At 36.4% G+C, this 57,671-nt stretch carries 48 protein-coding genes and 1 riboswitch (1 of these 49 running past the window's edge); of the genes, 21 read left to right on the top strand and 27 right to left on the bottom strand.

The window, feature by feature from the left end:
- The first annotated feature begins 431 nt into the window (after nucleotides 1-431).
- The gene (locus QQZ16_RS20680) at nucleotides 432-3,215 is read left to right on the top strand and encodes an ATP-binding protein (RefSeq protein WP_235252435.1); all 2,784 of its coding nucleotides are present in this window, start codon (nucleotides 432-434) and stop codon (nucleotides 3,213-3,215) included.
- 13 nt (nucleotides 3,216-3,228) lie between these two features.
- Nucleotides 3,229-4,086, top strand: coding sequence for a CheR family methyltransferase (locus QQZ16_RS20685; RefSeq protein WP_235252436.1), 858 nt, complete (start codon nucleotides 3,229-3,231; stop codon nucleotides 4,084-4,086).
- Between the two features lie 100 nt (nucleotides 4,087-4,186).
- On the opposite strand, the gene QQZ16_RS20690 is transcribed toward QQZ16_RS20685, so the two are convergent.
- The 3 genes from QQZ16_RS20690 to QQZ16_RS20700 form a co-directional block, all read right to left on the bottom strand.
- Nucleotides 4,187-5,329, bottom strand: a complete 1,143-nt coding sequence (locus QQZ16_RS20690; protein WP_031539161.1) for a SpoIIE family protein phosphatase — start codon at nucleotides 5,327-5,329, stop codon at nucleotides 4,187-4,189.
- 288 nt (nucleotides 5,330-5,617) lie between these two features.
- The gene (locus QQZ16_RS20695) at nucleotides 5,618-6,301 is read right to left on the bottom strand and encodes a DUF4956 domain-containing protein (protein WP_048717734.1); all 684 of its coding nucleotides are present in this window, start codon (nucleotides 6,299-6,301) and stop codon (nucleotides 5,618-5,620) included.
- Nucleotides 6,302-6,331: 30 nt separating this feature from the next.
- Complete coding sequence (locus QQZ16_RS20700) at nucleotides 6,332-6,913, bottom strand: polyphosphate polymerase domain-containing protein (RefSeq protein WP_342395206.1); 582 nt, start codon at nucleotides 6,911-6,913, stop codon at nucleotides 6,332-6,334.
- 256 nt (nucleotides 6,914-7,169) lie between these two features.
- Between QQZ16_RS20700 and QQZ16_RS20705 the strand changes: the two genes are divergently transcribed.
- Nucleotides 7,170-9,167, top strand: a complete 1,998-nt coding sequence (locus QQZ16_RS20705; RefSeq protein WP_284561733.1) for a carbohydrate-binding domain-containing protein — start codon at nucleotides 7,170-7,172, stop codon at nucleotides 9,165-9,167.
- A 190-nt stretch (nucleotides 9,168-9,357) separates the two neighbouring features.
- Here QQZ16_RS20705 and QQZ16_RS20710 read toward each other — a convergent pair whose 3' ends face one another.
- The 4 genes from QQZ16_RS20710 to QQZ16_RS20725 form a co-directional block, all read right to left on the bottom strand.
- Nucleotides 9,358-10,197, bottom strand: a complete 840-nt coding sequence (locus tag QQZ16_RS20710) for a hypothetical protein (RefSeq protein WP_235252442.1) — start codon at nucleotides 10,195-10,197, stop codon at nucleotides 9,358-9,360.
- A gap of 186 nt (nucleotides 10,198-10,383) precedes the next feature.
- A complete protein-coding gene (gene guaC, locus QQZ16_RS20715) occupies nucleotides 10,384-11,367 on the bottom strand; it encodes a GMP reductase (RefSeq protein ID WP_048717738.1) in 984 nt (327 codons plus the stop codon).
- 274 nt (nucleotides 11,368-11,641) lie between these two features.
- Nucleotides 11,642-12,304, bottom strand: a complete 663-nt coding sequence (locus QQZ16_RS20720) for an SIMPL domain-containing protein (protein ID WP_048717739.1) — start codon at nucleotides 12,302-12,304, stop codon at nucleotides 11,642-11,644.
- 21 nt (nucleotides 12,305-12,325) lie between these two features.
- Complete coding sequence (locus tag QQZ16_RS20725) at nucleotides 12,326-12,766, bottom strand: MarR family winged helix-turn-helix transcriptional regulator (RefSeq protein ID WP_235252457.1); 441 nt, start codon at nucleotides 12,764-12,766, stop codon at nucleotides 12,326-12,328.
- Nucleotides 12,767-12,877: 111 nt separating this feature from the next.
- Here QQZ16_RS20725 and QQZ16_RS20730 point away from each other — a divergent pair, with 111 nt between their 5' ends.
- Nucleotides 12,878-13,459 carry an NAD(P)H-dependent oxidoreductase gene (locus QQZ16_RS20730; RefSeq protein WP_031539171.1) on the top strand — a complete coding sequence of 194 codons (582 nt, stop codon included), beginning with the start codon at nucleotides 12,878-12,880 and terminating at the stop codon, nucleotides 13,457-13,459.
- A gap of 70 nt (nucleotides 13,460-13,529) precedes the next feature.
- Here the strand turns inward: QQZ16_RS20730 and QQZ16_RS20735 are convergent, their stop codons facing one another.
- From QQZ16_RS20735 to QQZ16_RS20745, 3 genes are read right to left on the bottom strand one after another with little or no spacing between them, the layout of a single operon-like run.
- The gene (locus tag QQZ16_RS20735; protein ID WP_235252444.1) at nucleotides 13,530-14,624 is read right to left on the bottom strand and encodes a Gfo/Idh/MocA family protein; all 1,095 of its coding nucleotides are present in this window, start codon (nucleotides 14,622-14,624) and stop codon (nucleotides 13,530-13,532) included.
- 59 nt (nucleotides 14,625-14,683) lie between these two features.
- Nucleotides 14,684-15,421: a ThuA domain-containing protein gene (locus tag QQZ16_RS20740; RefSeq protein WP_235252446.1), complete on the bottom strand. Its 738-nt coding sequence runs from the start codon at nucleotides 15,419-15,421 to the stop codon at nucleotides 14,684-14,686.
- A 30-nt stretch (nucleotides 15,422-15,451) separates the two neighbouring features.
- On the bottom strand, nucleotides 15,452-16,612 hold the full coding sequence (locus tag QQZ16_RS20745) for a Gfo/Idh/MocA family protein (RefSeq protein ID WP_235252448.1): 1,161 nt from the start codon (nucleotides 16,610-16,612) through the stop codon (nucleotides 15,452-15,454).
- 132 nt (nucleotides 16,613-16,744) lie between these two features.
- On the opposite strand from QQZ16_RS20745, the gene QQZ16_RS20750 reads away from it, so the two are divergent.
- Entirely contained in the window at nucleotides 16,745-17,548 is an 804-nt protein-coding gene (locus QQZ16_RS20750; RefSeq protein WP_284561734.1) for a helix-turn-helix domain-containing protein, read from the top strand.
- A gap of 209 nt (nucleotides 17,549-17,757) precedes the next feature.
- Here QQZ16_RS20750 and QQZ16_RS20755 read toward each other — a convergent pair whose 3' ends face one another.
- The 4 genes from QQZ16_RS20755 to QQZ16_RS20770 all read right to left on the bottom strand — a co-directional run bounded on the left by QQZ16_RS20755 (nucleotide 17,758) and on the right by QQZ16_RS20770 (nucleotide 22,778).
- Nucleotides 17,758-19,779 carry a catalase gene (locus QQZ16_RS20755; protein WP_031539181.1) on the bottom strand — a complete coding sequence of 674 codons (2,022 nt, stop codon included), beginning with the start codon at nucleotides 19,777-19,779 and terminating at the stop codon, nucleotides 17,758-17,760.
- Nucleotides 19,780-19,893: 114 nt separating this feature from the next.
- Complete coding sequence (locus tag QQZ16_RS20760; protein ID WP_284561735.1) at nucleotides 19,894-21,333, bottom strand: FAD/NAD(P)-binding protein; 1,440 nt, start codon at nucleotides 21,331-21,333, stop codon at nucleotides 19,894-19,896.
- A 237-nt stretch (nucleotides 21,334-21,570) separates the two neighbouring features.
- Entirely contained in the window at nucleotides 21,571-22,023 is a 453-nt protein-coding gene (locus QQZ16_RS20765) for a hypothetical protein (RefSeq protein ID WP_048717747.1), read from the bottom strand.
- Nucleotides 22,020-22,778, bottom strand: coding sequence for a hypothetical protein (locus tag QQZ16_RS20770; RefSeq protein ID WP_048717748.1), 759 nt, complete (start codon nucleotides 22,776-22,778; stop codon nucleotides 22,020-22,022). The genes QQZ16_RS20765 and QQZ16_RS20770 overlap by 4 nt, the downstream gene beginning before the upstream one ends.
- A 467-nt stretch (nucleotides 22,779-23,245) precedes the next feature.
- Between QQZ16_RS20770 and QQZ16_RS20775 the strand changes: the two genes are divergently transcribed.
- Nucleotides 23,246-23,692 carry a hypothetical protein gene (locus QQZ16_RS20775; protein ID WP_109768051.1) on the top strand — a complete coding sequence of 149 codons (447 nt, stop codon included), beginning with the start codon at nucleotides 23,246-23,248 and terminating at the stop codon, nucleotides 23,690-23,692.
- Complete coding sequence (locus tag QQZ16_RS20780) at nucleotides 23,680-23,967, top strand: YxcD family protein (protein WP_284561736.1); 288 nt, start codon at nucleotides 23,680-23,682, stop codon at nucleotides 23,965-23,967. The genes QQZ16_RS20775 and QQZ16_RS20780 overlap by 13 nt, the downstream gene beginning before the upstream one ends.
- Nucleotides 23,968-24,072: 105 nt before the next feature.
- Here the strand turns inward: QQZ16_RS20780 and QQZ16_RS20785 are convergent, their stop codons facing one another.
- The 5 genes from QQZ16_RS20785 to QQZ16_RS20805 form a co-directional block, all read right to left on the bottom strand.
- Nucleotides 24,073-25,110, bottom strand: coding sequence for a PTS transporter subunit IIC (locus tag QQZ16_RS20785; protein WP_284561737.1), 1,038 nt, complete (start codon nucleotides 25,108-25,110; stop codon nucleotides 24,073-24,075).
- A 295-nt stretch (nucleotides 25,111-25,405) separates the two neighbouring features.
- On the bottom strand, nucleotides 25,406-26,866 hold the full coding sequence (locus QQZ16_RS20790) for a sugar porter family MFS transporter (RefSeq protein WP_048719254.1): 1,461 nt from the start codon (nucleotides 26,864-26,866) through the stop codon (nucleotides 25,406-25,408).
- 875 nt (nucleotides 26,867-27,741) lie between these two features.
- Nucleotides 27,742-28,614 (bottom strand): glycine betaine ABC transporter substrate-binding protein, encoded by an 873-nt coding sequence (locus QQZ16_RS20795; protein WP_251628984.1) that lies wholly within the window; start codon nucleotides 28,612-28,614, stop codon nucleotides 27,742-27,744.
- Between the two features lie 54 nt (nucleotides 28,615-28,668).
- A complete protein-coding gene (locus QQZ16_RS20800) occupies nucleotides 28,669-29,499 on the bottom strand; it encodes an ABC transporter permease (RefSeq protein WP_251628985.1) in 831 nt (276 codons plus the stop codon).
- Nucleotides 29,496-30,692, bottom strand: coding sequence for a quaternary amine ABC transporter ATP-binding protein (locus tag QQZ16_RS20805; protein WP_284561738.1), 1,197 nt, complete (start codon nucleotides 30,690-30,692; stop codon nucleotides 29,496-29,498). Before QQZ16_RS20805 ends, QQZ16_RS20800 begins: the two co-directional genes overlap by 4 nt.
- Nucleotides 30,693-31,303: 611 nt before the next feature.
- On the opposite strand from QQZ16_RS20805, the gene QQZ16_RS20810 reads away from it, so the two are divergent.
- A complete protein-coding gene (locus tag QQZ16_RS20810; protein WP_284561739.1) occupies nucleotides 31,304-32,386 on the top strand; it encodes an NAD(P)/FAD-dependent oxidoreductase in 1,083 nt (360 codons plus the stop codon).
- 254 nt (nucleotides 32,387-32,640) lie between these two features.
- On the opposite strand, the gene QQZ16_RS20815 is transcribed toward QQZ16_RS20810, so the two are convergent.
- Entirely contained in the window at nucleotides 32,641-33,444 is an 804-nt protein-coding gene (locus QQZ16_RS20815; RefSeq protein ID WP_284561740.1) for a hypothetical protein, read from the bottom strand.
- 268 nt (nucleotides 33,445-33,712) lie between these two features.
- Here QQZ16_RS20815 and QQZ16_RS20820 point away from each other — a divergent pair, with 268 nt between their 5' ends.
- Complete coding sequence (locus QQZ16_RS20820) at nucleotides 33,713-34,039, top strand: MGMT family protein (RefSeq protein ID WP_284561741.1); 327 nt, start codon at nucleotides 33,713-33,715, stop codon at nucleotides 34,037-34,039.
- A 363-nt stretch (nucleotides 34,040-34,402) separates the two neighbouring features.
- Here QQZ16_RS20820 and QQZ16_RS20825 read toward each other — a convergent pair whose 3' ends face one another.
- Entirely contained in the window at nucleotides 34,403-35,353 is a 951-nt protein-coding gene (locus QQZ16_RS20825) for an L-lactate dehydrogenase (protein WP_031540178.1), read from the bottom strand.
- Nucleotides 35,354-35,729: 376 nt separating this feature from the next.
- Nucleotides 35,730-35,829: riboswitch (TPP riboswitch) on the top strand.
- A 140-nt stretch (nucleotides 35,830-35,969) separates the two neighbouring features.
- Here QQZ16_RS20825 and tenA point away from each other — a divergent pair.
- From tenA to pgmB, 11 genes are all read left to right on the top strand, one after another.
- Nucleotides 35,970-36,656 carry a thiaminase II gene (gene tenA / locus QQZ16_RS20830; protein WP_031540179.1) on the top strand — a complete coding sequence of 229 codons (687 nt, stop codon included), beginning with the start codon at nucleotides 35,970-35,972 and terminating at the stop codon, nucleotides 36,654-36,656.
- Nucleotides 36,653-37,249 (top strand): ECF transporter S component, encoded by a 597-nt coding sequence (locus QQZ16_RS20835; RefSeq protein ID WP_031540180.1) that lies wholly within the window; start codon nucleotides 36,653-36,655, stop codon nucleotides 37,247-37,249. The genes tenA and QQZ16_RS20835 overlap by 4 nt, the downstream gene beginning before the upstream one ends.
- Nucleotides 37,227-38,843: an ABC transporter ATP-binding protein gene (locus tag QQZ16_RS20840; RefSeq protein ID WP_035416772.1), complete on the top strand. Its 1,617-nt coding sequence runs from the start codon at nucleotides 37,227-37,229 to the stop codon at nucleotides 38,841-38,843. Before QQZ16_RS20835 ends, QQZ16_RS20840 begins: the two co-directional genes overlap by 23 nt.
- Entirely contained in the window at nucleotides 38,809-39,543 is a 735-nt protein-coding gene (locus tag QQZ16_RS20845; protein WP_031540182.1) for an energy-coupling factor transporter transmembrane component T family protein, read from the top strand. Before QQZ16_RS20840 ends, QQZ16_RS20845 begins: the two co-directional genes overlap by 35 nt.
- A gap of 274 nt (nucleotides 39,544-39,817) precedes the next feature.
- Nucleotides 39,818-41,251: a PTS system trehalose-specific EIIBC component gene (treP, locus tag QQZ16_RS20850; RefSeq protein WP_048718075.1), complete on the top strand. Its 1,434-nt coding sequence runs from the start codon at nucleotides 39,818-39,820 to the stop codon at nucleotides 41,249-41,251.
- A gap of 702 nt (nucleotides 41,252-41,953) precedes the next feature.
- On the top strand, nucleotides 41,954-43,210 hold the full coding sequence (locus tag QQZ16_RS20855) for an extracellular solute-binding protein (RefSeq protein ID WP_284561742.1): 1,257 nt from the start codon (nucleotides 41,954-41,956) through the stop codon (nucleotides 43,208-43,210).
- Between the two features lie 231 nt (nucleotides 43,211-43,441).
- Nucleotides 43,442-44,743: a sugar ABC transporter permease gene (locus tag QQZ16_RS20860; RefSeq protein ID WP_251628999.1), complete on the top strand. Its 1,302-nt coding sequence runs from the start codon at nucleotides 43,442-43,444 to the stop codon at nucleotides 44,741-44,743.
- 1 nt (nucleotide 44,744) lies between these two features.
- Nucleotides 44,745-45,581, top strand: coding sequence for a sugar ABC transporter permease (locus QQZ16_RS20865; protein ID WP_284561743.1), 837 nt, complete (start codon nucleotides 44,745-44,747; stop codon nucleotides 45,579-45,581).
- A gap of 119 nt (nucleotides 45,582-45,700) precedes the next feature.
- Complete coding sequence (locus tag QQZ16_RS20870) at nucleotides 45,701-46,573, top strand: DUF1189 family protein (RefSeq protein WP_284561744.1); 873 nt, start codon at nucleotides 45,701-45,703, stop codon at nucleotides 46,571-46,573.
- A gap of 12 nt (nucleotides 46,574-46,585) precedes the next feature.
- Nucleotides 46,586-48,862 carry a glycoside hydrolase family 65 protein gene (locus QQZ16_RS20875; protein ID WP_284561745.1) on the top strand — a complete coding sequence of 759 codons (2,277 nt, stop codon included), beginning with the start codon at nucleotides 46,586-46,588 and terminating at the stop codon, nucleotides 48,860-48,862.
- Nucleotides 48,863-48,975: 113 nt separating this feature from the next.
- The gene (gene pgmB, locus QQZ16_RS20880; protein WP_048717284.1) at nucleotides 48,976-49,635 is read left to right on the top strand and encodes a beta-phosphoglucomutase; all 660 of its coding nucleotides are present in this window, start codon (nucleotides 48,976-48,978) and stop codon (nucleotides 49,633-49,635) included.
- A 469-nt stretch (nucleotides 49,636-50,104) separates the two neighbouring features.
- Here the strand turns inward: pgmB and QQZ16_RS20885 are convergent, their stop codons facing one another.
- A complete protein-coding gene (locus tag QQZ16_RS20885) occupies nucleotides 50,105-51,874 on the bottom strand; it encodes a glycoside hydrolase family 13 protein (protein ID WP_284561746.1) in 1,770 nt (589 codons plus the stop codon).
- 413 nt (nucleotides 51,875-52,287) lie between these two features.
- On the opposite strand from QQZ16_RS20885, the gene QQZ16_RS20890 reads away from it, so the two are divergent.
- Complete coding sequence (locus QQZ16_RS20890) at nucleotides 52,288-53,244, top strand: LacI family DNA-binding transcriptional regulator (protein WP_251629004.1); 957 nt, start codon at nucleotides 52,288-52,290, stop codon at nucleotides 53,242-53,244.
- A 60-nt stretch (nucleotides 53,245-53,304) separates the two neighbouring features.
- Here the strand turns inward: QQZ16_RS20890 and hxlB are convergent, their stop codons facing one another.
- The 5 genes from hxlB to QQZ16_RS20915 all read right to left on the bottom strand — a co-directional run.
- Nucleotides 53,305-53,853: a 6-phospho-3-hexuloisomerase gene (hxlB, locus tag QQZ16_RS20895; protein WP_284561747.1), complete on the bottom strand. Its 549-nt coding sequence runs from the start codon at nucleotides 53,851-53,853 to the stop codon at nucleotides 53,305-53,307.
- On the bottom strand, nucleotides 53,846-54,493 hold the full coding sequence (gene hxlA / locus QQZ16_RS20900; protein WP_031537665.1) for a 3-hexulose-6-phosphate synthase: 648 nt from the start codon (nucleotides 54,491-54,493) through the stop codon (nucleotides 53,846-53,848). The genes hxlB and hxlA overlap by 8 nt, the downstream gene beginning before the upstream one ends.
- A gap of 143 nt (nucleotides 54,494-54,636) precedes the next feature.
- A complete protein-coding gene (locus QQZ16_RS20905) occupies nucleotides 54,637-55,641 on the bottom strand; it encodes a LacI family DNA-binding transcriptional regulator (RefSeq protein WP_284561748.1) in 1,005 nt (334 codons plus the stop codon).
- 93 nt (nucleotides 55,642-55,734) lie between these two features.
- Nucleotides 55,735-57,024 (bottom strand): MFS transporter, encoded by a 1,290-nt coding sequence (locus tag QQZ16_RS20910; RefSeq protein ID WP_284561749.1) that lies wholly within the window; start codon nucleotides 57,022-57,024, stop codon nucleotides 55,735-55,737.
- Nucleotides 57,021-57,671, bottom strand: partial view of a sugar kinase gene (locus QQZ16_RS20915; RefSeq protein WP_031537670.1) — the 3' portion only. Its footprint extends 315 nt past the window's final position; only the last 651 of its 966 coding nucleotides appear in the window; its start codon lies off the right edge, out of view; it ends in the stop codon at nucleotides 57,021-57,023. The genes QQZ16_RS20910 and QQZ16_RS20915 overlap by 4 nt, the downstream gene beginning before the upstream one ends.

Here is a 57,671-nt window from a genome sequence, read left to right on the forward strand (position 1 = left end):
GAAAACCATTGTCCAAATGAAGTTTTTCGTGTAATCTTGTCCATGAGATTGGTCCTTTTTTAGTGGATTTGGACGGGTTACCACCTGACTTATCCATTATAAAGGACTTTTTCTATGCATAAAATAATAAAGTGAACATTTCGAGTATTTTTAATAGTGAAATTAAATTAATGCAACACTAGTGATTATAACTATATAAAAGTTCGTGTCTATTATTAGTTGAAATGCTTATGTCCCAGCCTCTTTCCTACGATTAATCAAGTATTTATTTATTTGTTGATTAGAAGTTTTATTAAAATAGATGGTTTGAGTCAAAAGCAAAAGTCATTTACACTATAAATAATGGAAGAAAATAGAGCGAATTTCCTTTTCATTTTTATCATAAATACTATACTATTAAAATAGAAACTAATTTAAGGAAGGTAATTAAAATGGAATCGAAATTCAAGTTCGGAATTCGCTCCAAAATTATCCTTGGCTACATTGTTATTATACTTTGTTTACTTGTGTCGGTAATTTTGCTCAATAATCAAATTCGATCCTTGCAAGAGGAACGTAACTCGATTATTAATTATGATTCTCGCATACAGGAATTAACTGCTTCCATTGAAAAAAGTGTTTTAGATATGGAAACAGGTCAGCGTGGATTTATAATAACAGGTAACCAAAGCTACTTAATTCCGTATAACGATGGGAAGGAAAACTGGGAAGCGCAATTTGATGAACTTTATCAGTTAATGAAAGATAAACCTGCACAGCAGGAAAATTTATTAGAAATAAAAGATAATATTGAAAATTGGATTAACACAGCAGGCGAGCCAACCATCCAATACAAAGAACAGAATAATCTAGATGCTCTAAATGCTTTTTTTGAGTCAGATTCTGGTCGAGAGTATATAAATGATATTACAGAGAAGTTTAATTCACTCAGAGATACAGAAAAGACTGCATCTGCTAAGCAAGCAGCAAAATTAGATGCCCAAAATAATACTGTAACCATTGGTCTATTTGGTGCATTAGTTTTGATTTCCCTTGTTGCGATTATTATTGCTAGTCAAATTTCTAAATCCATTGTTAGAACGATTAAAGAAGTGACAGGCACTATTGGTACGATTGCAGCATCTAAAGGCATCATTAATACACGCATACATGTGCGAACGAATGATGAAATAAAAGAGCTTGCTGTAGCGACTAATCTGCTTCTTGATAATGTAGAGCAGAGAGAATGGCTACAGTCTAATGTCGCCGATATTGTGATGAAATTTCAAGGGCTTGCTTCTATTGAAGCTTTGTCCAATACATTTATTACAGAATTGGCTAAAAAAACAAATGCTAGTTTTGGAGCATTTTATGTAAAGGATGCACAACAAAAGAAAGAAATGTATGTAAAGGCCGCAACGTTCGCAGAATCAGGCGATGCGATTGGCAGAGACACTTTTCAATTAGGAGAAGGGCTAATTGGTCAAAGTGCAAAAGAACAGCGCATGATTCACTATAAGGAAATACCTAATGATTACCGTTTAATCGCAACCGGTTTAGGGGATGTTTCACCAAGAAGCATTATAATTGTACCCGTTATGTTTGAGGGAGACGTTATTGCTGTCTTGGAGCTTGCGACGATGAGTGAATTTACAAAGCTTCAGCAAGATTTGATTGTTGGTATAGTAGAATCATTTGGAGTAACGATTAATAGTATTATGGGTAGAATGGAAATTGTTCGCTTATTAAACGAATCTAGAGCCATGACCGAAGAGCTACAGGTACAATCTGAAGAACTACAAACACAGTCAGAGGAATTACAATCACAGTCTGAAGAGTTGCAAATGCAAAAAGAAGAACTGATGGCTACAAATGAGCAACTAGAAGATCGAACAAGAGAAGCGGAAGCGAAGACAAAAGATTTAGAAAAAGCAAAAGAGGAATTGGAAGAGAAAACCGAATTGGTCATTCAAAATTCTAATTATAAATCAGAGTTTTTAGCAAATATGTCCCATGAATTAAGAACGCCATTAAATAGTATTCTAATTCTTTCGGAAATGCTTGCAGAAAATGACGCTAATCATCTGTCGGCAGAGGAGATGGAGTTTGCGAATGTCATTCATTCTTCTGGTAAAGATCTCCTTTCGCTTATAAATGATATTCTTGATCTTTCAAAAGTTGAGGCAGGAAAGCTCGATGTTCATTTTAGTGAGGTAAGTATTAATGACATTACTTCACAATTGGAGAGAAGTTTTGCCCCTATTGCAAAGCAGAAGGATGTAGAATTTATTATACATAAGCAGGAAACACTTAAAGATATTATGTATACAGATGAAAAGAGATTCCAACAAATTATAAAAAATCTATTATCCAATGCCTTTAAGTTTACGGAAAGTGGATCCGTTTCTTTAAATATTAAGAAAAAGCAACAGATAAGTCGAAGCATGAAAGAATTAAGCAGAGAATGGCTGGAAATTTCGGTTTCGGATACCGGTATTGGCATTCCGAGAGATAAACATAAATTAATCTTTGAAACATTCCAGCAGGCAGATGGGGCCACTGTACGTAAATATGGTGGTACTGGTCTAGGACTATCTATTTGTAGAGAATTTGCTAGATTACTAGGTGGATGGATTTCCTTGAAGAGTTCAGAAGGAAAAGGAAGTACATTTACCTTAACGATTCCAAGTCTTCCTAATGGAATAGCTGATGCAAAGCTCCATATTAGTGATATAAATGTTGCAGCTACAATGGAAGTGAAAAAGCAAGAGGCTCGATTTGAAATAGATAAAGAAGAACAGAGACATGAGGAAGAAAGAAAGGCGGAAATCATGTTGTCTAGTGACAAGCATGATGATGTATTTAAAGGGAAAAAAGTGTTGATTGTTGATGATGATAACCGCAATATATTTGCTCTTAAAACAACCCTTGAAAAAATAGGGATGGACGTCCTTGTTGCACACAATGGAAAAGAATCGTTAGGAATTATTGAAGAAACACCTGACTTAGATGTGATTCTAATGGATATTATGATGCCAAATATGAATGGTTATGAAACAATGACTATTATTCGTCAAACAATGAACTTGACCGAGATACCTATTATTGCATTGACTGCTAAAGCAATGAAAAACGATCGCGAGAAATGTCTGGAAGCAGGCGCATCAGATTATATTAGTAAACCACTAGATTTAGATCAATTATATTCTGTTCTAAGAGTATGGCTAGTTAAGTAAGGAGGAGGCGGTTATGAATAATCCATTCCTGAATAACGAACACGAGGTAGAGAATCCAGATCATGCAGATATAGAAGTGGATCTGCTGCTTGAAGGGATATTTCGATTATCAGGTTTTGATTTTCGTCAATATAACCGGTCTTCTATTACACGCAGGATCTACTATAGAATGAAAATGGATAATATTCCTACGATTACACGACTACTTGAACGAGTGATTCATGAAGAGGTTTTCCTGGAACAGCTTTTAAATGATTTTTCTATCAATGTAACGGAAATGTTTAGGAATCCAAGCTTTTTTCGTTCATTTAGAGAACAAGTAATCCCACATTTACGAAAGTATGATGAAATCCGGATATGGCATGCGGGATGTGCCACAGGGGAAGAAGTATTTTCGATGGCTATTTTATTGGAAGAAGAGGGGCTAAAGGAAAAGGCAGTTATATATGCAACAGATATGAATGAAAATGTACTGCAAAAGGCAAGCAAAGGGGTATTTCCTCTACATAAAATGCAAGCATATACTAAGAATTATATGCTTGCAGGAGGAACAAATGCGTTCTCGGAATATTATAAAACAGACCATCAATATGCTTATTTTCATTCTGATCTATTGAAAAATATTATATTTGCCCAACATAATTTAGTAACAGACCAATCTTTTAATGAATTTCATGTCATTATTTGTAGAAATGTACTCATTTATTTTAATCCCATGCTCCAAAACCAGGTGCATCATCTATTTTATGAAAGTTTAAGTAAAGATGGCTTTATTGGTTTAGGAGATAAAGAAACATTAAGCTTTGTTGATGTAATGCCAAAATATAGAGAGCTTGCTGGTGGAGAAAGACTTTATCAGAAAATCTACTAAGAACTATAGGAGCTCTTCTAAAACAATAAAAAGGATTTCTCTTTAGGAGAAATCCTTTTTATTTACTATGTACTCATTAAAGAAATAAGTAAAGTGTTAATTATTTGCCTTTTGCTTGGATCATTAATACACACATGTCATCTGGCTGATTAGACTGTTGCTCTTTTGTTAGAAGGTGATCCATTACGGAGCTGGTATGTTCCCATCTTTTGGAGGAAATTGCTTGGATTTTCTTTTCGGCTTCAAATTCACACGGTCCCATTGCTTCTAAGACACCATCAGTATAAAGGATGATTTGTACATCTTTTTCAAAGGTAACTTCTTTTGTATTAATTTCCATTTCATCGAAAAATCCTACTGCGCAAGTACCTTGTTCTAATGCAACTACTTCCTTTTCATCCATTAGCATATATCCATAAGGATGACCAGCATTGACATATTCCACTGTTTTCTTCTCTGTATCTATTACTAAATAGATTGCCGTAAAGTAGAATGGAAGACCTTCTTTTTCATTTTTTAATAAGGTCATATAGCGATTTAATTCTTTGATAACAAGATCTGGCTTCACTAATTGTTTAACTGATTCTCTCAGGACAGAAGAGATAAACATGCACACTAAAGAAGCGGATATTCCATGTCCCATCATATCTAATAAAATAATTGCATATTTGTGATCATTAATTTTATGCCAATAATACATATCACCTGCAAGATTAAAGGAAGGCAAATAAGAAACTTCAATATGCATATGTTCATCTTCTAAAGGGGCACTTAAAAGACTTCTTTGTACATGTGTTGCTAAGTCTAATTCATACTGAATTTTTTTTTCGTGTTGAGTATGCCAATCCAGCTCTGCCTTTAATCGTAGAGCAACGCGTATTCTTGCGAGGAGTTCGATTTTGTTTAGAGGTTTTGTAATATAATCTACACCACCAATATCCAAGGCTTCCGCGAGCTTATTCTTATCTTCTAATGCTGTTACAAAGATAATCTGAATATCCTTGAGGTGTTCCATCTTTTTAATGCGTTTACAAGCTTCAATGCCATCGATTTCTGGCATCATAATATCGAGCAATATTAAATCCACACTATTCCCTGTCGAAAGCGGAGCATCAAGTTGTAAATAATGAAATAATTCCTGGGCTGAAGAGAGAGAAACACAATCATCGTACCCAGCGTTTTTTAGTATTTTTTCCATTACAAATAGATTGACAGTATTGTCATCTACTAAAAGAATAGTCATAATTCTTATAACTCCTTGTCTATTATGATGTTAAGAAATAAATTATGTATACCTTATTTTATTTAAAACCATCAAGTGTATATAACTATAATTATACAGATTTTTATTGGATAATAATAATTATAAGTATTATAGAATGGAAAAGAAAAAAACATCGCAACATAAGAGTTCTCTTAGATTGGATGTTTTTTCTTTTATAAGCTGTTTTTTAAAAACCAATGGGAATATGCTTAGCCTATGGAATGAATGTGTATGATTGGAATCAGCATTTCGAAAAATCCTTATTCGTTATGCAGTGAAATTCCCATCATAGCTAAGCATAATGGCTGATTTCACGCCATCAAGTTTTGAAATAGTATTAATAAAGGTAGAGTTATTCTCTTTCACACGAATTTCGTATGTTACTTCAAAATCGTTTCCAGGCATAATTGATTTTGATTTAATGGAGAATTTTTTAGCATGAGTTGAAATAGTTTTTGTTAATGAATCTTCTAACGCTTCATTTGTATATTTAACAACTAATAAATAAGGATTTTCAATTTTGATTCGGTTAGTAAACAGAATAAGAACTAAACCAATTAGGATAGCACCTAATATAACTAGGATAATAAAGCCTGCTCCACAAAGTATTCCTGTAACAATTGCCCAGAATAAATAAACTAAGTCCATAGGATCTTTAATAGGAGTTCTAAAGCGTACAATCGATAAGGCACCAACCATACCAAGTGATAATAGAACATTGGATGATATCCCGATAATGATTAAGGCAGTTGCCATTGAGATAATAATTAGAGAAATATTAAAGGTGTGGGAATAGATGACACCTGAGAAAGTTTTTTTATAAACATAATAGATAAATAAACCGACGCCAAAGGCTACTAACAGCCCTATTAAAGAATCAATTACGGAAAAGTTACTCGTTTTTTCTAAAATACTTGATTTGAAAATATCTTCGAAGCTAATATTACTCATTTTTTTGTTCCTCCTTGAATTTATATAAATTTATCCATACATTCTGCTGATTTGATATTTAGAATAAGTTCCTTTTCTTCTATCACTTAATTGAAGAAGATTTTTGATTATTTCAGGCAAAAATTCATCGTATTTAATCTCTAAAATGGTGATATCTGGGTTGGTTTCAACCATAGGTAAATCCTTGTTCAGTACATCATTATTTCGGAAACTTGTTTTAATGGAGCTATCAAAGGTGACCCGGACATTTCCATAACGATAGATAAATACTTCCCGTTCGTAATCAACCACTGTATGTGGCTTTAATTGATATAAACTCATCTGAATGAATAGTTCTTTGACCAATTCGCGATGGTCATTTTCCATCCACTTAAGATCTCCAATGCGGATTTTTTCATATTCTTCTGCTGTAATTCTACATTTATCTTTATAGGTCAAATTATTACGTTTGCTTTTTTTTTCTAAATTTAAGAGGTTTGTATTATAGTCATACAATCTTACTCGAAATTTATCTCGGTTAAGAAGTCCTTCTTTTTTTTGAATAAGTGCCTTGTTTTCAATATTATCGAAGTAAACACTTTTAGTTCGGTTCGGCCATTTAAGCCGTTTAATTTTTGTGCTTCCATTTTGATTCTCCTTTCTGTTAACTGCTTGGACACATTATCATTTATAAACCTTAATCTATCCTTAAGATTTTTAAGAAGGTATTAATTTTTTGTAAAAATACTGTAAAAGTAGATGCGGGAGAGGAAAGATGAGACTTTTTTTTCTCTATAGATGGAAAGAAAAATAAAAAACGAGATTCTAAAGGAATTGTTAAGGTTGTTCACTCATAATGAAGGCATGGTGAAAGAAAGGAGACATGGTAATGAAAAAAAGTAAAATGAAAAAATTAGTCTTGCCTATTGCATGTACCTTGCTTTTATTTGCATGTAGTAAGGACAGCGATAACTCCCAAAATAGTAACGATAGCTCACTTAGTGAAATGGATGTGAGTGCATATATTAGTGAAAATATAAGTTATGAGGAGGAGGATTATCTAACGAATTGGGAAGAAGAAAATCCTACTTATATTAATTTAGATGGGGACAAAATTTCTTACGATGAATCGGCTGCAATAATGACATCTGGATCAACTGTTACCATAAGGTCTGGCGGAGTATATGTTTTAAGTGGTGATTTAGCTGACGGGCAAATAGTAGTTGACGCACCGGATACAGGAGAGGTTCAATTAGTTTTAAATGGAGTAGACATTCATAATAGTGAGTCTTCGGCGATTTTTGTAAAAGAAGCAGAGGATACGATTATTACGCTTGCAGAGAATACTGAAAATGTTGTGTCTGATGGAGAAACTTATACCGAAGATGATGGATCTGGTGAGCCCAATGCAGCAATCTTTAGCAAGGATGATTTAACAATAAATGGGACAGGTACTTTGGAAGTAGTAGGAAATTATGATAATGGAATTGGAAGTAAAGATGATTTGCGAATTATGGAAGGAACGATAAAAATAACAGCAGTAGATGATGCCATATTGGGCAGAGATTTAGTTGCAATAAAGAGTGGAACGTTTGAAATTAATGCAGGTGGAGACGGTATTAAATCAACGAATACAAATGATACAAAAGGTATTATTGCCATTGAAGATGGAATATTTAATATAAAGGCTGGAACAGATGGTATACAAGCTGAGTCTTCTCTCTATGTGGCAGATGGCGATTTCACCATTACAGCAGGTGGAGGAAGTCCAGAGACTATTGAGGTAAGAGAGGAAATGATGGGAGGACAACCTTGGGGAGATAGCGCAGCTGAAGAGACAGAAGAGGAGGATACACCAAGTATGAAAGGTTTAAAAGCAAATAAGGAAATCGCTATTGGTGGTGGAACATTCGAAATAGATACATTAGATGATGCAGTGCATAGTGACACGAATATTACGATTATGGATGGTGATTTTACTATTCTTACTGGTGATGATGGGATTCATACAGAGAATGAGCTCCTAATTGCTGGTGGAACAATTCAAGTTAATAAAAGTTATGAGGGAATAGAAGGAAAAACAGTCACTATTAATGATGGAGATATCTCTGTTGTAACAGCAGATGACGGAATTAACGTAAGTGATGGAAGTAGTGAAAGTGCTGCTCCTGGTGGAGAAATGGGAATGGAATCTGCAGGAAATGCACTATTAACCATCAATGGAGGAAGCATTTACGTAAATGCAGATGGAGATGGATTGGATGCAAATGGATCAATAGTAGTCACAGGCGGTACGACTATTGTTAATGGTCCAACAAGTGATGGAAATGGAGCCCTAGACTATGATGGAAGCCTAGAGATAAGTGGAGGAACACTAGTAGCGCTAGGAAGTTCGGGGATGGCACAAACAACATCTGATACATCTAAGCAAAACTCAATTATGATGACTTATTCGGAAACGCAAAAAGCTGGCACTATTGTTCATTTAGAGGATAGTGATGGGAATGCTATTGTAACAGTACAACCAAGCAAGGATTACCAAACGGTTGTGATTAGCTCACCGAAGATTACAGAGGATAGTACTTATGTATTGTATTCTGGTGGTAGTAGCACAGAAATGAACAGTAATGGTTTAGCTACAGGGACCTATGAAAAAGGAACAGAACTTGTAGAATTTACTATTTCTGACATAGTAACCTACGTCGATGAATCTGGTATTACAGAGGCACCTAGTAATAATATGGGTGGACAAGGTGGCGGCAGAGGAGGAGGACAAGGTGGAAATCCACCAAGTGATGATTTTGAAGGAAATCGAGGAGAAGCTCCTCCTACTGGTAATGGGAATGAGAGACAGGGGGATAATTCTTCCACTAATAGTTCCCAGTAAGTAATTTTTACTGAAAATGATAGCCGGATTAAAAAAGCTGCTTAGACATAAGGTTCCAAGCCAAAGATAAAGCCAAACAATCAAACGAAAGTTTCGTTGATTGTTTGGCTTTTTTGTTTTTAAAAAGGCTTATTTAGTTGAATTTTTGTTGATTTCACAGTCTTTTTGCTACCCAATTTGCTCCCTTTCATTACTCCATATAGGATAAATATCGCTTCGCTTTTTTTGGATATAGCCCTGCTGCCAGTAGCAATGACCAGGTTGTATTCCCCTCTATGCGCCCAATGGAACCATGAAGAATGATACCAAGAAACCGCTTGGTAATAGGAAGGTTGTTTATCTGAAATTGTTTATTTGTATGAATATTGGATAGAAAAACAGTGTTTCCCTCCATATTTATTATTTGAAAGAAGCTGTCCTCTATGTCCTTACATTTCTCAAAGATCTGGCTAACCCTTGTTAAGTCTTTTTCGTAATCCCAATTGGATTCAAAAAACTGAGGATACATCTGGAGATATAATCTATTCAACAATTCCTCGCATAACAGTAACTCATTAATGGATTCTTCATAAGGAGCTAACAGCTTTGTCCAGGTTGTATTTTCTTTTTGATCTAGCCATATGGAAAACTTTCTAAATTCAGAGATGAAATGTTGGATGTTGTTGCTTTCTTTGGAGATTTTTATAGTGTTAGGTAGATGAATATAAAGAAGTAACTCGATAAAGGGTTTTTTACATTTATTCCAAGAGGTCGGCATGTCGTCTTCTAGATAGTCAGTTAGATAACTCGAGAACGTTCGTAAAAACTCATTTCGAAAAAAATCAGTAGGCTTTTCTTTCTTATAAGCAATTAAATCGTCGCCATAATATTCAAATAGGCCGCGGTAGCGCATATTAAATTGAGAACTGATTTCAATTTTCTTTAGTATTTCGCTTCTGCTTTGTGTGTTGGTAAGGGGAATGAGTTTAAATGTTGTTTCTGGGGATTTTGTTCTCTGGCGGTGGTTTGTGTGGAAGGAAAAGTTCTTCATGTAATACAATCAACCTTTCGTGTTTTTATTTGAAATTTCTGATAATAAGAAGGAGGGAGTTCTAAGAGGTTGTCTCTATTATACCTATATAATAGGAGTATGTCACTATTTTTCTAGTTATCTCCTTTCGTACAAATGAAGGATGCTCAACAAAATTGGTAGGGCATCCTTCGTGTAACTTTTAAATTAATATACTTTATCGCCATTAAAGATAGAATTTTTAACAATTACATAATCTACATTACGAATAGAATCTAATTTTTTACCGCCTGCATAAGAGATAGAAGACTGAAGATCTTGTTCCATTTCTGTTAATGTATCTTGTAAAGAGCCTTTATGTTCTACATACATTTTTTTACCTTCGACGTTTTTCTTTTCACCTTTTTGAAACTCGGAAGCAGAACCGAAATACTCTTTATAGAGCTTTCCGTCTTTTTCAAATGTTTCTCCTGGAGACTCTTCGTGGCCAGCAAATAACGAACCGACCATTACCATTGTTGCTCCAAAACGAACCGATTTTGCGATATCACCATGTGTACGAATACCACCATCTGCAATGATTGGCTTGCTCGCAGCTTTTGCACACCAGCGCAATGCAGCTAACTGCCAACCACCAGTTCCAAAACCTGTTTTAATTTTTGTGATACATACTTTACCAGGTCCAATTCCTACTTTTGTAGCATCTGCACCTGCATGCTCAAGTTCTCTTACTGCTTCAGGAGTTCCAACGTTACCAGCAATAACAAAGCTATTCGGTAAATGCTTTTTGATATGTTTAATCATTGCGATAACGGCATTTGAGTGACCATGTGCAATATCAATTGTAATAAATTCGGGAACCAAATTTTCTTCTGCTAATTGTAATATAAAGTCATATTCTTCTGCTTTCACACCAACACTGATAGAGGCAATTAACTCACGAGATTGCATATCACGGATAAAAGTCTCGCGTGTTTCTGGCTGGAAACGATGCATAATATAGAAATAGCCATTTTCTGCTAAATATACAGCGATTTTTTCGTCAATAATAGTTTGCATATTTGCAGGCACTACTGGAAGCTTAAATGTATGGCCACCTAATGTTACAGTTGTATCGCATTCTGAACGGCTATCAACAATACACTTAGCCGGAATTAATTGTATATCTTCGTAATCAAACACGTTATCCATTAAAATACACTCCTAAATACGAATATTAAGGTCGCTGTTATCTAAAAATGTTCGACCATTAGGTACTTTACATTATTTTTGCCAGGATGTCAAAGATTTTTCATTTAATGAGATGTTTTTAATGAAGCGCTATCATTTTGGAGAGGGTAAAAAATATTTTGTAAATAAGGAAGATTCCTGTACTCAAGGAACTCCCTTATTTTGAAAGGAGAATGTTAGATTAACTTCTCAACAAGTCATAGCAAAGATAATTGGAAAGGATATAGAAAGTGGCTTAGTAGGAGAATTTCGCTTCAATCTTCGCTTCTATAAGTAACTGTCCTGGTTCTAGATTAGTAGCAATTCCTCCTACCTGACCAAACGACATTTTTGCAAGTGGGATAGGATTGCTAGAATCAGATAGAATTTCATGTATTTTTACCGGAATCGGATCTATCGTTACACGGAGGGTTTCAGCAATGGCCATTGCTTTTGAAAGAGAATCTTTAACCGCTTTTTGAAGTGCTTGCTCATAATATTCCGAACGATTACTTACATCAAATTGAATACTGGTAACTTGGTTTGCGCCATTTTGAACGGCTGTGTCAATAACGTTTCCTGCAAGTTGAATCGTTTCTACAAGGATAGATAGCAGGTGGGTTACTTTATAGCTTTTGAAGACTTGTTTATTCTCCACATAGTCATATTGAGGGAGAATAGTATAGTCAACGGTTTGAATATTGGAGGAAGGAATACCTAAACCTAAAATGGACGAAATAACTTGTTGATGTTTGGTAGCATTTTCTTTCTGGGCAGTTGTTACATTTTTGGACTCCGTATTAATGCCAAGAATAATTTTGCAAATAGTCGGTTCAATGGACAACATGCTATTTCCAAACACTGTTAAGCTTCTTTTTAACGGAACATTTGTGTGAAAAAGGGGAGAGGAAGGGTACATTATTATTCACCTCTGTATTGTTTATTTATAAAACACCTTATTTTGTAATAATTCCATGGCAGTTGCTATTTCCTGCAATTGTTCACCTGAAAGAGTGTCTATTCTTTTTTTTAATATTTGTTCTACTTCATGAAATACGAGCTTCATTACCTCTTTTCCTTCATCTGATAGCACTATATACTGCTTTCTGCGGTCTTTTTCATCTGTGAATTTATTAATTAAGTTTTTTTCCATTAAGTTTTTCAATTCTCGGCTAGTATTAGGCAATGACATTTGATGACATGAACTAATATCACTTGGAATCGCTGGCTCATTGATCGAAATATATTCAAGGATATTATACTGAATCGGAGTTAAATTAGTTGGTCTTAGATCATTCGTTAAAGCGTGCTTTAGTTGATGAACAGATGCTGTAAATGTAATGAATTTCTGAAAAAATTGTCTTTCATCCAAAAGAATCACCTCATAGGTAAGATAGCATAAAAAGTTATCAATAAACAATTATCAATTGATAACAAAAAGATGAAATGGTAATATAGTTATCAAATGATAACTAAAAAGAGGGGGATTCTTATGAATTTATTGATTGTTTTTTCACATCCCAATCAGAAAAGTTTAAATGGAGCGTTTTTAAAAAGTGTTTTGAATGGCAGTATGGAAAACAGTTCTATAAAGAATATACAGCTTTTAGATTTATATGAAGAAAATTTTAATCCCATTTTATTTTTTGATGAAAAAGTAAAAAGGCGTCATATGTATAAGAACCCAGCTTTTTCAAAGCATAGAGATCAGTTATTATGGGCGGATAAAATCGTTTTTCTTTATCCTATTTGGTGGGGAAGACCACCAGCCATGTTACTAGGGTACTTTGATCAAGTATTATCTGCTCATTTTGCTTATAAAGAAACTGGAAAATATACCACAAAGGGGCTGTTAAAAGGAAAGTCAGTCATCTGTATTTCTACTATGAAGGGACCTGGAATGTACCCCTTTTTCTTTTTGCATAATAGTCATAAGGTTTTAATGAAAAAGGCAGTATTTCGCTTTGTAGGAATTAAAAAAGTGAAATTTTTTGAATTTGGAAGCATGGAAGGAACAGGGCAAGCGAAAAAAATAGATAAGATTTATCGCTATTTTAGAGGAATGTGTGCTTGAAAGATTCTTTCCTAATCAAAGGAACCCCCTAGCCAAAGAGGGAGATTCCTTTGATATTGTTTTAGGCAAATTATGAATTCTTTCTTTCTAAAGATAGTGATTCAGGACGCTCACATGTACTTTCCATTATATAATGTTTATCGCTATCGGAGGAATCCTGGAAACCATACATCGCTTCTAAAACATGATAGGCTAATTCGCTATTTGCTCGATAGTTTCCACCTTCGAGAATTGCCTTGGCCATATCAGCAACGCCAAGCCCTCTATTGTTTTCGTTATACCCGTATGCAAGAGGCACCTCTTTAAATTCCTGTTCATCACGTTTTCTTAATTTTACAGGACCATCAAATGTATTAGGGTCAGGAACAAGTAGCGTTCCTTCGCTTCCGTAAATTTCAATAGGAGGCAATGTGCTACCGCCAAAGGCATCAAAGCTTGTTGTAATACTTCCAATTACACCTGAAGCAAAATCTATTACTCCTGAGATATGCGTAGGGATGAATACTTTCATTTTAGTACCAGCCTTTGGTGCGCTGAGTATCGTTCTTTCTTGATAACTAATCCGCGCCGAACCTGAAATTCGTTTAATCGGTCCCAAGAGAGCCACTAAGGCTGTTAAGTAATAGGGCCCCATATCAAACATTGGTCCGCCTCCAATATCATAATAAAAGGCAGGGTCTGGATGCCAATGTTCATGGCCACGACCGATCATGAAGGCAGATGCACCAATTGGTATTCCTATTTCCCCTTGTTCAATCAGATGGATAGCAGTTTGAATTCCAGCTCCCAAGAAAGTGTCAGGTGCACTGCCAACGAGAAGATTATGCTTCTTCGCTGTTTCTAAAATTCGCTTACCTTCCTCTCGTGTAACAGCAAGTGGTTTTTCCGTATAAACATGCTTACCTGCTTCAAGTGCTTGGATGCTGACAGAGGCATGTGCTTTTGGAATGGTTAAGTTGATGACTAGTTCAATCTCAGGATCATAAAGCAGTTCTTCAACGGAATAAGCATTTGGAATACCGAACTTTTCAGCTTGAAGTTGAGCACGTTGGACATCTAAATCTGCACAGGCGACAAGCTCAAGGTGGGGAAACTTCGGACAATTTTCCATATAAATAGAACTAATATTCCCGCAACCGATAATGCCAATTTTAAGTTTTCTCATAAGAAACCCTCCGGTAGATTATGTTAGCTTTCGATAATTTTTATTTTGATGATCTCCCTTTATTGACTGTCTCCCATACCTGTATAGTTCCGTACATTTTCATAAATGGAAGCTTCATTCGATTTTTCAGTTTGTCTTTTCCCTTCAGATGCCCACAAGAATCCACGGCGCATAATGAGCGAAACTTCCGGCAGAGCAATGATATTTGCTTGATGGCCTAATGAATTATAAAATACATTTCCAAGCCCCCAACGTTTAGTCCATACTACAGGCATGTCTACCGCTTTATTCGCGGCATGAGGACCATGAACAATCGGGAAGCGTGTAGTAGCTAATACTTCAACAGCTGGATCGTAATGAAGGTAATATTGTTCACTAGCAACTTTAAAATCAGACATGCCCTCTAAAAGGGGACTAGAAGAATGTTTGATGTTGACCGTGTATTCCACCCCATCATTTCCAGGATGGGCAACCCAATTGCCACCTGTCATAAATTGCCAGTCAACATTATTACGAAAAGAGTCACACATACCACCATGGCACCCAGCTAACCCAACACCTGCTGCAACTGCCTCCGAAATATTTAAAACATATTGTTGTTCAATTTGACCCATTGTCCAGTGGGGGACGATTAAATCCAAGGTTTTTAATTTTTCTTTATCTGCATAGGAGTCTAGTGAATTAGATACCTCTACTTGAAAGTTCTCTTCTTCAAGAATTCCTTTAAAAATTTCTGCTACCTGCTCAGGCTGATGACCATCCCAGCCTCCCCAAACAATCAATGCATTCTTTTTCATGGTACATGCAACTCCTTCATGATATTTTGATTAAACGTCAGATATTCGGACCCATTGTCGGTTTTCAATCGATAAGTCAACCGCTTCTAAAACTTCTTGGCACTTTACGCCATCTCGGAAGTTGGGAACAGGCTGTCGATCTTCACGGAAAGACTCCATAAGCTCCACTATCTCGTGAATAAATGTATGTTCATAGCCTATCGTATGTCCTGGAGGCCACCAGTTTTCTGCAAAAGCATGAGAAGGGTCTGTTGCTAATACGCGCCGAAATCCTTGTACGTCCTCCTTATCATCTGTGAAATAAACCTGTAGCTCATTCATACGTTCAAAGTCGAAGATGACACTTCCTTTACTGCCATTGATTTCAAAGGAATTTGTACAGCGATGGCCTGCAGCAAAACGTGTGGACTCAAAGCTCCCTAAAGCACCGTTAGCAAAACGAGCCATAAATAGGGTAGCATCATCAACGGTCACTTCCCCTTTTTTATCACTATCACTCCCTTTTGCTGATAAGCCCGTCATCTGTGAAGGAATGGGTCGTTCCTTAATAAATGTTTCATTCATCCCAATAACTTCTGTTATATCGCCGATTAGATAGTGCGACAGATCGATAAGATGAGCCCCAAGGTCTCCGTGAGAACCTGAACCAGCAATTTCTTTTTGGAGTCTCCAAGCTAAAGGAAAGTTTGGGTCCACAAGCCAATCTTGTAAATACCAGGCACGGTAATGATAGATATCGCCCAACCGTCCCTCGTCAATTAGCTTTTTAGCCAGCATAACGGCCGGTGCAAAGCGATAGTTAAATCCAACCATATGTTTGATTCCAGCCGATTCAACTAAATCAAGCATTTCTCTTGAGTCTTTTAATGTAAGCGCTAACGGTTTTTCGCAAAATACATGTTTGCCAGCAGTTGCTGCGGCAATGGTTATTTCTTTATGGACATTACTAGGTGCGTTAATATCAATTAAATCAATGTCATCTCTTTCTAAGAGGCTCTTCCAGTCTGTCGTATATTCCTCCCAGCCGAATTGTTTGGCTGCAAGTGCTACACCTTTTTGATCACGCCCGCAAATAACCTTCATCACAGGATGAACGGTATTTGGGAAAAAGAGAGGGAGATCTCGGTAAGCATGACTGTGTGCTTTTCCCATAAATTTATAGCCAACCATTCCAATTCTAAGTTTTTCCATAGCGTATCTCCTTTTGTTGTCCATTTAGATTACTTTATTATCGATAAATCTATCACTTATAGGTTTGACACAACAAGTAAAAACTTATATAATCCTAGACAAAATTTATTCTTTACTGAGGATGTTTTGCGGATGATAATATATGAAGCACACCATTTTAACTTAATAGCAAACTATCATACATTAAATTTAAACTTTCCAAGCCATCTCCATCGTTGCTTCGAATTATTATTCCTCATGGAGGGGGAAATGGAAGTTATTATTAGTCAAAAAAGTTACCATTTGAGTACTGGACAATTTTTACTAATATTGCCTTATGAAATTCACTCGTTTATTACAAAATCTCAGTCACATGCAAAAATTTGTATTTTTTCCCCTGACTATGTCCCGACATTTCACAAAATGATAGAAAATGGTTCACTTGAAAATCCAATTTTCAACCTATCTTTGGAAGCGGATTCACTTGTTTCTAGAACGCTTTTCAAAGATAGCTCTAATCTACTAGAACAAAAAGCTTGTCTATATTTATTATTATCAGAGCTAATGGGGCAAACTAGCTTAATTAAAGGCGAAAAACAAGATCAAGAGTTGCTTCATAAATTGTTAACGTTTATTCAGGCACATTTTACAGAATCGATAACTTTAAAAAATATCGCTGGTAAGTTAGGTTACAATTATAATTATCTTTCGAAGTACTTTAATCATAATGTTAATATGTCTTTTGTAGATTTTTTAAATGAGACGAGAGTAAACTATGCATGTTATCTATTAATCTATTCAGAACATAATATATCTGAAATAGCTTTTCTTTGTGGTTATGAAAGTATACGGTCCTTTAATCGTAATTTTGTGAAGATAAAACTTTGTACACCAAAGGAGTATCGAGAAAACCACCCACGGTCGTTTATGGATATGTATCCTTTCCATACATATTGACTTCTGATAGCGAGAAAAAAGGGATGGGATACAACTAAATCGATATCTATAAAGACGTAATCTTGCTATTAAATAAAGCCAAGGTGTAAATATGTATCCGTTCTTTGTGTTTTTAACGCTAATAAAAAACTCAAACAATCATCCGAAATTTTTTCTTTCGCATGATTGTTCGAGTTTATCTTTGTCTTTGATACATGTTCCAATCATATTTAGACAGATCTATTCCAAAAGCGGGCTTCTGCTACTCCTGTAATAAAGCGATTAATGGAATCCTTCGTTAAATCAAATATACCTGGTGCATTCCATGTAATACGGCTTTTTTCTAGTGCTTTAGGCTCACCAATAAAAATGCCTAAAGGCTTATAATGGTTAAAAGTCATTTCAATAAATTCAATCGCCTTATTCTCTAGTTTATTGCTAGTGCCAATAAGAATTGCAGCATCAAAAAGACTGGCATCCGCTGTATCATACGTATCCGTCACTTTTAAATCTCCATCAATTGTGCGCATCGTTTTATCAACGATACTATAATTGACGTTATTTGCTGCCAATGTTTGGACCCATTGACGTAATTGTGCTTTATCTGGGTCCCCGTTTAACAGGATGGCTACACAACGGGTGTCTGGTTTTTTTATGGTATTTGCCATGCTTAAAGCAGGAGACTTTTTCGATGAATTGACCTCTAATTTTTCATCAGGTATTACTGCTCCAATATTCTTAGCTACTTCTTCAGCAATGCTGCGATCAATTCGATTTAGAAGCGCTACAGCGTTATTTTTAACTGTCTCTGATTTGCATTTTCCAAGTTCAAAGCTAAAGGCATCCTTCAGATGTTGCTGCTCAAATGGCGCTAGGCTATTATAAAATAATTTGGCTTGGGAATAGAAATCAAGGAAGCTTTCACTACGCCCTCTTATTTTTCTACCGTCTATCTTTTCCTGATAATGTTGATAACCCCCATCTTCAACAGGTACAGGTTCTGGCTGGTTATTATTTAATGAATTATTATGGTAGCTCGTTTGTCCATGATGAATAGCCATTTGATGCATACCATCTCTTTGATTATTGTGAAAAGGGCAGATAGGCTTATTAATAGGGATTTGGTGGAAGTTAGGTCCTCCAAGTCTTGATAATTGTGTATCAGTATAGGAAAATAATCGACCTTGTAGTAAGGGATCATTTGAAAAGTCAATTCCAGGAACAACATGTCCAGGATGAAATGCTACTTGCTCTGTTTCAGCAAAGAAATTATCAACATTTTGATTTAAGGTCATCTTTCCAACGATTTTGACAGGAATCATTTCTTCTGGCCATATTTTGGTTGGATCCAATATGTCAAAATCAAATGAAAATTCGTCTTCTTCCGGTATGATTTGTAATCCTAGTTCCCATTCAGGATAATCGCCTTTCTCAATGGCCTCATATAAATCTTGGCGATGGAAATCGGGATTTTTTCCTGCTGACTTTTGTGCTTCATCCCAAACCTGTGAATGAATGCCAAGCTTCGGTTTCCAATGGAACTTAACAAAGTGAGCTTTTCCTTCTTTATTAACAAGGCGGAAGGTATGCACACCAAACCCCTCCATCATCCGGAGACTTCTAGGAATAGCTCGATCACTCATTACCCACATAACCATATGAGCTGTTTCGTGATTTTGACCAACAAAATCCCAAAAGGTATCATGTGCACTAGCTCCTTGAGGAATTTCATTATGAGGCTCTGGCTTTACCGCATGGACAAAATCAGGAAATTTAATGGCATCTTGGATGAAGAATACAGGAATATTATTACCGACTAAATCATAATTACCTTCCTCTGTATAAAACTTAACAGCAAACCCGCGCACATCTCGCACCGTATCACTTGAGCCTCTAGATCCTTGGACAGTGGAAAAGCGAACGAAAACAGGTGTGGTTTTACTTGTATCATTCAGGAAATCGGCTTTGGTGTATCGTTCAAGAGATTCATATAATTGAAAAACGCCGTGTGCACCAACTCCACGTGCATGAACAATCCGTTCAGGAATTCTTTCATGATCAAAATGGGTCATTTTTTCCCTAAAGTGAAAGTCCTCCATTAAAGTAGGTCCTCTTAAGCCAGCTTTTAACGAGAATTCATCTTCTGCCATTTTTAGGCCCTGGTTGGTTGTTAATCCAGCTGTCTGTTCATTATCAATGGTATATTTCTTTAATTGCTCGATTTTTTTATTTTTCACCACAATACCTCCCATATGATAATATGTATCAATTAATAATCAGTATTGTTATTTATACCCAATTTATTTTGTTTAAAACGTGTCGAAAGAAAAAAGCTAAGACTTATTCACAAGTCTTAGCCATTCCTGTTAAACTACCTCAGATGTATCTTCTTGATTCACTGGCCAATCGCTGGTGAACTCTTCTACATCGTAATCGAAGAAATCATTTAAATTAGCCTCTTTGTCATCCATAAATAATTCATCCGTTACAGCTGAAACGATGCGAGGTATACCATATCTCATGCCAGATAGAGCAGAAGCAGATAATCCACAGCTGATTAAAGCCGCATAATTAAATGCGTATATGCCATGGAGCAATGCTTCCCCTTTTTCATCTCGGCTAATAAAAGAAAAGCCAAGGCTTAAATAGGGGTGTGCATCGAGTGTGGGTGATGCTATTTCTTCAGGGGCATCGTATCTGTCCTTCCATCGGGTAATATGATTTTCAACTAATCGTAATTCTGGACGGAGTTTAGGATCTGTTAGAAGACCAGTACTAATAAATAAGAAGTCAAATAGATAAGTCCCTTTTGGAGTGGTTATTTCTGCTTTATCTCCTTTTTCTGAAACTTTTATCCATGGAGAGCCTAGATGAAGATGAAATCCTGACCAAGAAGTTGCTCGGTTAAAAGTATCATTCGTAGGTGGTTGATTATGCTGAAAGAAGTGGGCAATGCCAGCATACTTATCTTCATCTGATAAAGCAGGAAAATGTTCAATCATGCCAGACACCTCCATTTGCCTAATTGGATTTATGCGTTGCATTTTTTTGCGACGGACAAATACATGTGCTTCAGATACCCCTTGGGATAGAGCGAAATTAGCATTATCAAAAGCTGATGCACCACCACCTAAAATAGCAACCTTTTTCCCTTGTAAGGAATTAAAATTAATTGGTGAAGAGGTATGAGCATATAAATAAGAAGGGAGATTATTAGAAATCATTGGTGGAATATGCCATTCTCCGCCTCCTTGGATGCCGGTTGCTAGAATTACCTTTCGGGCAAGTAAGGAAGAGGGGTTCTTGCCGTTTTTTTGAATATGAAGGCGATGTAATCCTTTTTCTAATGGTTCAATTAAAGTCAGCTTTACTTCGTTTTGAACCGGTAATTGAAGGGTTTGCCGATACCATCTTAGATAATTCATCCAATCACCACGTGGGATTTTATCAATCTTTTCCCAACCTTCTTCCCCAAACTGTGCTTCCCACCAAGAACGAAAGGTAAGGGATGGGATGCCAAGATCGATGGAAGTCAAGTGTTTAGGGGTACGTAAGGTGACCATACGTGCATAGGTTTCCCATGGTCCTTCAAGACCTTCTTTGTTTTCATCGATAACAAGAATATTAGATACACGTTCTCGTAAAAGGCCGAATGCAATTCCTAATCCTGATTGTCCTCCACCAACGATGACTACATCGAAAACATGGCCCTCTGAATGAGTTTTTGGACGAACCCAATTTGGTCCCCCATAATTAAGGTAAGCAAGATCTGTTTGTACTCGGTTATTTAAGGCTTCTAAGCTCATATTGGTGATTTCCTCCCCCTTGCAAATGAAAAATAATGTGAACTTTCCTCACATTAGTATGTCTTGCCAATATATTAACATGTTCATTTGTTTATTGTATGTATAATATATCTAAATTTTCTAAAAAGTTTTAGATGATTCGTTTAAAAGGATTGTAGAATAGAAAAAAACGAATACTAACAAAAGCCTAAAACCTATTCTCCATAAGATTTTTGGCTTTTGTTAGTATTCGGCTAGTTACATTCTTTTTCTCATGCCAACACTCTTTGCTTTATGCTTCCAGAGTATTTGTTTAATGGATGGAGCAAATTCTTTTGGGCTTTGGATGATTAAAATAATTTCTGGTAAGCTTTTATGCATGGAGTTATTTTTCTTTCGATGGGAAAAATAATAGATACTATATCCGAAGGCAAAACCGATAAAGGCAGCAAGAAGGCCGCTGAAAATGGGTCCTAAAATTAATTTAAAGCCAATGCTTGCGCCTATGACTGATAACCCTGTCGCAAATGCAATTCCAATTTCAAAGGAAGAAACATGGATATCAATTGTTAATTTTTTTTTATTACGTATAGGTGGGAATTCATTCATATAAAGAACCATCATCTCTTCTGGAGGAATTCCATATTGTTCAATTTCTGCAAGTGCATGTTCGATTTCAATGGATGGCTGAAAAGTTCCGACTATGATCATCCTTTTGTACCTCGTAAACTAAATTTAGAACCAGCATATCGATTAATTAAGCGTTCTTCTTGTGATTCTTGAACAAGAATATTATGGTGAACGCAAGTAATATATGCATGGTAAACGGACCCGCCAAGAACGGAGGGCATAAATAACAACCAATGTGGGACTAACATGGTATTGGAAGAAGCAAATTCGCCAAGCATCATTAATGTTAGTGCCCTATGTGCATGTGAAAGTAAAATATACGTCCACCACCAAAAAATAGCGTAAAATCCTAAAAATAATCTATGATTATATAGCTGCCCTAATCCAGGAAATAGGAGAGAGTATAAAGCGCTAATCAAAGGATTTCTCATTTGTAAGTATTGTATTTCTGATGGAAATATCTTTGCATTCGATAAATGGGGAGTAGATAAATCAACCAGTTTATTAAATTGGTTTGCCGAACGATAGCTATCCCCTATTGTTACTAGATAAATGGCGATATAGCCAATCATCCAATCTAAATTGATTACAGATTTAGCTAGCTCAACTTCCCCGCAAAAGGAAAAAATCATTGCTTCGTTAATATGTGCACCTGTATTAATGATCACTTCTAAAATTGTCAGTAATGTTCCTCGTGCATATTGATTAAGCAGATAATGTCCAAACCCGGGAAATACAGCAGACCACCAAGCGACAACACAGGGTTTGTGATACATAATATAGGTAATACCGGCTGTACTGTATTTTGCTTTTGGAAAGGTTATTGTTTCGTTCATTTGTATACCTACTTACTAAATTTGGAATATGAATATAGGTTATGAAAAAAAGTTATTCCTATTCATCTATTGCAAAAATGGGATATGGATGGTAAAAATTTCAAAATAAAAGGGGTAATCATTCAGTTGTATTCTGTTGAATAGGCTTTCATCATATGATTTGACTAGTTTTGCAATTTATATTAGAATGTATGTATACTTAAAAATTGCATACTCCAAAGGGGAGTAGCTTACAGTTATGTCGTCAATACGCGATTCCAATCGCCGGCTTAACTGGCAACTAGATGTTGTTTGCGAGACCTTTGCCGTTCTTTGGTAAAGGGATAAATAGATCGATTTTTCAAGCCTTTACCAAATTAATGGTAGGGCTTTTTATTTTTTCTAGCAAATACTAAAGTGAGTTAGAAGAAATATAGGAGCCCAAGTATAATCCAGCATGGATAAACAATAATCAGGAGGAATAGAAAATGAAGAAAATTTTATCAGCAATTCTCACATTAGGTCTGGTTTTATCCCCGGTGAGTATCCTATTTCAAGATACAGTCACAACAGTAGAAGCTAAGTCTTATAAATCCGGAAAAAGAAGCTTTAATAACAATAATAGTAATACAAATACAAATTCTTTTTTCCAGAAGAAAAATAATATAAATGACACGACAAAATCTAATCAGTCCACTACTGCAAATAAATCTGGAGGCTTTTTCTCAGGTGGGGGGCTAATGAGAGGACTAATGGTCGGTGGGCTTGCTGGTTTACTGTTTGGAAGTCTTTTTGCCAATATGGGAGCATTTGGATCTTTATTAGGGCTTTTAATTAATATCCTTGCAATTGTTGTGGTATTTAACCTAATCAAGCGTTTATTTACTTTCTATCGAAATAAAAAAAGAGAGGAAGCAAATAATTGGAGAAATTAATCATCCCAGAACAGGATATTATTAATGCGATATGTGTCTATGTGGCGCGTAAGAAACAAGTATGGCCAGAGGAAGTAGAAGTAGAGTTAATGTATGATGATGATTATGGTTTTTCTGCCGAAACTTATGTCCATGATCGAAAACAAGTGCTAATCACACAAAATATGATTGAAGCACTGCGGATATGGTTAGATGAGTATTTAAATTTAGATCCGTATATTGGATTGAAATTAGTGCTTGATGAAGAAGAAGGAATTATCGCAGTAGGAAAATAGAGAAGGAGGATACCAATGTTAGAAAATTGGTATCCTCTTTTTGCTATAAATATGTCTTGAGGAAAGCCCACTAGATAAGGAGGAAAAAGACTTTTCTTCCATAACTCAATCGAAATTTAATTTATAATCCTCGGCCTTTATCATTTTCAATTTTTTCGAAAATAAATAAAGGAAGAACACATTTAAAAGGAACGGTATAATTAAAAAGGTAGAAATCATAATAGCGATATTTTTACTACTCCATCCACCATCTGCTAAGCGCATAAAGTTCATGGGACCAACTAAACCAGATAATCCAAAGCCGGCGCTATAGGGTGTTCCTTGGATATTGAGGAAGCCAGCTAATCCGCCTAATATAGCAGCAGTAATAATCATCGGAATAACAATCTTCGGTTTCATAAAGAAATTCCCCATCTGAATTTTCGGAGAGCCAAGCACATGTGCTAAGGCAGTTCCTAAAGAATTGGCCTTATAGCTTGCTATAGCTAATCCAATCCCTGCTGCCACAATACCGAGATTTGCTGCCCCTGATCCAATCCCAGATAGGGATATAACAGTTGCGACCCCTACTGTGGAAACAGGAGAAAGAATAATTAAACAGAATGCTACTGCAATGATAACGCCCATAACGACTGGCTGCAAGTTCGTAATAGTGGCGATTGCAACGCCAATTAATCCAGTAGTAGATTTCATAAATGGCAATAATAAGTATCCTGCCATTCCTGGTATTAAAATACTTAAAGTTGGTAAAAGAAGAATAGAATATGCTTTTAATCGGTCGCCAACAAATTGAACAAATAATACAGCAAGTGCAGCTGTAATACCTGTGTTTACAACCACTCCGATACCATTTAAAGTAAATAATCCTTCTGCTGTTTTTTGAACCACTCCACTACCGACCATTGCAGCAATTCCAATACTAGCTGTTTGAATGGAGGATAGTTTAAATGATATTCCAACCATTACACCAATCAACACAGGCAATAAGCTCATAATAAATGCAGTAATATCTAATACGTGTTGAAGTGGAGGAAAGAATGGAATAAAGAGCTTTAATATTTCGCCAAGTAGTGCGTTAGGGATTAAAGAAACGACGATTCCGATACTCATACCATTTAATAATTTACTGAAAAACTCTTTCACATTTGAACTCCCCATTCTCCTTGAATTTGGAGTTTATTATATGTAAAAATTTGATAAGCGTCAATGATTATTTTTAACGCTTCAACGTGGGAAAGTAAAAAAACGAAAAAAAGATTGCACTTTTCTATTCCTCTTTATAAATTGCAATAATTTTAATGATAGTTTTTAAAAAATGAAAAAATATTATCTGAAAAAAATGCAAAATGTAAAATAAAAAGGAGTTCCCTTCTTTTTAACAGGAAACTCCTTCATCATATTGCACTTATCTGGCATGTTTTTCAATGCCTGACTAACCTTAAGAAGGAAATTGATTTTCTCCTATTTTAGCTTTCCGGACATCTCGAGACTTTTTATCAAAATTTCGGAAATATTGTTCTAGCTGCTCCAATGTTTTTCCTTTTGTCTCAGGCAAGAATTTGGTAACAAATGTTATCGCAAATATACCTAGTACTGCGAATATAAAGAATGAAGTGGATAAGCCAAATTTATCGAGAAGTATCGGGAAAACCAAACCAATGAGAAAGTTTGTTGTCCATAGACAAAATACGGAAACACCCATTCCTAATCCACGAAGCTTTAAAGGGAAAATCTCCGCTAGCATCAGCCATGTAACTGGTGATATTGCTCCTTGTTGGAAGGCAAGGAAGGTAACCGTCATACTTAGTACAGCATATGGAAGAATAGACATTCCGCCTAAAGTGAACGAGAAAATTCCGATTAATAGTAAACTAGTTGTGGTACCAATTAATCCTGTAATTAGCATTGGCTTTCTTCCAACACGCCCAAGTAGCCATATACCTACAAAGGTAGCTAAAACAGAAATAACCCCATTAGCGATATTTGCTATTAATGCTACTTCGGTAGTGAATCCTGTACTTTGTAATATCTGTGTACCATAATACATAATCGAGTTTACACCTGTGATTTGTTGAACAATTGCAATCCCAATTCCTAGGAAAACAATCCTTCTTATCCAAGGCTCTGCTAAATCTTTAAAGCCAACTTGTTCAACTTTCTCTTCTGTTTCAATTGCTTTCTTGATTTGCTGTAATTCTGTTTTGGCACGCTTTTCTTTTCTAATATGCAATAGTACACGAAAAGCGTCTTTGAATCTGCCCTGTGATGCATACCATCTAGGACTCTCAGGTACTGCGAGCATGCCTATCCATAGAACAATGGCAGGAATTGTTGCAATAACGAGCATATATCTCCAAGCGTGTCCGGAGCCACCAAGTGTATTTCCGATGATAGCATTTGTTATGTAGGCGAGTAATTGCCCTGTAACAATCATTAGTTCGTTTTGTGTTACCATTTGACCACGGCGTTCGGCAGGAGACATTTCTGCCAAGAATGTAGGGACAGCTACCGATGCTCCTCCAACTGCGATACCAAGTAAGAAACGAAAAGTAACCATTATGGGGACATTCGGTGCAAAAGTACAGCCGAGTGTTGTAATAAGAAAGATAACAGCAAGATAAAGAATAACTTTCCTTCGTCCATAGCTGTCGGCGAGCTTACCGCTGAACATGGCTCCAAATGCGGCTCCAAATAAAAGGGAACTAGTGACGAGGCCCTCTGTGACTGCATTGAGGTTAAGTTGATCTGGACGAGCCATATAGGGTAAGGCTCCATTAATTACGCCAGTATCAAAGCCAAAAAGAAGACCACCAAATGTGGAAATAATTGCAATGATTTTTAAATTGTTTTTTTGATTTGATTTTTTGTTCCTACTGTCAGGGTTTAATTGATCACTCATTTTATTTACTTTCTCCTCCTCTTATAATAATGATTTTCTCGCGTCATTATTATATTTGTGTTTGAAATGTAAATCGATTTTCATCTCCTTCTACTTGTATTGTTCTATCCCTTATAGGTGATAAGATGTTTGTTCATAAGATATTTGTCAATATTTTTCTCGGATAATAAAAAGAATAGAATATCTTTATTATACACCTTTGTCAGAATATTTCAAATTATGTTCACTGCTTGATTAAGTAAGGGATAGAGGTACCAATACATTACCCCAAAAAAATTTTAAAAAAACATAATGGAAAAACGGGAGAAAAATTTTTTAGTGTTTATTATTCTGCTATTCTTGTTTGGTCATACAAGGATCGATTTGTAAGAAAGATGTTCGTAGTTAAAAAGTGGGAACTCCGTGGGATAGTCTCGGTTTTAGAGTATATAGTAGGAAAAACCGATAGATTTGAAGATAACTTTGTTAAGAATTTTTCATGTCTTCTCTCTTAGAGGATATAAAAAGGGGCTGGGACAAATCTAAATAACTAATCTTTAAAGACGAACAATCTCTAATTTAGCTCTTAAATAAAGCTACTTTTTCAAGATGGTTATCTATGTTTTAAATATAGTCAAGAGTAAAAATTAAGTCGTTCCATTGCGCTACAGACGGTCGCTTTCCGCGGGGAGGAAGCTGAGCCTCCTCGCTGCGCTGCGGGGTCTCAGCCTTTCCTCTATTTCCCGCAGGAGTCGACCGTCCTCCGCTCCATTTCACTTCATTTTTAAACCTTTTCCCAAAATATAAATACGAACAATTATGCAAACTTACCGCATAATCCTTCGTATTTATTGTTAGCTGAAATGTTTATGTCCCAGCCTCTTTTTAATAATCATTTATTTACCTAACATAGCATCGACTTTATCTTGATTATTATCAATCCATTCCTGTGCAACTTCTTCTTCATCAGCACCATCCTCGATTTTAACAATCATTGCTTCGATATCTTCAACAGGCATGCTCCAGTTGCTTAGGAATTCATAAACCTCAGGAGATTTTTCTTTTAGACCATTATTTACGACTACGTGAACTTCTGATGTCTTAAAGAAACCTTTTGAATCTTCCAATACTTTTAAGTCATAATCAACAAACATTGGATGTGGACGCCATCCTAGGAATAGAACAGGATCGCCACTTTTAATAAACTTAGATGCTTGTGCTAGCATTCCACCTTCACTAGAAGCAACATATTCTAAATCTAATCCATATTCTTCGATCATCTCTCTAGAAGTTACAGTCATCCCTGCACCTTCCTCAATTCCATAAACTTTTCCACCGAAAAGATCTTCATTTCCTTTTAAATCTTCAATGCTGTCAATTCCTTCAACATTAGCTGGAATAACCCATCCAAGTTCTCCTTCAGTATAACTCACTGCTAAATCTTCTAGGTTATCTTTGTATTTTTCCATATAATTTGCATGCATATCAGGTAACCAAGCATCCATAAATACATCTAAATCACCACGTGAAAGTCCAGTATAGACCCCACCTGCATCTGCATTTTTCTCATCTACAGTATAGCCCATATCTTCTAATAAAAGTTTAGCAACTTTTGTAGGAGGAATGGTACTTGTCCAAGGGGTCACCCCAAATGTAATTGTTTCGCTATTGTTAGCATCATCTTCACCAGAATTTTGTGACTGAGAAGAACAGCCAATTAAAAGAGTAAATAGTAATAAAAGCAAAAAGCTAAGTTTCAATTTTTTCATAAATCATTACTTCCTTTCGTCTTTTCAATTTTTTAATTGGTTTGCATATGTCTTTTAAGCTTTCTTACCTAAACCTTGTGTGATTCGATCAAGTATGATGGCAAGGACAACAATCCCTAATCCTCCTGTAAGACCTAATCCAACATTTACACTGGAGATACCGGATAATACAATACTACCTAATCCAGGTGAACCAATCATCGAAGCGATAACGGCCATTGATAGTGCTAGCATAATGGTCTGATTTATACCTGCCATTATAGTTGGAATGGCATTAGGTAGCTGAACTTTGACAAGTAACTGCCAAGATGTAGAACCGAAAGCTTTAGCAGCTTCTACAATATCGGCTGGAACTTGTTTAATTGCTAAGCTCGTCATGCGTACTGCTGGTGGAGTAGCAAAAACGAATGTAGAGATAACTGCCGGAACTTCTCCTAAACCAAAGAGTAGAATGGCAGGGATTAAATAAACAAAGCTTGGTAATGTCTGCATAAAATCGAGAATTGGTCGAACTATATGATCCAATGTTCGATTTTTTGCAGTCAAAATTCCTAATGGAATACCAACAACGATAGAGAAAAAAGTTGCAACAATAACAATAGATAGTGTTTGCATAGCACCTGTCCAAAGATCAACGGATCCTAAATAAAGCGCACCAATAATAGTGAAAATAGCCATTCCCTTTCCGGCAAAGCGCCAAGCTAAAAGAGCTAAAATGATTGTTATTACTTCAGCAGGAATGAAAGTGAATAAATTGGTGACCGCATTTATAAATATGCTTAACACTCCGCTAAAGGAGTTAAAAAAGTCACCTAAAACTGGCAGTAGCCAATTGTCTACAAATTGATTTGTCCAATCTTCTAGTGGAAAGAAGAAGTAGTTCATAGTATAGCCTCCTTTTGTTCTTTTCCGAGAATCAGTCCAGACAATATAGAGACTCGTACAATAATTCCTAGCAATCTATTATTTTCTGTGACAGCAATGGGAAATCTTGATTCTGCTGCGATTCCAATTAAATCATTTAATGGTGTGCCAAATGTGGTGGAATGGAAGTCATGTTCTAAAACATCCTCTACCCATTTATTTTCTTTATACGCATTAATGGCGGCATCAATGGTCAGGATACCTTTTAATTGTTTATCTTTATCTACTACAAAAATACTTGATAGGCCAGCTTCTTCCATTTTTCGGACTGCTACCCTTGGACCGTCCTTCCAAGTGGTAATAAGATCTGGCTGCTTCATGATTTGACCAGCAACTAACACTTTGGAACGATCGACATCTTCTACAAAGTTAGATACATAGTCATTCGCCGGATTTTCTAAGATTTCTTCTGCTGTTCCTAATTGTACAATGGAACCATTTTTCATGATTGCAATTCGATCACCGAGCTTGAGTGCCTCATCTAGGTCATGGGTGATAAAAATAATCGTTTTACCTAGCTTGTTCTGCAATCGAAGGAGTTCATCTTGCATTTCCTTACGAATAAGTGGATCCAACGCACTAAATGCTTCATCCATTAGAAGGATATCGCTATCATTCGCTAATGCTCTCGCAAGACCTACACGTTGCTGCATACCGCCACTCAGCTGATTAGGGTAACTTGCTTCATAGCCTTTTAGACCAACATCATGGATGGCTTTAATAGCTTTTTTTGCACGATCATCCTTAGGATGGCCTTGAATTTCTAATCCGTATTCCACATTTTCCTGTACAGTTCGATTAGGAAATAATGCAAAATTCTGAAAAACCATGCTAAGCTTTTTGCGGCGAATAGCTATTAGTTCTTTTTTATTCATAGTCGTAATATTTTCCCCATCTATCAATACTTCACCAGAAGTTGGCTCAATGAGTCGATTAATTAGACGAATGAGTGTAGATTTACCGCTTCCGGATAAACCCATGATGACAAAAAACTCCCCTTGTTTTACATAAAAAGAAGCATTATCCACTCCAATTGTCATCCCAGTTTCTTTTAGGATTTTCGTTTTTTCTTCGCCTGCTTGGAGTCTTTTTAGCCCTTCTTTCGGGTTACCTCCAAATATTTTTGTGAGATTCTTAACTTCGATTTTATGCATTAATCACTTCTCCTTAAAAGGTTTATCTTGGAGATTTTCCGAATATGGATAAATAATTAGAAATTTAAAATTTGATTATTTATAGAGGAATAGTAGGAATTAAGCGAGTATTATGGCAATACTTATAGTGGAACTTTGGGTTATAAATTGTTGTATATAGTATTACTTGCTCCGTGTTACTCCCAGTATGGTAATGGGACTTATCCATATCCTTCTCCTGTAGAGTTACCCTTATTATATAAAATAAATATTATATAGCGCAAACGTTAAAATAAAGCATATACAGTTTATATCGTTCATAAAGTTTTTTCTGATTAAATTAAATAGGCTGAATGCTTAAAAATACTGCCTAATTCACTAAATAACTCTTGATTCTGTCCTTTAACAGGATAGAAAGGAATGTACGTTCTTATGTTTTGGTAAAAAATAGCTTTTATATAGGAAGTTATTCCATTTCACAAACTATTCAATAAAAGTTTTATATATAGGATTGAAAAAATTCAAAAAAAAAGGTAGTATTTAAATGAGAATGATAATCAATATAACTAATAGACAGAACGATTTAAACATATATATAGTACAAAACTTTCAAAATAGGAGTGAGCAGGTTAATGGATCATAGAGAACTATTCGATGTGACAATAATTGGCGGCGGACCAGCAGGACTGTATTCTGCTTTTTATAGTGGATTAAGAGAAATGAAAACAAAAATTATAGAATTCTTGCCACAGTTAGGCGGAAAGCTGCACTTATATCCTGAAAAAATGATCTGGGATGTTGGTGGCATCACTCCAATGCCAGGTGAGAGGTTAAGAGAGCAGCTAGTACAGCAAGGACTGACCTTTAAGCCTGAGGTAGTAACGAATACGAAGATTCACTCCATTTCAAAAGATAAGGAAGGAATTTTCTTATTAGAAACGGATTCAGGACAAATTCATTACTCCAAAACGGTTATTGTAGCAGTAGGAAGCGGAATAGTCACTCCACAAAAACTAAAAATAGAAGGTGCCGAAAGGTTTGAAGTCTCCAATCTAAACTATACGGTGAAATCTTTAATGCACTTTAGAGATAAAGTGGTCGTTCTTTCTGGTGGCGGAAACTCAGCAGTGGACTGGGCACTTGAACTAGAGCCAATTGCAAAAAAAGTGTATTTAACATGTAGAAAAGATACACTTGCTGGTCACGAGGCAAAAGCAAGAGAATTGTTAGAAAGCAATGTTGAATGTTTATTCCATACTTCTATTACTAAACTGATTGCTAACGAAAACCATAATCGTATTGATTCAGTTGAATTAACGAATACAAAGTCAGAAGATGTAACCACTGTAAAAGTGGATGAAGTAGTTATTAATCATGGATATGAAATGGATTCTTCCTTATTAAAAAGTAGTAAATTAAAAATTGACATGCTTGAAGATTTTTACATAGCAGGTAATGTTAATAGTGAGACATCTGTGCCAGGTATATTTGCGGCTGGGGATATTCTAAAGCATGAAGGAAAAGTTCATTTAATTGCAGGGGCTTTCCAAGATGCAGCGAATGCAGTCAATAAAGCTAAATTATATATCCAGCCGGAAGCAAGCAACAGTGCCATGGTATCCTCCCATAATGAACTATTTGAAGAAAAGAATAAAGAATTAATTAAAAACATGATTCATTGCGACGACTGTTCAGTGATGAAAGTACGTGCATAAACTTTATTTTTAAGTGGTTTTAAAAAAAGAGTTATTGGAGAAGGAGATTTGCTTTTCCAATAACTCTTTTTTGTAATATAGATAGGGAATAGGCTGAAAAACATGTGAGTTTGGCTGAAAAATCGAAAGTTTGGCTGAAAACCGAAAAATTTAACTGAAAAGAAGATTGAAGTAATCCGATAAAACGAAAATCCTGCTGAAATCAAGTTAGTTATAGTCGAACTATTCAAGTTTGCGCTAGCCCCAGTTACAAATCATTCAGTTGAGACAGTCATCATTAATGCATTTATCGGTACTTCTGCTGTTTCAAGAGTATAAACAATATTTCCTTCTTCCCATCTCACAGTAATTTCTACTTCCTCTGCATTCTCTGGATAGTTTACTTCTATTCTTCCGTTCTCATTAGGAACAGGGAGCGCATTCTCTTCCAAATAATCTACCATTTTTCTGGCGATATCAGCGGTATCTAATTCATCAGCAGAGATCGATTTAATTTGCAGGACCCAACGTCCTTCTTTCCAAACCAAATACGAACTTCCAGCTGCTCCTTCTTTCATTCCCGTAATTTGATAGCCTAAGTCTACTTTCATATCATCTGGTATAGAGTCTAAGGAAACCTCTGGGAAAAGTTCCTTTTGTTGGCTAGAATCATCGAATGTCTCTGCCTTAAACGTTGCAATCATGTTCTCATTAGTAACTAACGATTCATCATTGATCGTGACTGGTTCTTGTGTTTGATAAAAGGAAATAGAATATTCATCTGTTTCATTTTTATTAATTTTGGCACCTATATATTCAGTATCTGTTATGGGGAATTTGGTTGGCAATTTAGATTCTTCCATTTTTAGCATAGACCGGATTTCTGTCAATTGTTCATTGGTTGAGGAAGGATTGGGTTCCACAGTCGTTTGATTTCCTTCTGCACTAGCTTGTCCATCCGCATTTTCTTCCTGTGCAGGTGAATTAGCTTGACTTGCTTGACTCTCTGTTGACTCATTGGAGCAGCCACTTATGATAAGCGAAAAAGTGAAGAGTAAAAAGAATAGAATATTTTTCATCCATAGAACTCCTTTCTAAGTCTTATTATTAGATTTATTCCCTATAAAAAGAAAAAAATGAGTTTTATTAAAATCTTTATAAAAAATAATGTTTGGCATTGGAATAAGAAAGAGTTGATGGGGGGAAGTCACAAAAAAAGAAAAACAAACACATACAAATTTCCCTAACCCAATCACTGCACCAATAAAAGGGCAATCTTCTTTAAATACGCTACATAATTCTGATAAAATGTTTAAAAGATATTATATAAGACAGGAGATATAAAGAATGAAGCCTTTCACGAAAAGGGTGGTCAACATTATTTGTGCTATTCCAAAGGGAAAAGTAATGACATATGGGCAAATTGCGAAGATTGCTGGCAGTCCAAGGGCCGCAAGACAAGTAGTTAGAGTTCTTCATACCTTATCGGAGAAATATCAACTTCCCTGGCACAGAGTGCTTAATAGTAAAGGATGCATTGGATTAACAGGTGAACATGGTCAGCTTCAAAGAAGGATATTAGAAGAAGAGGGAATGATATTTCAGCAAAATGGATCGATAAATTTAATAGAGTATGGTTATGAGCCACTACATCTAATAGAAGAAATGGAATAAAGAGGCTGGGACAAATCTAAATAACTAATCTTTAAAGACGAACAATCTCTAATTTAGCTCTTAAATAAAGCTACTTTTTCATATTAGTTATTTATGGTTTCAAATATATTCAAGTGTAAAAACTAAGTAGTTCCATTGCGCTACAGACTGTCGCTTTCCGCGGGGAGGAAGCTGAGCCTCCTCGCTGCGCTGCGGGGTCTCAGCCTTTCCTCTATTTCCCGCAGGAGTCGACCGTCCTCCGCTCCATTTCACTTCATTTTTAAACCTTTTTCTAAAATATAAATACGAACGATCATGTAAACTTACCGCATAATCGTTCGTATTTATTGTTAGCTGAAATGTTTATGTCCCAGCCTCTCTAACTTAATTTAAAGCAGAGTTCATTGTTTGTTTAAGTACTTCCACAGAGTGGTTAAATTGTTCTGCTTCTTTTTCATTTAGTTTTAGTTCAAGAACCTCACGGATTCCTTGACGATTAATAATAGCAGGAACACCAATATAGATATCTTTATGGCCATACTCTCCATCTAGGTATGCAGATACTGGTAAAATAGAATTTTCATTTCCAAGAATCGCTTTGGTAATACGGACAAGGGACATTCCGATTCCATAATAAGTCGCACCTTTACGCTCAATAATATGATAAGCAGCATCGCGGACATTAATGAAAAGTTCATCTAGGTCTTTTTGAGAGTATTGATCATTTTTAGCTAGCTTTGTATCAATGCTTTCTAATCCAATGGTTGTACTACTCCATACTGGTAGCTCTGTATCTCCATGCTCACCGATAATAGCAGCATGAATGTTGCGTGTATCTACATCGAAATACTCCCCTAGCATATAACGGAAACGGGCAGAATCTAATGTAGTCCCAGAACCGATTACTCGCTCTTTAGGAAGACCAGACTCTTTCCAAACGACATAAGTAAGAATATCAACTGGGTTTGTGGCAATTAAATAAATGCCATCAAATCCGCTAGCAGTAATTTCTTTCACAATGCTTTTGAAGATGCTTGTGTTTTTGGCAACTAAATCTAAACGAGTTTCTCCTGGCTTTTGAGGTAGACCTGCAGTGATAACAATTAAATCAGCATCTCCACAGTCAGAATAGTCGCCTGCCCATACTTTCGTTGGAGCCGGGGCAAATGGGATCCCATGATTTAAATCCATTGCTTCCCCTTCTGCTCTTTTTTTGTTTACATCAATTAAAACAAGTTCTTCTGTAACACCTTGGTTAATTAATGAATAAGCATAGCTACATCCTACAGCACCTGTACCAATTAAAACGACACGATTTATATTTTGTTGTTTCATCTTTTGCAACTCCCTTTTTCAAATTTAATAGATTAATAGTATTTAAAGCTATTTCATTACAAATGGAGAACAAGATTCGTTAAACAATTACTTTGTAGCTACTTTTCTCCATAGTATCTTATAAATCTTTCTTTTGTAAAATGTTATTACTGTTTATATAGTGATTATATACTTAAATTATGTGAAAAACATCACATGAATATGTCTATTTTGTGAAAGTTCTTCAATAATAGGAATTCCCAGCCACATATTAGAAGTTACTTTAAAAATATACCCTTTTAACAAATGAGGTAAGCAGAATAATTAAAAAAGAATGAAGGGAAAATGATTGACAAAAATTAGAGGTTTTAGGTAATGTATTAAGTAATTGAATAGGAAAATCCACTGGGGGAGCCTTTTTGGCTGAGACAAGAATACTTGGACCCTTTGAACCTGATCTAGTTCATACTAGCGTAGGAAAGTGGAGTCGGCCTAGAATAATACTGTTATTTTATTCATGATAAAGCCACTCCATTTTTTGGAGTGGCTTTTTAGCATTGCAAAGTTGCTCCATGTTTTCCTTTTCATTAAAAATCTTAATGTAGGTCTTCTAGGACCAAAAGAAGGAGGAAATCAAGTGAGTTTTTCACAAGAATTACGCAAGCAAGCTGAACCAATCTTTCAGGCAATTTTTGAACATCCATTTGTTCAAGGGATTGGCAAGGGGGATTTAAAGAAAGAACAGCTCATTCATTATGTGAAACAAGACTTTGAATATTTAAATGCCTTTATGAAGATTTACGGATTGGCGATTTCAAAAAGCACGAACAGAAAGGATATAGAGCTATTTAATAACCAAATTTCCTTTGTGCTACATAGTGAAACACATCCGCATAATAATTTTTGTGAAGTAGCAGGTGTTAAATACGAGGACCTACAAGGGTTTCCGGTAGCTCCTTCTGCTCACCATTATATCCGACATATGCTAACGGTTGCCCATCAAGGCGGCATAGCGGATATTATAGCAGCTCTTTTGCCTTGTCCATGGACTTATGTAGAAATCGGGAAAAGGCTTTTAGAAAAGGTAAATCCAGATAGTACCCATCCTTTTTATGACTGGATCCATTTCTATGGTGATGGTCCTATGACTGTCACAACACCTCTTTGTCAGCGATTAGATGAACTTGCTGAAACGCTTAATGAAGAACAGAAAGGCAAGCTAATGGAGTATTTTCTATTAAGCTGTCAACTAGAATATAAGTTTTGGGATATGGCTTATCATCTAGAAGAGTGGCCAGTGAAAACCTTTGAGGTGATTGTATGAACTGGAAAATTAAAGAGGTAGTCTTATTAGTTGTAATTGCCGTAGCATGTGGGGTTCTTTATATGGGATGGTCCACTTTATGGCTCCCAATTTCCGCACTTGTCGGGCCAGTTGGAGCTAACTTTATGTTCGGAATATGGGTTATTGCGAGTCCAATCGTTGCCTATATTATACAGAAACCAGGTGCGGCCTTAATAGCAGAAGTAGTTGCAGCATCAGTAGAGCTTTTAATTGGCAGCCATTTTGGTTTATCCGCATTATTAATAGGCGTATTTCAAGGAATTGGAGCGGAAATAGCTTTTGCAGTCTTCCGCTATAAAAAATACCATGTTTCAGTCTTAATGCTGTCAGGGGCACTCGCAGCTTGTGGAAGCATGTTATATAGCATTATTGCGAATGGTTTTTCCTATTATACGACGACGACACTCATTCTAACCTTTATTATACAGGTAATTAGTGGTCTTCTTTTAGGAGGATTATTAGCCAAAGCAATTGTGGAGGGGCTTGGTAAAACAGGTGTCCTGAATGGATATGCTATTTGTAGATCGAATCGGAAGAAGGAGAATAATGATGAGTTCATTGTTAGGATGTAATCATCTATCTGTGCGCTTTTTTGAGGACAAGGAGCCTGTCCTCAAAAAAGTTACACTGCATATTAATCAAGGAGAAAAGGTATTAATTCTCGGTCCGAGTGGCAGTGGGAAATCTACTATTATATCTGTTTTAGCTGGCATTATTCCGGAACATATAGAAGCCTATGTGTCAGGAGAAGTAATTAGAAGGAAAAGGGCAGGTGTCCTTTTCCAAAATCCTGATACACAGTTTTGTATGCAACATGTAGATGAAGAAATTGCCTTTAGTTTGGAAAATAGAAAAGTGCCTAGGGAACAAATGGATGGGATAATCTTTGAGGTGCTTGAAACAGTAGGATTAATGATAGAGCCACATACCCCTATTGCAAACCTTTCAGGAGGAATGAAGCAACGGTTAGCGCTAGCTTGTCTATTAGCATTAGAGCCAGAAGTACTCTTTTTGGATGAACCCACTGCGCAGCTTGATCCTTCTGGCAGAAAAGAAGTTTTTGAAGTGATAAAAAATACAGCAGCTAGAACTGGTCAAACGATGGTGATGGTCGAACATGTTTTAGATGGATGTATAGAATGGATGGATCGTGTTATTCTCTTGAATAAAAATGGGCAGATAATTGCTGATGGGAAACCTGAAATGGTCCTTAGACAGTACAAAGAGGAGATGCGAGAAGCTGGAATTTGGATTCCCCAAGTCTACCCTTGTAAGTGGGAGGAATTCATTCAAAATGAAAGTCATCCAAGGAGATTAGAACTAATCAATAAGTATGAAAGCCAAAATGGCATAGAAAAGTCTGGAGGGCTTGACGATCCGCTTCTTGAAGTGAAGCATTTAGAAGCTGCTTATAATAAAGAAACCATTCTAGAAAACATAGATTTAACCGTGAATAAAGGAGAATGGATTGCGGTAATTGGGAACAATGGGGCAGGTAAAAGTACTTTCTTAAAGATCCTTGCTCATTTGAAAAAGAGCAAAAAGGGAGATATTCACTTTCATGGAAAGGCTTTGAAAAAGTGGAGAGAAAGAGACTTATATCAGCACTTAGGCTTTGTATTCCAAAATCCGGAGCTTCAATTTATTAATCAAACGGTCTTTGATGAAATTTCGTTTTCTGGTATGCAGTATCAATGGAAGGAAGCGGATATTAATCAGCGAACTATAGAGCTTTTGAAGGAATTTGGTTTAGAGCCATTTCAAAATCAGCATCCTTTTAGCCTTAGCTTTGGACAGAAAAGAAGATTGAGTGTAGCGACCATGCTGTTATTAGATCAAGATATTCTTTTATTAGATGAACCTACCTTTGGGCAAGATGCGAAATCTTCTCATGATTTATTACAGGTTCTTGAAAAAAGAAAGAAGGAAGGAACTTCTATTATAATGGTTACACATGATATGGATATTGTCGATCAATATGCAGATAAGGTTGTAGTCCTACATCAGAAGAATATTGCTTTTTCTGACCATCCATATCTTCTTTTTTCCAATCAAGAGCTTTGTAAAGAGCTAGCTGTTGTACCTCCTCTTCATTATCAATTAATCGCAGATTTAAAGGAGGCTGGAGACAATCAAAAGCAACGAGTCTTACCTATCACATCTTAATCCAGCGATAAAATTAATGACACATATTTTGTTAATGGTTATCTTAATGACGATTCAAAGCGCATTTTCTACATTAGCAATCTGGATATATGTGATGTTACTTGGTTTAATGCTAGGAGGATGGAAGGGGAAATTTCTTGTTAAAGTGCTTCTTCCTTATTCCGTCTTTTTTGTACTTACATTTTGGATGTTGGCAGCATTTGGAAAAGGAGAAACAGTTGTTTGGAAGTGGGCATGGTTTCAAGTAACAGAAGAAAGTATAAGAAGTGGCTTCCTTATTTCTATGCGCATGCTTGCCTTCGTTACAATTGGCCTGCTTTTTACTACAACGACTAATTTATATGAATTAATGATGAGTCTTATCCATCAATGGAAATTGTCTCCGAAATGGGCATATGGAATGCTGGCAGGATTTCGCTGTATTCCCATGTTTCAATCTGATTTAGCACAATTGAAAGAAGCACATCGGGTTCGAGGGTATAAACATAGCGGAACATGGAAAGCCTTCTTCCGTTATGCGGTTCCTTTGTTGACACAAGCTATACGTCGTTCAGAGCAAATGGCAATGGCGATGGAGGTAAGAGGATTTACAGGGGAAAGGGATCGAACGTATTTTCAAAAAACGTTTATCACTTTATATGATTATCTTTATATTAGTGTGATGTTAATTGTGGGAATTTCTCTGGCACTATTACTGTGAGTTATAAATAAGCAGATCTATACATTTATTTATTACAATAGCATTTTATCTTTTTGTAGGGAATAAATTGTAGAGGTCTGTTTTTTTTTGCGCACTAGTTTCCTATCTTTTTCTGTTTCAAAATATTTATTTTTTATTATATTGACACCTCCTGTATATACAACTATAATGAAAACGTAATCAAAAACTTGTATATACAGGTTTTAGGTATGCAATAGGAATTATAAATGATTGATAAATACATGGGAGAAAAGGAAAAAAGGAGGAAAGAATGATGGGGAAATACACAGAACAGGCAAAAGAACTTCTTGAACACGTTGGTGGAAGCGAAAACATTTCTGTTGTGACACATTGTGCAACAAGAATGCGCTTTGTTTTAAACGATTCATCTAAGGCTGATATAGACAGCATTGAAAAAATAAAGCTTGTAAAGGGAACATTTACGCAAGCAGGGCAGTTTCAGGTCATTATCGGAAATGAAGTCTCATCTTTTTACAATGAATTTATTGCTATTGCAGGAGTGAGTGATACATCAAAGGATGAGGCAAAAGTAGCGGCAAAACAAAACATGAACTTTCTGCAAAGAATGATAGCCCATTTAGCGGATATTTTTACCCCTCTAATCCCAGCTATCGTAGTTGGGGGATTAATTCTTGGTTTCCGAAACGTAATTGGAGAAATCAAATTAGTAGAAGACGGAACAAAAACTTTAGTAGAGGTTTCACAATTTTGGGCGGGAACAAATAGTTTCTTATGGTTAATAGGGGAAGCAATATTTCACTTCCTGCCTGTAGGGATTACGTGGGCAGTGGCAAGAAAAATGGGAGCTACTCCAATTCTTGGGATTGTATTAGGGATTACATTAGTATCCCCGCAATTATTAAATGCTTATTCGGTAGCTTCTGCAGAAGAAATTCCATTTTGGGATTTTGGTTTTGCTCAAGTTGACATGATTGGTTATCAAGCGCAAGTGATTCCAGCTATTTTAGCGGGTTTATTACTTTCTTTCCTAGAGTTACGTTTGCGTAAAATAGTGCCAAATGCCATTTCGATGATTGTTGTACCATTCTTTGCATTAGTGCCTACTGTTTTAATTGCCCATACCGTACTAGGTCCAATCGGATGGAAGATAGGTTCAGTCATTTCAGATGTTGTATACTCTGGATTAACCTCTACTTTAGGCTGGTTATTTGCAGCAGTATTTGGTTTTGCTTATGCACCACTTGTCATTACAGGATTACATCATATGACGAATGCAATTGATTTACAATTAATGAGTGAATTTGGTGGAACAAATCTATGGCCAATGATTGCATTATCCAATATTGCACAAGGATCAGCGGTACTTGCGATGATTTATTTAAATAGAAAAGACGAAGAAGAAAAACAAGTATCCATTCCAGCAACAATCTCTTGTTACTTAGGAGTAACAGAGCCTGCCATGTTTGGTATAAACTTAAAATACGGCTTCCCATTTCTAGCCGCAATGATTGGGTCTTTATTTGCCGCCATTATCTCTGTTGGATCAGGTGTAATGGCAAACTCTATTGGAGTAGGTGGAATACCAGGATTTCTATCAATTCAACCGAAATATATGGTTACCTTCGCAATCGCGATGGTTGTTGCAATTGTAATACCAATTATTCTAACAATCATTTTCTCTAAACTTAATATGGGGAAAGTTTCGTTAAAAAGAGTAAAAGGATAAACCTTTATTAATAAGAGCCAAAATTATTCCCTTAAAGAGGAATAGTTTTGGTTTTTTGTTTTCAAGTGAAAGTGGATGCTCTCTGCGCCTGTTAGTAGGAAAAGAAAGACGAAAAGGTAACAGAGAGCCCGTCTCTGAGCCCGAAAACAGGAAAAGAAAGACGAAAAGGTAACAGAGAGCCCGTCTCTGAGCCCGAAAACAGGAAAAGAAAGGCGGAAAGGTAACAGAGAGCCCGTCTCTGAGCCCGAAAACAGGAAAAGAAAGGCGGAAAGGTAACAGAGAGCCCGTCTCTGAGCCCGAAAACAGGAAAAGAAAGGCGAAAAGGTAACAGAGAGCCCGTCTCTGAGCCCGAAAACAGGAAAAGAAAGACGAAAAGGTAACAGAGAGCCCGTCTCTGAGCCCGAAAACAGGAAAAGAAAGACGAAAAGGTAACAGAGAGCCCGTCTCTGAGCCAGAAAGTAGGAAAAGAAAGCCGTGGAAGTAACAGAAAAAGGAACCCCATCCAATCACCACTAATCCCAAATAACGGTTAAACCATAGAAAATACGCATTTTTACGTATATTTACCCAACATTAACGGAATCTATGCATTGATGTGTTTGCGTGTTACATTCTGTTATCGGTAACACTGAGAAAGCGATTGCATTAAAACGTTTTCAAATTTACAATGAGAATGTGAGATAAACAAGGAGGGAAAATTTCATGAAAAGTTATAAAAAACTATTAATGTCAGGAGTAGCATTACTTACTGCATTCGCTTTAACCGCTTGCGGCAATGATACAAAAGATAGTTCAAAAGGCGAATCTACTGACGGAAAACAAACATTAACCGTGTCAGTTGATGGCGATGGGTATAAAGAATATATTGAAAGCATTAAAGGTGATTTCGAATCTGAAAATAATGCAGAAGTAAAAGTAGTAGTAATGGCAATGACAGATCAAGCAGATGCTTTAGCATTAGATGGTCCTGCCGGAACTGGTCCAGATGTATTTATCGCTCCTTATGACCGTGTTGGTTCAATGGGTAGCCAAGGTCATTTAGCTGAAGTGACAACACAGCCAGAAGGAATTACAGATACAGAATCAAAGCTAGTAACGTTTGAAGGAAAACAATATGGTACACCATTTGTTATCGAAACTTTAGTAGGTTTTTATAATAAAGATTTAATTAGCGAAATGCCAAAAGATTTCTCAGAGGTAGAAGCATTAACAAAAGACAGCAAATATGCATTCGCATCTGAGTCAGGCAAGAACACTGCATTCTTAGCAAAATGGACAGACTTCTATTTTAGCTATGGATTAGTTGCTGGATATGGTGGATATGCATTTGGAAGCGAAGGAACAGATCCAACTGATATCGGTTTAAATAATGAAGGTACAATTGATGCGATTAAGTATGCAAAAACTTGGTATGATCAATGGCCAAAAGGTATGCAAGATGTAACTGGTTCTGGTGACTTTATTACAGAAATGTTTACTACAGGGAAAACAGCTGTAATTATTGATGGTCCTTGGATGGCATCTACTTATAAAGATGCTGGTGTAAACTATGGTGTTGGTGCAATTCCTACATTACCAAATGGTGAAAAATTCGCTGCATTTGGTGGAGGAAAAGCTTGGGTAGCTTCTTCATATGCTCAAAATCCAGAATTAGCTGCTAAATGGTTAGAGTATGTTGGTAATGCTGATAATTCAACAAAATTCTTTGAAGCAACAAACGAAATACCTGCAAACACAATCGCACGTGAAGCAGTTCCAGCAGATAACGAATTAGCACAGGCTGTTATTGCAAACTTTGAAAACGCTTCTCCAATGCCTAATATTCAACAAATGGCTGAAGTGTGGGACGGCGGACAATATCTAATGTTTGATGCAGTTTCTGGTGCAAAAACACCTGAACAATCTGCAGAAGATACAGTGAAAAATATTAAAGAATCAATTGAACAAAAATACAAATAAGTTATGAAAAGAGGAAGGTGGCATTTAGCTCCCTTCGGTGGAAATTTCTAATTATCATAGCAGATAATTAGAAATTTCTTCTTTCCTTAACGCAATCGTTTGCATTGAAAAAGCTTTCAAAAGCGAATTGGTTTATCAAAAAAAGTTGGTCGAGTGATGATTTCTTTTGGTAAATCAATAAATTACCATTTATGCAACAATATGCAATTTAAAGAAAGGGGATAGCCCATAATGAGTAAAAATGAAGCAAACCATAAACAGAAAGCATCCCTGTTATCCATTATTCCTGGATTAGGGCAGTTTTATAATAAACAAGCATTTAAAGGAATAATCTTCTTTGCTCTCTTTTTAGTGTTTGCTATAGAGATGGCACTTACTGGATTTCAGGCTTTAGAAGGACTAATTACATTAGGAAGCATACCTCGTGATGATCACTCGTTATTCCTAATGATTAAAGGAACATTGCAATTAATTTTATCCGTTATCTTTTTATTCTTCTATATTTTGAATATCCTTGATGCTCGCAAAATTGGAGCTTTAAGAGACAGAGGGGAAAAGATTAATACAAAGACACTTGATATTTTGAAAAATCTTTGGGAGCAAGGATTCCCTTATATCTTTACATTCCCATCCTATATATTAATGGCTTTTATCATTATTTTCCCAGTATTAGTTACATTATTTATCGCTTTCACAAATTACGATTTTCAGCATATCCCACCATTTAAGCTAATTGATTGGATTGGATTTGAGAACTTTACAAATATATTCTTTTTAAGTTCTTATCGAGCAACATTTATGAAAATTCTAGTATGGACATTGATTTGGACATTTGGAGCAACAACTTTACAAATTGTTCTTGGAGTCGTTGCTGCAGTTGTATTACATCAAAAACATGTAAAAGGAAAATCATTTTTCCGGATTCTATTCTTATTACCATGGGCAGTACCAGCATTTATTTCTATCATGGGATTCTCTAATATGTTCAATGACAGTATCGGTGCAATTAACGCACAAGTAATTCCGTTGATTAATCATCTTCCGCTCATTGATATCCCAGCAATTTCTTGGAAAACAGATGCAGCTTGGACAAAGACAGCACTTATTATGATTCAAGGCTGGCTTGGCTTCCCCTATATCTTTGTCATGGTAACAGGAGTGCTGCAATCCATCTCGGATGATTTATATGAAGCAGCAAACCTTGATGGGGCAAGTGCTTTGCAACAATTCCGAAGCATAACATTACCGATGATTTTATTTGCTACAGCACCTGTTATGATTACACAATATACATTTAACTTTAACAACTTCTCTATCATCTACTTATTCAATGAAGGTGGTCCGGGAAGTATTGGCTGGAATGCAGGATCAACAGATATTCTCATTTCTTGGATATATAAGCTTACGACCGGTCAAGCACCACAATATGCTGTTGCAGCAGCGGTAACGCTGATTATATCTGCAATCGTTATTGCGGTATCACTCATAACGTTTAAGAAAACTAATGCTTTTGGCAATGAGGAGATGATGTAGGATGAGTATGAAAGCATCGCGACTAATAAATAGAATATTGACGTATGGTTTTCTCGGAATCCTATCAATAATAATCATTTACCCATTATTGGTCACAGCATCAAGTGCTTTTCAAGCAACCAATATGGCGGCGTTTACGTTGAAATTAGATGCAAACTGGGGACTAGATAATTTCCAACGGCTTTTCAGCGAAACCAATTATTTAAGCTGGTATAAAAATACGATTATCATCGCAGTCGCAGTTATGATTGTGCAAGTAACATTGGTAACTCTTTCTGGATATGTATTCAGTCGTTATCGCTTTGTAGGAAGAAAATATAGCTTAATTTTCTTCTTAGTTATTCAAATGGTTCCAACAATGGCAGCATTAACTGCTTACTACGTACTAGCAACAGTACTTGGAGCAATCGATTCTTATTGGCTATTATCATTAATCTATATCGGCGGTGGAATACCAATGAACGTATGGTTAATGAAGGGATACTTTGATACAATTCCACGTGAATTTGACGAAAGTGCACGTATTGATGGAGCAGGTCATTTGAGAATTTTTGTCCAAATTAATTTGCCATTAGTGCGTCCCATGCTTGCAGTTCAAGCTTTATGGGCATTTATGACACCATTTAATGATTTCTTATTATCAAAGTTCTTATTGCGCTCCAACGAATTATTAACATTGGCAGTTGGACTGCAAACATTAATTTCCAACCCGCGTGAACAAAAGGTAGCACTATTTGCGGCAGGAGCCGTTCTTGCGGCATTACCAATTGTTGTCTTGTTCTTCTTCCTGCAAAAGAACTTTGTATCTGGGTTAACTAGCGGTGGTTCAAAAGGATAAAAATTAGAAACTATTATTTCTGGGGTGTCTGTTAAAAACCAGTGGGTGGTGCGATACCCCGGAAAATATAGCATATTAAGAAACAACGAAGAATTTTAAAGTAAGAGAGTGGGAGTACAATGAAGAAATCGGAACCATTTTTGATGCAATATTTTAAGTCTATTATTACACCGACAAATGTATTTAAGGGTAAGAATCTATTAACATGGCCAAAAATGATCTTCCTTTTTATTTTCTTAATTGCATGCATGATGATGCCAACCTCTATTCAAATGGCTAAATTAACTACCTTCCCATTTGAGTTTTTATTTCCTCGGACAGCTGAACTAATAACAGACGATTTTGTAGAAGCGTTGTCCTCTAAGCAAGTGAAAGACGGGAAATTAATGGGAGTAGAGAATCAATATGCAGAAGAAACAGATGGAAATGTTATTGCAATTGACAAAGATAATAAATATGAGATGACTGGGGAAGATCAGACATTTGGTATAAAAGGATATGCCAATGCCGTTGTTTTTAAAGAAGACTATGCAGTAATTGCAGAAGATAATGGATTCGGATTTCAATTGTATTATCCAACAAATGAGGAAAAATATCCTTTTAAAATAGAAAGCAAGGAAGATGTCCTGCAATATATCGGAACTTTATGGTATGTGCAGAACAAAGCCTTTCTTCTGCCAATCCTGTTATTATTACTAGCTGGTTTATATATAGCGATGAATGTGCTGCAATTTCTATTTATGTCACTTGTATTATGGCTAACAAAGAAATCCAATATTACGGATATAAGAACCTTTAGGGAGGCAGCGAACATTGTCCTTAACGCAGCAGGTTTACCAACCATTTTAGCAGTGATTTATGGATTCATTCAATTTGATGTTGCGACATTAATCATGATTCAAGGACTTGGAACGGTATTATTGATTGCATTTGCATTTTTTAGAACAGGTTTTAAGGAAAAAGGATTAAAGGTAGATTCAGATAAAGCATAGGGAGAGAAGATTATGTCGAATAAGCGCCTTTTCGAAATAAACAGCTGGAAGCTAATATCAAATAAGTTGGAAAAAAAAGAAAAGCGATTGCAGGAAAGTCTAACCTCCATTGGAAACGGATATATGGGGATGCGCGGCAATTTTGAAGAAGGCTATTCAGGGGATTTCCATCAAGGTACGTATATTGCTGGTGTATGGTTCCCCGATAAAACAAGAGTCGGCTGGTGGAAAAATGGATATCCTCAATATTTTGGTAAAGTGATTAATGCGCTAAATTTCATTGGTGTTGACATCTATGTGGACGGTGCAAAAGTAGATTTATACAAGGAAAACATCACTGATTTCCACCTTGAGTTAGATATGAAGGAAGGAATTGTGAAAAGAAGCTTCATCCTTCAAAAAGGAGAAAATCGCATTCAGTTTGAGTTTGAGCGTTTTTTAAGTATTGTTGCTAAAGAAATTTGTGCAATAGATATAAAGGTAACAGCACTCACGGGAGTGCATAAGATCGAATTAGTTCCGTTTTTAGATGGTGATGTTACAAATGAAGATTCCAACTATGATGAGAAATTCTGGGGAGAGATTGTCAGAAAAGTAGAGGCTAATTCAGGGAACCTAATAATGAAAACGGTTGATAATCCGTTTGGAACGCCAAGATTTGCGGTATCTGCTTCCATGATCAATACAATTAACCACCTTGAAGTAACTTCTTATAATGAAAAGCCAATGTATGTTGCCAATGCTTACAATAATAAGCTTAAACAGGGGGAAACAATCCAGCTTCAGAAGTATGTGGCGGTCACTACCTCTCGTGATTGGGAAGAAGAAAGATTGGCAACAGTTTCCGATAGGCTAGCAAAGCAAGCGAAGGAAAAAGGATATACTGCTTTAAAAGAAGAGCATATTGCCGCATGGGCAGCACGTTGGGAAAAGGCAGATGTTCAAATTGAGGGAGACGAAGAAGCACAGCAAGGAATACGTTTTAATATTTTTCAATTATTCTCTACTTACTATGGGGAGGACGCTCGCCTGAATGTAGGACCAAAAGGCTTTACAGGAGAAAAGTATGGAGGGGCCACTTATTGGGATACAGAAGCATATATTGTGCCGATGTATTTAGCGGTTGCAGAGCCTAAAGTAACAGAACAGTTGTTGCGTTATCGACATCAACAGCTTCCTGGCGCAGAACATAATGCGAAACAGCAAGGGCTTAAAGGGGCATTATATCCAATGGTAACTTTCACTGGTGTAGAGTGCCATAATGAATGGGAAATTACATTTGAAGAAATACACCGTAATGGGGCGATTGCGCATGCCATTTTTAATTATGCAACATATACAGGGGATGAAACCTATGCATTAAATGAAGGATTAGATGTGTTAGTAGGAATCAGCCGCTTTTGGGCAGATCGTGTACACTATTCGAAAAAGAATGATCAATACATGATGCATGGGGTAACAGGACCAAATGAATATGAGAATAATGTAAATAACAATTGGTATACAAATAAGATTGCAACTTGGACACTTAGATACACATTAGCATTACTTGAAAAAGCTGCTCCGCAAAGAAAGGCAGACTTAAACATTGGAAAAAGTGAGTTAGTTAAATGGCAGGAAATTATCGATAAGATGTATTTCCCTGTAGATGAAGAATTAGGTATCTTTGTCCAGCATGACACGTTCCTAGACAAGGATCTTCGTCCAGTGGATACCTTATTAAAAGAAGAAAGACCGCTTAATCAAAATTGGTCTTGGGATAAAATATTGCGCTCCTGTTTCATTAAACAGGCTGATGTTTTACAGGGATTGTATTTCTTAAATCATGAATTTAGCTTAGAAGAGAAAAAGCGCAATTTTGACTTTTATGAACCAATGACGGTGCATGAATCAAGTCTATCACCATGTGTTCATTCTATTTTAGCAGCAGAAATTGGGCTAGAGGAAAAGGCATATGAAATGTATCAACGTACGGCTAGATTAGACTTAGATAATTATAATAATGATACAGAAGATGGGCTGCATATTACTAGTATGTCTGGAAGCTGGCTAGCTATCGTACAAGGATTTGCCGGGATGCGCACAGCAACAGGGACTCTTTCCTTTGCGCCATTTGTTCCTAAGGGTTGGAATAGTTACTCCTTTACAATCAATTATCGTAATCGATTGATTAAAGTAACAACCACTTCTGTTGATGTAAAATTAGAGCTTCTATCTGGAAACCCACTAGAAATTCAGTTATATGGTAAAGCTATTTTATTAGAAAAAGAGTTTGTTGGAAAGAAATAAATAGTAGAAGGAAAGGAGCACTGATTAATTATCATTTTAATGCTATATGAGGAAAGGCAAGCATTAGAATGGAATGAAAGCAGGGCTCCTTTTTAAATAGGGAGGGATACAGTTTGTTAAAAGGTATAATTTTTGATTTAGATGGAGTTATTACAGATACAGCAGAGTACCACTATTTAGCATGGAAGAAGACAGCTGAAGCAATTGGCGTTCCGTTTAATCGCGAGTTTAATGAAGAGTTAAAAGGTGTTAGTCGAATGGACTCGCTTTATAAAATATTGGATTATGGCAGAATACGTGAGCAATTCTCCAAAGCACATGTGGAAGAGCTGGCGCATGATAAAAATACGTATTATCAAGAACTAATAAAAGAAATTACCCCTAATGATTTATTGCCAGGGATTGAAGCGTTTTTGACAGAATGTAAAGAAGCAGGTTTGAAAATTGGTCTTGCGTCGGCAAGCAAAAATGGACCAGTAATTTTAGATAGATTAGAAGTAACGTCTTTCTTTGATACCATTGTAGACCCTGGCACTTTAAAAAAAGGAAAGCCTAATCCTGAGATCTTTGTAAAAGCAGCAGAGCAATTGCAGTTACAAGTAAATGAATGTGTTGGTGTGGAGGATGCCGAAGCAGGCATTCAGGCAATAAAGGGAGCAAATATGTTTGCGGTTGGTGTTGGAACACCTGAACGGATGAAATTAGCAGATTGGCAAGTAGGCAGTACTGCAGAAATTACTCTTGCACGATTAAAGGAAAAGTTAGCTGAATAATAGGGGACAGGAGAATGGAGCGTATGATGCGCTCTGTTCCTTTTTTGTTTTTGGTGTGATAGTGGTTCATAAAGGGGACGGATGAAAGCCAAAAGTGGTGGAGGCATCGGGGAAAAGTGGCGTTCATAAGATGGATGAAAGCCACAGGCGGTGGGGGCATCGGGAAAAGTGGGGTTCATAAAGGGAGTGAAAACCAAAAATAGCGGAAGCAGTAGGAAAAGTGGCGTTCATAAAGGGGATGAAAACCAAAAATAGTGGAATCGGCAGGAAAAATGGTGTTCATAAAGAGGATGAAAACCAACAGCAGAGGGATCGGCAGGAAAAGTGGGGTTCATAAAGGGATTGAAAACCAAAAATAGCAGCAAAAAGCAGAAAAACCGCAATTCCATAGGAGAAAAATAAAAAACGAGACTTCCAATAGTACTCCAAAGTCTCGCTTTACGATATCTGCCTCTAGTAAACTTATAAATTAATTAGAAGTCTTAAACTGCAAAATGGAAAACTCACCTGGAGAAAGAGTTAGTTCTTTTCCGTAACTCCAGATAATCTCTTTATCATGATAAAGATTGTGAACATTTTTATTATCGATATCTTGTACAGGAATCGTAAAAGTTTGCTCTTGATCTGTATTATTAATAGAGAAAATAATCTGCTCTTCATTATATGTTTTTTGGTACATCACAATCTTATTATTAGCTGATTCCAAAAAGACAAATGACCCTTTGTTACCGAATGCAGGATGGTTTTTACGAAGGCTAATTAATTTTTGTATATGGGCAAACATATCAAGATCCTGCTTCTCTTTTTCCCACACCATACATTTTCTGCATCCTGGATCCTGTGTGCCATCCATCCCTATTTCATCCCCATAGTAGATACAAGGTGTTCCTGTGAAAGATAAAAGGAATAAATAAAGTAGCTTTACTCTATCCTTTCGATTATTGGCAAGCGTCAAGATGCGTGGCGTATCATGACTGTCTAATAGATTAAAGGATACTTCATTTACGCTGTTTGGATACATATGAAGCACGTTGGTAATTGTATGTTTAAACGCTGCAGACGTAATCGCATCCTTCGCAAAGAAATTTACAGCACCTGTTGTAAAGGGATAATTCATTACGGCATCAAACTGGTCTCCTTGTAGCCAGGGCATGGAGTCATGCCATATTTCTCCCAGTATATAAGCATCTGGATTCAATGCTTTTACTTCTGTACGGAACTCTCTCCAGAATTGGTGGTCAACCTCATTTGCTACATCGAGCCTCCAACCATCGATGCCGAATTCGCTTACCCAATAACGGCCAACCTCTAGTAAATATTCCTTTACTTCTGGATGGCTTGTGTTTAGCTTTGGCATAAATGGGGTAAAAGCAAAAGTATCATAGTTTGGAATTGGCGCAGTTTGAATTGGGAATTCACGAATATGGAACCAATCCTTATAAGCAGACTCTTCTGCTTTTTCCATGACATCTTGCCACTGAGGGAAGAAATAGCCACTATGATTAAAGACAGCATCTAACATAATCCGAATGCCATTTTCATGGAGAACATCTACCATCTTTTGAAACGTTTGTTTATCTCCAAATTGTGGGTCGATTTCCATATAGTCGATCGTATCATATTTGTGATTGGAATATGCCTTAAAGATTGGTGTAAAATAAACCCCGTTAACTCCTAAATCAACAAGATAATCTACATGATCAATAACACCTTGGAAGTCACCACCAAAGAAATTAGTTGGCGTTGGTTCTGTGCTTCCCCACTCTAACGTATCGGCGGGATTAAGAGCCGGGTCGCCGTTAGCAAAGCGTTCTGGAAAAATTTGATACCAAACTGTATCTTGTACCCAGTCTGGAGCGTTAAAGGAATCTTCTTTATGCACAAAAGGAATACAAAAATAATAGGCAGTATCGTCCGTTGGAACTTCTTCATAAAATCCCTTTTCGGTATAAATCAGTGTTTCCCCATTAGATAAAAGTTCAAATCCGTAACGTAAGCGTCGGTATTCAGGTTTTATTTCAATAAACCAATAATCATAAAGCTCCGTGCTTCCGCTTTTTTTCATTGCTGCCTTTTCATATTGCCATGCTTGATTAACAAAAATGTAAGGGTCTCCAAAAATGAGCTGAACAGAATCTATATCCGCTTTTTTTGTTTGCAAGCGGATGTGTACGGTGTCGTCATTATAAATATAAGAAAAATTATTGCCTGGTCGATGATAAATAGCTTCTTTTAACATAGAATCTCCCTTTCTACGCAAGCGTTTGCATATTTTGAAGTTGAGTATCGAGCAAAAAACAATTATAATATAAATAGATAAAAGGAAAACGTTTGCACTCCTCTATTATCAACCCAATCGCTGTTTTTATCAAGCATATTTGTAGAAAAGTTTAGATATTTACCCAATCGTTATTTCTCCTCACTCAAAGTTAAGTGCAAGCTTTGAAGATTTCGTAGAGGATAGATGATGACTGGCCGTAAAGTGTTCGAATGGTTGAACGAATTTCTGTAGGGATGGAAGAACGAGATACTGATGGAAGTATTACTTTATGGGTAGAATTTTTGTTATAGAATAATTATGATAATAGGTAGAGTGATTAACCGCTTACAATTTGTGTGTGAATAAATTATATAAATACTGGGGGAGTTCCTTTGGCAACACTTTCAGATGTGGCAAAGAAAGCAAATGTCTCGAAAATGACTGTATCAAGAGTATTAAACCATCCAGAGCAAGTGACAGACGAATTAAAGCAGCTAGTATATCAAGCCATGCAGGAGTTAAAGTATGTCCCTAATTATGCAGCGAGGGCATTGGTTAATAATCGAACACAAGTGATAAAATTATTAATTTTAGAGGAAATGGACACGGTTGAACCTTATTATATGAATTTATTAACAGGTATGAGTCGAGAGTTGGACAAGAATCACTATTCCTTGCAGCTTGTAACAAGGACATCACTTAACATAGGAAAATGCGATGGAATTATCGTCACAGGGATGAGGGAATCAGATTATACTTTTATTGGTAAATTAACAATTCCAGTCGTCTTATTCGGAGAGAATGTGCATGGATACGACTTTGTTGATGTAGACAATAAAAAAGGTACCTATGTGACGACAAAACATATTTTAGAATTAGGATATAAACAGCTTGTTTTTATTGGAATGGATGAGGAAGAACCTTTTGAACAGCTTCGTGAGGCCGGATTTATGGAAGCACTCGCCGAAATAAATACAGAAGGAACTATTTTAAGGGTTAAAAACAGTTCAAGAGAGGCTGAGGCGAAAGTATCTGATTTCTTAGGAAAGAAACAGGGACAGTTTGGATTTGTTTGCGCTTCTGATCGCATTGCTACAGGTGTAATTCGTGCAATACAGAAGACAGGAAAAAGTGTGCCAGAGGATTATGCTGTAACAGGATTTGACGGTGTATTTTTAGACAGAATTTCTTCTCCTACTATCACAACGATCAAACAGCCATTAATGGAAATGGGCGAAGCTTGTGCCCGCATGCTCCTTAAAAAAATAAATGAACGGAATAAAAATCAAGGCAAACATATTTTTGAGCCGAAGCTTATAGTTCGAGGATCGACTGTTCTTGATGCCTAGAGAAAAAAAGGAAGACTGCAGAATGGATGTAGTCTTCCTTCTTTCAAAAGAGAAAATTTATTATTCCATATTACTATGGCGCTTAAAGGCTTCCTCAAATCCAATCGCATTTATCTCAGCAAAGTTTAGACAAATAGCATCAAAAACAATATGGGCACATTGATCGAACAAAGAACCAAGAGGCTGTATAGATTTCGCCTCTGTTGCCTTTCGATATTTTGTGCTTGCGGGAATACAGATTGTATCCGTTGCTTCTCCCACAAGTGGGGAGCTAGGATCAGTAGTTAAGACTAAAACGCTACAACCTAGTTTATGGGCTGTTTCAGCCGTCCATATGACCGATTTTGTTTTACCAGAACCAGAGATAGCAATTAACATATCTTCACTGGAGATAGAAGGGGTAATGGTCTCTCCCACTACGTACACAGTTGCACCTAAATGCATTAATCGCATGGCAAAGGATTTGGCCATTAAACCAGATCTACCTTCTCCGAAAACAAAAATCCTCTTTTTTCCTCTGATTAAAGCAGCTGCCTCTATTAATAATTTTTCATCAACCTGTGATAGAACGAGTTGGATTTCCTGTTGAATAGCAGTAAGCTTACTCATTAATATAAACGCCTCCTCTTGCTAGTTGTTTAAATTGTCTTGCTGCTTCTGATGGGTTGACCGCTTTTGTAATAGCAGAGCCAATGATAGCTATATCGATACCATCTGCAAGAAGCTGTGGTAAAGAATCTATTGTTATTCCTCCTGCCGCTGCGATTGTGTGTGAAGAAGTTGGATATGCGGCTAGAATCTGGCTATTTTTCCATTCATTTTTCCCACTTAATTCTTGTTCATCCTTACTGATATGTAAGCAAAAAATAGCATCTTCAATCGTGAGAAGTGACTTTAGCTGTTCACTGGACGTGTTTAATAAATCAATCATCACTCTTTTTTGATAAATTTTAGCGATCTCTATGCAGGTTTCAATGGTTACTTTTGGGGCAGTTCCCATAACAGTGATAATATCTGCTCCAGCAGTGAAGCTAATCTCCGCTTCATATTTAGCATTGTCCATTGTTTTCGTGTCAGCAAGAATGGTTTTATGTGGAAATACCTTTTTCATTTCTCGAATACTTTCCATACCAAATTCTTTGATTAGAGAGGTTCCTACTTCGATCCAATCAATATCTGGTTCTACTAAACTGGTTAAGCGAATTGCTTCTGGAATTGTTAAGCGATCTAAAGCCAATTGAATTTTCATTTGAATGAACAGTCCTTTCTTTTGTTACTAAACCGATTTATCAAAAAGAAAAAAATTTTAATGATTTAGATTGTAGGGCGGGGAAGCGTAATATTCAAACAATCATGAGAACTTGAAGGAACGCTCCCCATTCCCCAATACTATTAAATCTTTTTGATCGATGATTGTCTTACAATCAACTCACATGGATAGATAATTTTTTCCTTTTGATAGGATTGCTTATTGATTTCTTTAAGAAGTACCTCGGTTGCTTTTCTTCCCATTTCAAAAGCCGGCTGTGCAACGATGGTCATGGGAGGATTGGAAAGATGGGCAAAAGGAAAATTATCAAATACAATAAGGGAAACATCTTCCGGAATACGGAAGTGATTTTCCTGTAAAAAAGCTAAAGTCTCTAAAAACACTAAATCGTTTCCGGCTAAAATTGCAGTTGGTGGATTTTCCTTCTGAAAAAGCTTAGACAATGCGGTTTTCACATTTTCTATTTCAGAGCTGATGATATAGTCCTCACAAATATCTATCGAGTATGCTTGCAAAGCTTTTTTATACCCCTCCATTCTTTCCTTTCTTGTAGAAATAGTTAATGGCTGTGTCAAAATAGCAATATTTGTATGTCCATTTTCCAAAAATAGCTGGATAGCTTGAAAGCTAGAATCAACGTTTGTGGAAAGAATAAAGGGTGCTTCTATTCCCGGTATATCTCTATCCATAAATACGACTGGATAATCTTCTTCTATCATTTTTGCATAAATATCTGTGTTTTGCCCTGTTGGAAAAATAATAAGACCATCCACCTGTTTCGCACGCAATGTTTCTATATACGTTCTTTCCTTTGTGGGATTATTGTCAGCATTACAAATTATCGCCTGATAGTCATGCTCGAAGCAATAATCTTCAATGGAACGGCAGATTTCGGTTGAGAAACGATGGACAATATCAGCAACAATAATCCCAATCATAGAAGTCTTTTTTTGTTTAAGGCTACGTGCGATATAATTAGGGTGGTATCCTAGCTCTTCAATTGCAAGCTTAATTTTTTCTCTTGTGTCTTCTCCCATGTACTCATAACGTTTATTGATATATTGGGAAACGGTGCTCTTGGAAACACCAGCATATTTTGCTACATCTGCCATGGTTACTTTCGCCATTTGTTTTCCTCTCTCACTACATTAATAGATTCTTGTTCTAGTATAAAACAATCTATTCGTACATGGAAAGGGAAAGAGGAAAACGCCTAAAAATTAGTCATGTAAGGCTCGTTGTGTTAATTTTGGTTTCTTTTCCAACACATTCTTTTCTTTTTTTGTCGCAATGATTGTTAAGATAGCCGACAATAATAAGGCAATGGCCATGAAATTATAGGAAGCTCCAAAGCCGCCTGTTACATCATTTAAATAGCCAACAATATATGCTCCAGCAAAAGAACCTAGTGCACCCATACTGTTAATCAAAGCCATTGCACCACCAGAGACATTTCTAGGAAGTATTTCTGGAATAATGGCAAAGAACGGACCATAAGGGGCATACATTGCTCCTCCAGCAATGGAAAGGAGAATAAAGGATAGCCAGAAATTGCTTGTGCCAATTAAATAAGAGCCATAAAAGCAGATTGCTCCTATCAAGAGAAATGGATATACAAATAGCTTGCGATTTTGATATTTATCAGAGAAATAGGAAACCGCTAACATAAGAACACATGCTAACACATAAGGAATCGATGCAAGCCAACCAGTTGTTACGATACTTGCATTTGGTGCTGAATTAATAATAGTAGGAAGCCACATAACAAAGCCGTATACGCCGATGCTCCAAAGTGCATATTGAAGACTAAGAAGAATAACAGTCTTTGATTTAAATGCTTCGCGATAGTCTTTTACAGGTTTCAGTTCCTTTTGTTCTTCTGACAAGGCGTGATTAATGGCAGCCTTTTCGTCTTCGTTAAGCCATTTTGCATCTTTTGGATGATCATTTACTAGTTTCCACCATAGAAATGCCCAAATAACGGCAGGTAAGCCTTCTAAAATAAACATCCATCTCCAACCGAGGGATTCAAGAATATAGCCAGATACGATGCTCATCCATAATACAGTTGCTGGATTTCCTAGAATTAAAAAGGTATTTGCTCGAGAACGTTCTGCTTTTGTAAACCAATGACTTAAAAATACTAACATAGCAGGCATAACGGCACTTTCCACTACGCCTAAGCTAAAGCGGATAACGAATAATATTTTGACATTTGAAATAAGACCAGTTGCAGTTGCTAAGAAGCCCCAAAGAATTAGCGCCCAAAATACGAGCTTTTTCGCACTCTTATTCTCTGCGTAATGAGCCCCTGGAATTTGAAAGAAGAAATAGCCTAAAAAGAATAATGCACCAAGGAGGGAAGAGGTAGCTGCTGTAATATTTAGATCCTCAGCCAGGCCACCAGCAGCTCCAAAGCTATAATTCGCTCTGTCTAAATAAGCTAAGCTATAGGTAATAAAAACAATCGGGATAAGGCGAATCCATCTTTTTTTAGAAAGGGTATTCATATTCTTACACTCCTTTGAGATTGATTGTTTATAAAATGCACGAGTTCTTGCTTATCTGGATATCCAGTATTATCACCAAGCGATTGAACGGCTAATGCTCCAATGGCATTTCCTCGTTGAACAGACTCTTCTACAGGAAGGTTTTCTAATATACCGCTTATTACTCCAACAGCAAAACCGTCACCTGCTCCAACGGTATCGACTATTTTTTCTACCGGGTAGCCATTGATTATGGCTTCTTCTTTTGCTGATTTATAGTAGGCACCCTTTTCACCTAGTTTGATAATCACTAATTCCACTCCAGCATCTAAGTAGTAGGAGGCGATATCGCTAGGTTTTTCAAAGCCTGTTAGTTTGATGCCTTCTTCTAATCCTGGTAAAACATAGTTGGCTTGTTTAGCAAAGAAGTTAATGGTATCTACCATTTCCTTTTCGGTCTTCCAGAGCTTTGGTCTTAGGTTTGGATCAAAAGAGACCTTTTTAGCGTTGTTTTTAAAAAAGCTTAACGCATGTTTGGCAAAATTTCTAGTATCAGAAGAAAGTGCTAATGGGATGCCTGTCATATGCAAGTGTTTTGCCTTTTGGAAGTAGCGCTCATTAAAGTCTGAAATAGATAGATGGCTTGCAGCAGAACCTTTTCGAAAGTA

It is taken from the genome of Bacillus sp. T2.9-1, from assembly GCF_950097965.1.
In the GTDB taxonomy this organism is placed as follows: domain Bacteria; phylum Bacillota; class Bacilli; order Bacillales; family Cytobacillaceae; genus Niallia; species Niallia hominis.

Bases quoted from the DNA above. Each gene is read 5' to 3' on its own strand.
- QQZ16_RS20680 (WP_235252435.1), top strand. From the start codon at position 432: ATGGAATCGAAATTCAAGTTCGGAATTCGCTCCAAAATTATCCTTGGC.
- QQZ16_RS20810 (WP_284561739.1), top strand. From the start codon at position 31,304: ATGGATCATAGAGAACTATTCGATGTGACAATAATTGGCGGCGGACCA.
- QQZ16_RS20870 (WP_284561744.1), top strand. From the start codon at position 45,701: ATGAAGAAATCGGAACCATTTTTGATGCAATATTTTAAGTCTATTATT.
- QQZ16_RS20750 (WP_284561734.1), top strand. From the start codon at position 16,745: ATGATAATATATGAAGCACACCATTTTAACTTAATAGCAAACTATCAT.
- QQZ16_RS20865 (WP_284561743.1), top strand. From the start codon at position 44,745: ATGAGTATGAAAGCATCGCGACTAATAAATAGAATATTGACGTATGGT.
- QQZ16_RS20690 (WP_031539161.1), bottom strand. From the start codon at position 5,329: ATGACTATTCTTTTAGTAGATGACAATACTGTCAATCTATTTGTAATG.
- guaC (WP_048717738.1), bottom strand. From the start codon at position 11,367: ATGGATAACGTGTTTGATTACGAAGATATACAATTAATTCCGGCTAAG.
- QQZ16_RS20790 (WP_048719254.1), bottom strand. From the start codon at position 26,866: ATGAGTGATCAATTAAACCCTGACAGTAGGAACAAAAAATCAAATCAA.
- QQZ16_RS20720 (WP_048717739.1), bottom strand. From the start codon at position 12,304: ATGTACCCTTCCTCTCCCCTTTTTCACACAAATGTTCCGTTAAAAAGA.
- QQZ16_RS20795 (WP_251628984.1), bottom strand. From the start codon at position 28,614: ATGAAAAAATTGAAACTTAGCTTTTTGCTTTTATTACTATTTACTCTT.
- QQZ16_RS20705 (WP_284561733.1), top strand. From the start codon at position 7,170: ATGAAAAAAAGTAAAATGAAAAAATTAGTCTTGCCTATTGCATGTACC.
- QQZ16_RS20760 (WP_284561735.1), bottom strand. From the start codon at position 21,333: ATGAGCTTAGAAGCCTTAAATAACCGAGTACAAACAGATCTTGCTTAC.
- QQZ16_RS20685 (WP_235252436.1), top strand. From the start codon at position 3,229: ATGAATAATCCATTCCTGAATAACGAACACGAGGTAGAGAATCCAGAT.
- QQZ16_RS20740 (WP_235252446.1), bottom strand. From the start codon at position 15,421: ATGAAAAAGAATGCATTGATTGTTTGGGGAGGCTGGGATGGTCATCAG.
- QQZ16_RS20730 (WP_031539171.1), top strand. From the start codon at position 12,878: ATGAATTTATTGATTGTTTTTTCACATCCCAATCAGAAAAGTTTAAAT.
- QQZ16_RS20820 (WP_284561741.1), top strand. From the start codon at position 33,713: ATGAAGCCTTTCACGAAAAGGGTGGTCAACATTATTTGTGCTATTCCA.
- QQZ16_RS20825 (WP_031540178.1), bottom strand. From the start codon at position 35,353: ATGAAACAACAAAATATAAATCGTGTCGTTTTAATTGGTACAGGTGCT.
- QQZ16_RS20755 (WP_031539181.1), bottom strand. From the start codon at position 19,779: ATGGGAGGTATTGTGGTGAAAAATAAAAAAATCGAGCAATTAAAGAAA.
- hxlA (WP_031537665.1), bottom strand. From the start codon at position 54,493: ATGAAAATTCAATTGGCTTTAGATCGCTTAACAATTCCAGAAGCAATT.
- QQZ16_RS20770 (WP_048717748.1), bottom strand. From the start codon at position 22,778: ATGAACGAAACAATAACCTTTCCAAAAGCAAAATACAGTACAGCCGGT.
- QQZ16_RS20805 (WP_284561738.1), bottom strand. From the start codon at position 30,692: ATGCATAAAATCGAAGTTAAGAATCTCACAAAAATATTTGGAGGTAAC.
- QQZ16_RS20835 (WP_031540180.1), top strand. From the start codon at position 36,653: ATGAACTGGAAAATTAAAGAGGTAGTCTTATTAGTTGTAATTGCCGTA.
- QQZ16_RS20910 (WP_284561749.1), bottom strand. From the start codon at position 57,024: ATGAATACCCTTTCTAAAAAAAGATGGATTCGCCTTATCCCGATTGTT.
- QQZ16_RS20905 (WP_284561748.1), bottom strand. From the start codon at position 55,641: ATGGCGAAAGTAACCATGGCAGATGTAGCAAAATATGCTGGTGTTTCC.
- QQZ16_RS20855 (WP_284561742.1), top strand. From the start codon at position 41,954: ATGAAAAGTTATAAAAAACTATTAATGTCAGGAGTAGCATTACTTACT.
- QQZ16_RS20885 (WP_284561746.1), bottom strand. From the start codon at position 51,874: ATGTTAAAAGAAGCTATTTATCATCGACCAGGCAATAATTTTTCTTAT.
- QQZ16_RS20710 (WP_235252442.1), bottom strand. From the start codon at position 10,197: ATGAAGAACTTTTCCTTCCACACAAACCACCGCCAGAGAACAAAATCC.
- QQZ16_RS20695 (WP_048717734.1), bottom strand. From the start codon at position 6,301: ATGAGTAATATTAGCTTCGAAGATATTTTCAAATCAAGTATTTTAGAA.
- QQZ16_RS20775 (WP_109768051.1), top strand. From the start codon at position 23,246: ATGAAGAAAATTTTATCAGCAATTCTCACATTAGGTCTGGTTTTATCC.
- QQZ16_RS20840 (WP_035416772.1), top strand. From the start codon at position 37,227: ATGAGTTCATTGTTAGGATGTAATCATCTATCTGTGCGCTTTTTTGAG.
- QQZ16_RS20815 (WP_284561740.1), bottom strand. From the start codon at position 33,444: ATGAAAAATATTCTATTCTTTTTACTCTTCACTTTTTCGCTTATCATA.
- QQZ16_RS20745 (WP_235252448.1), bottom strand. From the start codon at position 16,612: ATGGAAAAACTTAGAATTGGAATGGTTGGCTATAAATTTATGGGAAAA.
- QQZ16_RS20860 (WP_251628999.1), top strand. From the start codon at position 43,442: ATGAGTAAAAATGAAGCAAACCATAAACAGAAAGCATCCCTGTTATCC.
- QQZ16_RS20800 (WP_251628985.1), bottom strand. From the start codon at position 29,499: ATGAACTACTTCTTCTTTCCACTAGAAGATTGGACAAATCAATTTGTA.
- QQZ16_RS20735 (WP_235252444.1), bottom strand. From the start codon at position 14,624: ATGAGAAAACTTAAAATTGGCATTATCGGTTGCGGGAATATTAGTTCT.
- QQZ16_RS20765 (WP_048717747.1), bottom strand. From the start codon at position 22,023: ATGATCATAGTCGGAACTTTTCAGCCATCCATTGAAATCGAACATGCA.
- hxlB (WP_284561747.1), bottom strand. From the start codon at position 53,853: ATGAGTAAGCTTACTGCTATTCAACAGGAAATCCAACTCGTTCTATCA.
- treP (WP_048718075.1), top strand. From the start codon at position 39,818: ATGGGGAAATACACAGAACAGGCAAAAGAACTTCTTGAACACGTTGGT.
- QQZ16_RS20875 (WP_284561745.1), top strand. From the start codon at position 46,586: ATGTCGAATAAGCGCCTTTTCGAAATAAACAGCTGGAAGCTAATATCA.